The following is a 57,671-nucleotide window of genomic DNA, read 5'->3' on the forward strand; positions in this document are numbered from 1 at the left end:
TCACAAAACTCTATGCCCGTCCTTTTTTACCCGCACATTACTGGGGATTCCCCAGGGCATTGCCCGCTTTTTTCATTAGTGCCATATCATCATGGCGATGAGGCAGACCGTTACAAGGCCGCACAACGCACTGGTTAAAATAAAATGACACCGGACTCGCTCACAGCGGCGGATGAATTCGTCGTCATGATGATCGCGGTAACGTTGAGCATAAATGTACCAGACCAGTCGCATTTGCTTATTTGGCTGACCATGGGATGTGAAAAAACCACTGCCGTCTACATACTGGTAGAGCAAGGGATCACAACCACGAAGCACCACAAGCAGCGCACGCAACGATGAGAAGTAGCGCGCCATGTTGACGACGCATACCACACACAAGGCCCAAAACAGCGCAACAGTGCTTATCATAACACCTCCCCGGCGATAGCCACGGAGACACCCCCCGGACGACCGCACCCCCGATACCAAGTCAGTCAACTCGTTCCAAATGAGAGAGATACCAAAAGTCGATCGGGTTCACATTTATTTACCCGACTGACTCATTTAATAGTGTAGAAGATCAGGTTATTTTTTTGCCACATCGTTCTGGTCAATCATTCGTGATAATTGTATTTCGATTTAGAATGAATGCAGACGCAGCGGATTGACGGATTTCTTCCTGGGCGATAAGGTAAAAAGAGACCGTTATGCTTAAGTCTTTCTATATCCTCATGCTTCAGGCTGAAGGATATCGTTTACAGGTTCCCGCGAGAGCGGTATGCAGGACGCGGGGCAAGGACATCATCGATAACCTAAAGCGTTGTCTGATCCATTGTCATCGACATCTTATGGAAGGAGTAAAAATTATGGCTTACAAACATATTCTTATCGCAGTCGACCTCTCGCCTGAAAGTAAAGTGTTGGTCGAAAAAGCCGTATCTATGGCGCGTCCGTATAACGCCAAAGTTTCACTGATTCATGTCGATGTAAATTACTCCGATCTCTACACCGGCCTGATTGACGTGAATCTGGGCGATATGCAAAAACGCATTTCCGAAGAGACTCATCATGCGCTGAGCGAGCTGTCCACTAACGCCGGTTACCCGATTGCGGAAACCCTGAGCGGCAGCGGCGATCTGGGCCAGGTGCTGGTCGATGCGATTAAAAAATACGACGTCGATTTAGTGCTGTGCGGCCATCATCAGGATTTCTGGAGCAAACTGATGTCGTCTGCCCGTCAGCTGATCAACACCGTGCACATCGATATGCTGATTGTGCCGCTGCGCGATGAAGAAGAGGAATAATCGTCCTTTCTCGCTGCCCACGCCCGCTTATGCGGGCGTTTTTATTTCCGCCCTGCCAACGTAAATCACTGACTTCAATAAATTCATTAGTGTGATCTGCCGCTGCGATCGTTTTTCTCCAATACAATACCCTGATTTAAAACTCATTCTCGGCATTACTGGCCGATAAATGACAAAGCGGCGCGATCCTGACGCCGCGTACATACTTTTACTGGCGTCACCTTAAGGCAACGGAAAAATGAACAACTCTGCACCTGTCGGCTTACTGCAACAGCCGAAACCCTTTTTTATGATCTTCTTTGTCGAACTGTGGGAGCGCTTTGGCTATTACGGCGTTCAGGGCATTCTGGCGGTGTTCTTCGTCCAGCAGCTCGGCTTCTCGCAGGAACAGGCTTTTGTCACTTTCGGGGCATTCGCCGCGCTGGTGTATGGCCTGATTTCAATCGGCGGCTACGTTGGCGACCATCTGCTGGGCACTAAACGCACCCTGGTGTTAGGGGCAATCGTGCTGGCGATCGGCTATTTTATGACTGGCCTGTCGCTTCACCAGCCTTCGCTTATCTTTATCGCCTTAGGCACCATCGCGGTGGGTAACGGGTTGTTTAAGGCCAACCCCGCGAGTCTACTGTCCAAATGCTATCCGCCGAAAGATCCCCGTCTCGATGGCGCTTTTACGCTGTTTTATATGTCGATCAATATCGGCTCGCTGCTGTCGCTGTCACTCGCGCCGGTAATTGCCGAACGCTACGGCTATGCGGTGACCTACAACCTGTGCGGCATTGGGCTGATTATCGCGCTGCTGGTCTACCTGGCCTGCCGGGGCATGGTGAAGCACATCGGTTCCGAGCCGGACCACGCGCCGATGAGCTTCAAAAATTTGCTGCTGGTACTGGTGGGCACGGTCGCCATGGTTTTCCTCTGCGCCTGGCTGATGCATAACGTTATGGTCGCCAACCTGGTGCTGATCGTGTTATCCATCGTGGTGATTATTTTCTTCTTCCGTGAAGCGTTCCGGCTGGATAAAACCGGGCGCAACAAGATGTTTGTGGCCTTCATTCTGATGCTGGAAGCGGTGCTGTTTTACATCCTGTACGCCCAGATGCCCACTTCGCTGAACTTCTTCGCCATCAACAACGTGCACCATGACATTCTCGGTTTCACCATCAACCCGGTGAGCTTCCAGGCGCTGAACCCGTTCTGGGTGGTAGTGGCGAGCCCGGTGCTGGCGATGATTTACACCCGGCTGGGCAGCCGGGGCAAAGACCTGACCATGCCGATGAAATTCACCCTCGGGATGTTCCTGTGCGCTCTCGGCTTCTTAACCGCCGCTGCCGCAGGCATGTGGTTCGCCGATGCCCAGGGGCTGACGTCGCCGTGGTTTATTGTGCTGGTGTATCTGTTCCAGAGCCTGGGCGAACTGCTGATTAGCGCGCTGGGGCTGGCGATGGTCGCCGCGCTGGTACCGCAGCATCTGATGGGCTTTATTCTCGGGATGTGGTTCCTGACTCAGGCCGCCGCGTTCCTGCTGGGCGGGTACGTCGCCACTTTTACCGCGGTCCCGGAAGGGATCACCGATCCGCTGCAAACCCTGCCGATTTATACCGATGTGTTCAGCAAAATTGGCCTGGTAACGCTGGGCGTGTCGATAGTGATGGCGATTATGGTGCCGTGGCTAAACCGGATGATTGCTACGCCGGAAGAGAAAATATAAGGGAGTGTGGGCGCAGGCGATACGCTGCCTGCGCTTTTTTAACTTACAGCGACTGATGCTTAGTCTCATGCGTCAGCAGCAACGCAATCAGCGTCAGCGCCGCCATCGACGCCAGATAAACCCCGACGTAAAACAGCCCGTAGTTCGCCTGTAACCAGGTGGCGATATACGGCGCAACGGAAGCCCCAAGAATCGACGCCACGTTATAAGAGAACGACGCCCCGGTATAACGCACTTCGGTTGGAAACAGTTCTGGCAGCAGCGCGCCCATCGGGCCAAAGGTCAAGCCCATAATGCTCAGGCCAATCAGCAGGTAAGCCATCACCATCGCCGGGTTGCCGGACTGCAACAGCGGCGGGAACACGAACAGCGCAAACAGAATAATCAGTGTGGTAATTACGATCATGCTCTTACGGCGACCGAATTTATCCGCCAGCACGCCAGCAATCGGCACCATCACGCCAAACCCGATCACCGCCATCATCAGCATCCACAGCACTTCGTTGCGCGGGAAGCCCAGGCCATTCGGCACTGCTGCGGTACTGAAGGTCATCGAATAGACCGTCATGATGTAGAACAGCGTATAGGTCGCCAGCATGATAAAAGTGCCCAGGATGGTGACGCGCAGATGTTTGGTCAGCAGCGTGCCCAACGGGACTTTCACCTGTTTGTTGGCTTTGGCGATTTTGGCGAATACCGGCGTTTCATGCAGGGAAACGCGGACATACAGACCAATCAGCACCAGCACGGCGGAGAACACGAACGGCACGCGCCAGCCCCAGGACATAAACTGCTCGTCGGTCAAAATCCACGACAGCAGCAGAAAGGTGCCGTTAGCGAAGAAGAAGCCGATAGGCGCACCCAGCTGTGGGAAAGAGCCGTACAGCGCGCGTTTACCGGCAGGCGCATTCTCGGTGGCCAGCAGCGCCGCGCCGCCCCACTCACCGCCCAGACCCAGACCCTGGCCGAAACGGGCCAGTGCCAGCAGCAGCGGCGCTAACACGCCAATGGTTTCATAGCTCGGCAGCAGGCCGATCACTACCGTGGAAATACCCATGGTTAACAGTGAAGCCACCAGCGTGGCTTTACGCCCGACGCGATCGCCAAAGTGGCCAAACACCGCAGAACCGATAGGACGCGCGATAAACGCGATGGCAAACGTCGCCAGCGACTGTAGCGTGGCGGCAGTTGGGTCGCCCTGCGGGAAGAAAATATGGGGGAAAACAATCACCGCCGCAGTGGCATAAATGTAGAAATCGAAAAACTCAATGGCGGTGCCAATGAGTGATGCGACAACCACTTTACTGCGCGAGTTAACCGGAGGTGCGTCGTGATCAACGGATGTCGTGATAGATGCTTGCATATATTTTTCTTATTTATGTGAAACGAAATTGCATATTACGCATAGCAAAAGCCACATTTCAATGCGGCACAAAACGTGAAGTTGTTCAGAAAAGCGGCAAAAAGAGGATAATTTTCAGGCTCGCAATTTCACTTCTATGAAATGCTTCACACAAATTTTAAATCAGCATGAAAAACCAGAAATTGGTTAAATAAAAGTTACGGAATGGATTTATCGTCTAAAAGGCTGGCTCGGGCTGAAGTTTTTTGCGTAATACTCCAGCCCGGCCTGTTTAACGGTGGGATTTACCCGGCATCCGTTTGTCGTCTTTGTACTCTGCGGTGGCAATCCAGGCCGCGCAAAACAGCGTCAGACGGGCGAAGAAATAGAAGAACGCCATAATCCCCAGTACCGAGCCAAACGCCGCGCCGGATGGCGAGGTCATCAGCGATGGCAGCGTCCAGGTCATAATGATTTTGATCACCTCAAAGCCCACAGCTGCCAGAATACTGCCGCGGATCAGCGCCTTTTTACGCGGGCGGTGGCGCGGCAGACGCCAGAAGATCCAGAAGAACAGCAGGAAGTTGGCGCACATCGAAATCGCCAGGCCAATCAGCTGCCAGACCGGTTTCAGCCATGGGATATAATCGAGATACAGCCAGCGGATAATCATTTCCTGGGCCGCACCCGCCACAGACGTGATGGAAATGGTAATAATCAGCGCCACCAGCAGGCCAATCAGCGAGACAAAATCGCGCAAGTATTTCGCCCACCATTTTTCTTCATCCTGAGCGGTGCGCTCCCACACATCGCGCGACTGGGCGCGGATCGCCTCACGCAGGTTGCCCATCCAGTTCACCCCGGAATAGAGCGCGACGGCGAGCCCGACGATCCCCACGGTGGTGCGCTGCTGTACGGCGGTATTGATAGTGCTTTTCAGGGTAGTCGCCAGCGTCTGGTCGCTGACGTTCATCAGGATCTTATTGAAAATGTCCTGCAACAGCGTCGGATGCGACGCGAGAATAAAGCCCGCCGCCGCGAAAGACACCATCAAAATCGGGATCATTGATAAGAAAGAGAAATAGGTTATTGCCGCGCCAAACTGGTTACCCAGCCGGTCGTTGAAGCGTTCCGTGGCCCGAATAATGTGGGCGATCATCGGGCGGCGCTCCAGTTTTTCTACCGTCTCGGTCACTTTGGCAATCGGCCCCTCGCCTTTGTCGTGGCTATCTTCCTGTTCAGGATGATCTTTTTTTGCCTCGTCAGATCGGGTGTCCAGTTGGGGCACCGGCTTGTAATCCAGATCGTTGGTCGGGCGTTTCGGGGTATTCTCCGGGGTTGTCATCGAACGCAATTCCTTGTCAGTGATAAGCATCATGAGAAAAGTATAGACTTACGTTAATCAACGTAACCTTTCATCACGCTTCCTAACCATTCCATAAATAAATGCACCCGCCGCGACAGGTTGCGGCGATGCGGGTAAAGCAACGACACCGGCATCGGTTCCGGGCGGTACTGCGGCAGGATTTCAATCAGCGTACCGCTGCGCAGAGCGTCTTTAATTCCCACGCGCGGCACCTGGATTATACCCAGCCCGGTCAGCGCCGCCGCCTGGTAGGTTTCGGTGCTGTTGACCGTTAAGATGCCGCCGGTTTTGACCCAGTGGGTTTGCTTATCAATGGTGTATTCAAACCCCTGGGGGCGGCTGCCAAAATGCGTGGAATAGTGCACCACCGCATGGCTGGCTAAATCCTCAAGCTGTTCAGGAAAGCCGAAACGCTCCAGATAATCCGGGCTGGCGCAGTTCACCACGGTGAGTTTGCCGAGCGGGCGCGCCACCAGACCGGAATCTTTCAGATGCCCGACCCGCACCACGCAGTCGAACCCTTCGCGCACCACGTCCACCAGCCGGTCGCTGCTGCTGAGTTCCAGCTCAATGCCCGGATACTGCTGTAAAAACGCCGGCAGTTTCGGCATTACCAGATTTTTTGCGATGCGTAGTGGCATATCTACCCGCAAGCGCCCGCTAACGCTGGAAGGATCGTGCAGAAACAACCCATCCAGCTCATCGAGATTGGCCAGTAAATCGCGACAGCGCTCGTAGTAGACCATGCCGTCCTGGGTAAGCTGTACCCGGCGCGTAGTGCGGTGCAGCAGCCGCGTACCCAACGCATTTTCCAGCGCCTGGATTTGCCGCGATACGCTACCTTTAGGGAGTCCGAGTGTTTGCGCGGCCTGGGAAAAACTCTCCAGATCCGCCACCCGAATGAACAACTGCATTGCGTGAATTTTATCCATCGGTTGGGCTTATTGTTGTTGAAAACGAAACAGTGATGCGCAACGCGACATCTTTATTGATTTCATAGCAGCTAATAAGCTTTCTCTCAACCACCGTAATAACGCAGACGAGGTTTTTATGACGCAACGTATCGCAATTGTGACCGGCGGCAGCCGCGGCCTTGGGAAAAACGCAGCGCTAAAGCTGGCAGAGAAGGGAATTGCCATTATCCTGACCTACAACAGCCAGCGCGAAGACGCAGACGACGTGGTGCGCGAAATTGAGAAAAAAGGCGTGAAAGCGCTGGCATTACAGCTTAACGTCGCCGAAAGCGACAGCTTTACCGGATTCGCTAATGAAGTGAAGCAGCAGCTCAAACATGTCTGGCAGCGCGAGAGCTTCGATTATTTATTGAACAATGCCGGGATCGGCATTAACGCGCCGTTTACTGACATTACCGAGGCGCAGTTCGACCAGTTAGTGAACATTCACTTCAAAGGACCATTCTTCTTAACCCAACACCTGTTGCCGCTGATGAAAAATGGCGGGCGCATCCTGAACGTCTCCAGCGGCCTGACGCGGTTTGCGCTGCCGGGCTATTCCGCCTATGCCGCCATGAAGGGCGCGATGGAAGTGCTTACTCACTATCAGGCTAAAGAGCTGGGCGCACGCGGCATCTCCGCCAATATCATCGCCCCCGGCGCGATTGAGACCGACTTCGGCGGCGGTGCGGTGCGCGATAACGCTGAACTGAACAAGGCCATCGCATCGCAAACGGCGTTAGGGCGCGTGGGCCTGCCGGATGATATTGGCGAAGCCATCGCCGCGCTGCTGGGAGACGGCCTCGGCTGGATGAATGCCCAGCGCATTGAAGTCTCAGGCGGGATGTACATCTAGCCAGCGTTTACGCCGGGCGGCGCTATCAGCCCGGCGTAAATTCTCGCGCCAGCAGGCCGAACAGCCAGTCGTCCTGCCAGCGATTGTCGAGAAAATAGTTTTCCCGCAGCGTCCCTTCCAGCACAAATCCGCCCTTCTCCAGCACCCGCTTCGACGGTTCATTGCCTACCGTCACCGTGGCCACCAGTTTCCGGTAATTGCAGACCTGAAACGCGTAGCCGCAAATTGCCTGTAACGACTCATAACCCAGGCCCTGGCCGTGCACCCGCGTCGCCAGCAAATACCCCACTTCCGCAACCCCGTCGCCGCGATCGATAAACCCGGTCACGCCGAACGGTTCGCCGCTGCGCTTTTCGCGCATCACCAGGCACAGCCAGTGGCTGCTGCCCGGCGCCCATCGCGGTAATCGGCTGTCAAACGCGGCGCGCATCGCCTCATCATCGCGGGACGACGCCAGATAGCGCGAGATGCGCGGGTCACGCTGAAGCGCCACAAAAAAAGGCCAGTCTTCGGCGGTAATTTGCTGATAAGTGATGCGGGTTGAAGTTATGTCGTCTGCGGGTTGCACACGGGCTCCTGTTAAATGAAAAATATATCGAACGCTTTTCGCCCGATGGTAAGACATGTAAATGGTCTATCTTTGAGTTCACTGTCAGTAACGCTCAACACAGCAATATACATAATCATAATAACTTAGCGCTAATCCCAGGCAGAGCGGGTGGGCGCGTTAACGAGTGTAAGGATAACCATGACTCGTTCAGCACAGCTAATCGCGAGAGAACAATTCGAAGCAGCCTTGCAGGCGATCCGTCAGGCGTCGAAAGAGATCCTCTCACTGCTCGGCAATCCGGTGGCGGAAGCCAAAGATCCGCAATGGTTTTTACAGCAGATGGATAACGCCCGGCAGCATCTCGGCAGTTGGGGGCTGGTCGCGAAGCGGCTGCATATCAACGATGCCGAACTGTCGCAATTTACGCTGCAATTACGCCATCTCCAGCAACTGGTGCCGCAATATGAAAGCGGGGCTGAAGTCAGCGCCACGGCGCTTATCGCCGCGCTGCGGTTTGTGGCGACGCTGGAGCTGGTGCGCCTGCGCCAGCCGCTGTTGCACTACAGCACGGATCTGGCGCTCAGCCAGCCGCCCCAGCCGCGCGCCGCCAGTGTCCAGTTACGGGGTCTGGAACTGATGCTAAAAGATCTGATCCGCGAGGCCTGGCCGGATGAAGTGACGCTGGTCAATCATCTCAAAATGCTGTTCGGGGCCAACAAAGTGCGGCGCTGGCTGAAGTTCGCCAAACCCGGCGACATTCTCAGCGGGATGCAGTTCAGCGAACTGGCGCAACTGCTGGTGGATAAAAAAGAGTTCGCTAAACACTATGCCGCGCATTTTCCGGAAAGCGGCGCGTTAAGTTTCCTGATTGAGCCGCGTAAATCTCTGCTGACGTTTCTGGATGATGTGCGGCTGATCCGCAACCATGCGCTGGGCCAGCAGCCGCTCTCATCGGTCCAAATGACGCTGCTGGAAAATTATTACGCCGCCATTACCTCTCCTGTCCAACAGCGTTATGTCCAGGGCAAAACCCAGGTGCATCCCGGCGGGTTCAGCGCCTGCGATGACGACGAACTCAGCGCTTTTTTTACCGATGCCGAACAAAAACACCAGACGATGAGCGGCGATATTTTCGAGATCCGCGATGCGATTGATTCACCACGCCACAAACCGCCACGCACCCGCGAACAGCGCGAGCAACTGGTGGTCGGCGTATTGTGGGGCGCGGTGGGCCTGGTGGCGATAGCGATTGCCGTTGGAGGGTTACATCTGGTCAATCAGACCCGTAAACCCGTGGCGGCAAGCCCGCCCGCAGCCTATGCCGCGCCCGTTGAACCTGTCGAAGCGCGCGAGAGCACGCCGCGCCAGCAGTTAAATCGTCTGGGTATCGCCTGGGACGAAAACCATTTTCGTTCCGCGATTGACCGCGATGATGACCGTATCGCCCGGTTATTTTTACAGGCCGGGATGGAATGGAAAGTTTCCTGGACCGAGCAGGCACTGGAGCGTAAACAGCACAACGTGCTGGATTTGCTGCTTGGTTATCGCCTGCAAATGAACGAACCCAAGCCGTGCCGACGGATGATTGCCTCGCTCGGCCACGCCCTTTCCCAGGGGCAATCTTTTAGTTCAATCCGTAAGTCTTACCTGAAAGCGTTTTGCACCACGCCCGCCGTGGTCAAGCGCCAGGCCAGTGATCACGCCCAGGCGCAGGCGCGGGCCGCCGCCACGGGTGATAAAAACGATGAAAAATGGGCGGGGATCCAGAAAGCGATCTATAACGAAATCAAATAGCGCGAGGCCATGTCTATGCAAAACACCCACGGCAGTCTTATTGATGTTCCCGGCGTCAAAGTCGGCCACGCCGCAGATGCATTAAAACAAACCGGCTGTAGCGTGGTGCTGTTTGAAGACGGCGCAGTGTGCGGCGTGGACGTTCGCGGCGCAGCGCCCGGCACCCGCGAGACCGACTTGCTCAATCCCACCAACCTGATCGACAAGGTCCATGCCGTGGTACTGAGCGGCGGCAGCGCCTTTGGCCTGGATGCGGCTTCCGGCGTGATGCAGTGGCTGGAACAGCGCAAAATCGGCTTTGATGCGGGTGTGACGGTAGTGCCCATCGTTCCGGCAGCAGTGCTGTTTGATTTAACCTTCGGCGACCCGGCGGTGCGGCCCGATGCCCAGATGGGCTACCGCGCGGTGAATGCAGCATCGGCAACCCCCTTCCCGTCAGGCAATACTGGCGCAGGCATCGGAGCGACCATCGGCAAAATGGCGGGAATCGAAAAAGCGATGAAAGGCGGGCTGGGTACGGCCTCGATGAACGGACCGGACGGACTGATCGTGGCGGCGATGGTGGCGGTCAACGCGGTGGGCGAAATTCGCGACCCGCAAACTGGGCAAACTATCGCAGGTGCCTGCGATGCGCAGGGTCATCTGCTCGATATACAGGCCAGCGTGCTGAACAATCGCGATAGCCACTTCAGCGCGGGCACCAACACCACCATCGGGATTATTTGTTGCAATGCCGCTTTCACCAAAAGCCAGATGCAAAAAGTGGCGCAAATGGCCCATGACGGCCTGGCGCGCACCATTTACCCGGTACATACCTTGAGCGACGGCGATACGCTGTTTGCCGCCACCACAGGCGGTGTCGAGACCACGGTCAACATCGTCGGGATGATGGCAGCGGAAGTGATGGCGGCGGCGGTGCTGGATGGGGTACGCGCCGCACGCAGCGCGCATGGCGTACGCGGCCTGGCGGCTAGTTAATGTAGTACGCCACGTCGGTGGGTTTCATATCTGTCGCCGTCTGGGTAATCAACCCCTGGGTTTGTGCCTCGTTGTAATACAGTAACTTACGATTCGACTCGCTGGATAAAATTGTATTCAGTTCCGCGTCATCGTATTTGGTGCAGGTTTTATAAATTGCCGCAAACAGGTCATTCCCCATGGAAAGCGACTGGCTGAGCGTTTTGATATCGTTAGGTTTCAAATCCTCGGAAACGTTGACCAGGGGCAGGGCTGCAGGATGCAGAAGAAACATTGCTTCAGGCATGCTACGGCGGTTTGGCGCGGCGCAATAGAGTAATGTCGCGGCAGAGGCGATTTGCGACAGATTCACCGTTTCAATCGGCAGCGAGAAATTCTTAACCGCTTCATACCCCGCATAACCGGCATCCATTTCGCCGCCGGGGCTATTGATATACAAACTGACCTGTTTGGTATTCGGGTAATTCATGACAATACCATCCAGGGCTTTCATTAAGTTGGCGATACTGGCATTGGTGACAGGCGTGTTATAAACAATTTTAATGGTGGAAACGTCCAGCGGCGTTAGCCGTTGTGTTTTCATTTCAATTAATTGCCCATAACTACCAAACGAACAAAGACCCAAAAGCATAATTAACGACAAGGTTATTTTTCGCATGAGAGTGGCCTTATAAAAGACAACGTGTCAGAAGAATGAGGCACGTGTAGCGTAGCAAAACGGCTTTTATTTGACAAAAACTCATCGCACACCAGGGGACTTTTTTTAAAAAAATATAATATATTTCACTTAAGCTCGGTGATAATAAAATAGCCCGTCAGGCTTCTGGGATGACGGGCTATCTTAACTCGGTGGGGTTGATAAAAAACTTATTCTTTCATAAGGTCATTTTCATTCTCCTTTACGATATTATGCTTTTTTAGCGGTCACGGCTTTGTAGGCAAAATAAGTCACCAGGGCAATAATCAGCGGCGCAACGATATGGGGGTTAACATCATGGCCCGTTTTTTCTTGCACGATTTCAGTGAGATAGTCGCAGCCCAGGATGATGGCAAAATAAATAAACGCCATCAACGCCAAAAATTTTGGTTTAGTGAACGCATTATTTTTACGGCTATTTCGATTCATCATGATCACCACTCGGTAGCGGGCTTGCTTAATGATTGAAGCTTACGCCCGGGTTTATCAACCAATTATCAATATAGCGCTAAAAATAAGGAGTACGGGGTGTTTAAACGGTTATTCTTTCGGGATAACAATAAGATCCACTGGTTTCCCGGTTATGAAGAAAAGCCGGAGATCCTGTTTGGGCAAGACAATACTTTTACCATCAGGAACTTTCGTAATGCCTCGATGATCGATAATACCCTGCATTTTGAATGGCAGGATAAGACGCTTAATCTTGATGATATCGCCAGCGTCGATCTGGTTATCTCTTACTGGTCCAGCCGACATATTGCCCATGTGTTTCTTTCTTTTGGATTTTCCAGTGGCGACTATGTGGCGATTTCCATTGAAACCCGCCGGCGGGCCACGCAAACCTATTCCACCTGGAAAGGTTTTTTCAACACTTATGAATTGATTTACGTGGTGGCGGATGAAAGAGATTTAATCGGCGTGCGGGCCAATATCCGTAAAGAGGATGTCTATATTTACCGGGTCAACGTGACCAAAGAGGTATGCAGGCAGGTATTTCTGGACTACGCCGAACGCATTAACAGCCTGAAAAACAGTGATGAGTTTTACAACACGCTGAGAAACAACTGCACCACCAATATCTTACGGCACAGCCGTAAGGCCGCGCCTGACTTTAAATACAACTGGATGGTGCTGTTTAGCGGTCATGTCGATCAATATTGCTACGATTTAGGGTTGCTCGACAAAACATTCACCATTGAAGCGTTACGGGCCAATAGCAAAGTCGCGGCGGTTGTCGGCACGCTCAATGACGATTATTCACAACGGATCCGGCCCGGTTATCGTGAGCCATAACAATAAAGGATGCAAAATGATGATCAAACGTACCGCCATTGGGATGGCGTTGCTGATACCGCTGAGCGGAGCCACAGCGGCGGAGATCGGCCTGGGCATCGAAGGTGAAGCGCAGTTTAACCCCTATAAAAGCTATAAAACCGACTACTCCGTCATTCCCTATCTGGGCTATGACAATAAGATCGTTTACCTGGACGGCACCGAAGCGGGGGTCTATTTCGTCAATGACGACAAGAACGAATTCAAAGCGCGCGTCTGGTATCTGGACGTAGAGTTCGACCCGGACAACGCCCGCCAGTGGGCGATCCGCCAGCTAAACTCACGCCACAGCACGATGATGGCCGGGGTGAGCTATCAGCGCATCACCGATATCGGCGCGTTTCGCGGGGAGTTTTCCGGCGACACGCTCAATACCAGCAACGGGTTGATGGCGACGCTGGCCTGGGCCGGACAACTTGTCGCAGAGCCAGTGACGATTTATCCGCAGGCGGGCATCGACTGGTATAGCGACAAGCTGGCGCGTTATTACTACGGCATCAGCGAGCGCGAATCCGCTAAATCAGGGTTAGACGCCTGGTCCCCCAATGACGCCTTTGCGCCCTGGCTGGCGGTGGCGGCAGACTGGAAGGTGACTGACAATCTGCATTTCTACCTGCAACCGCGCGTCACCTTCCTGCCTTCAACCATTCGCCACAGCCCGATGGTGGATGACAACATCCTTGCCGACATTGAGTCCGGGCTGGTGTGGTCGTTTTAAGCCGGTTATTCCTGCGCCGTGGAGCGTGATTTCCACGGCATGCGTTTGTACCAGGGTTGTGGAACCGGATGAACAATGGCACGCAATGCCCGGGCGTAATCCATCACCAGGCCCGGCGTCCAGGCCATGGTTAAGGCTCTTTTACGCACCTGGGACGCGATCCACAGTTCCGGCATAAACAGCACTTTCAGGGTAGTCAGCCAGCTTCCCCGCCGGTTGGCTAACACCCCGTCCAGCGCCGCTTCCAGCGAATACGCCACGCTGCTTGAGCAGTTGCGGTAAGTCAGGTTGTAAATTTCATCTTTGCGATAATTCGTCCAGAACCGGTGCAGCGCCTCGCCGTTAAACCCGTGGAAATGGATTTTCATATCAGAATGGCACCAGTTGCCCGACTCCGTGACGTAATCGGGCTGATATTTCCCGGCGATGTCGTTGTCGTGGGTGGCTTTCAGCAGGCGAAAAAACTCAGACGGCGAGCGGTCGATATCTTCAGCCGGGTACAGGCTGACATAAACATGGGGAGACGCCTCCAGCGCCGCATGGCCGGTCGAGATCACGCCGTGGGCATCTACCGCAGCAATATAGCGGTTGATCACCGGGCGCGGCACCGCGGGTTCATTAGCAGAGCCTTCCGGCGTCCAGATATGCACTGTCAGCGGTGAGGTAAACTCCAGCGGCGGCGTCACCGTCCCGGCGGCTTTTTCCGGCATCGGGCTGCCTTTCACTTTGGTGGTGAAGCCTTTGGCGAACTCACGCGGCACCATTATCTGGAATACCGAGGTGGCATTTTTTAACTGCCTTGCCCGCATCGCCACGCGCAGCGTGTTAATGCTGCCCGCTATCATCAACACCCCCAGGAAAAACGACACCGTGGCGCTGGAATGGGTAATTAAAAACCCGGCAAAGGCGATTTGCAGGCAGCCCATAACCAGTGATGCGCGCCAGCGCGGGAAACGCACCACCCAGGCGGAGGCAATAACAAACAGGCCGATGACGAAATACGAGAAGCCAAAAATCACCGACAGCAGGATATTACTGTAACGGGCATCCACCAGCATAATTAACGAAACGAAGAAAAAGACGCCGCCTTTAAAATAGAGCACCGCTTTTTGCGCACCTATTCCGCTTGCCGCCACGCTCAGGGTAATCAGGCTCTCTAATAACAAAACGATGCCAAAGGTTTTTAACGGGAAATACGTTTGCCCGTCAAAGCCATCAATAAAAATCAGAACGCCCGCGACCCCCCATAATAAGCCACTTATCCAAAGATATTTGGCTTTATCACGCACAAATTCTGCACCGAAAAGCAATAACGCGATTTGTAACATAACGACTCTCCGCCTCTCTGCGCTTAACTGAACGTGGTGGTGCCACTGATTCGCCAGTTGCCAATAATAATGGGTTGTGACTGTTTATTAATCAGCATGTTGCCGCTGTCAGTAATGGTCACCCAGCGGTCATTTTTATCTTTAAACCGAAATGAGATAGTGGGCAGCTTATGCGCCTGACCCCTATCGCTCCACTGGCGCTGAAATTTCTCGCGGTCGTCCGGGTGTACGCGTGCCAGCATTTTTTCTTTATCGGTCAGCTCGTCGGTGGCGATGTCGTCCAGCACATCCAGCGTGTGATCCCAGTAAAGTTGCCCGGTAACCAGATTCAATTGATAGATAGCGTCGCGCGCGCTTTGCACGCCGTTACGATTATCCAGCCGCTGGGCGCTGCGGGTTAATACCCGAATAAACACCATTAATAACGCCGTGGCGGTTAAATAACATTGAGCAATCAGCAACGGCTCGCCGGCTCGTAGCCCTTTAATAAAGAAGGGGCCCATTTTTTGAATCGAGAACCAGATAACAATCGCGCCGAGGGTTAATAACGCAAAGGATCCGCCCCGGTTGCCCCACAGTATCGCCAGCGCCACCGTTAACACGATGGGAATACAGGCCGCCGCAAAACGCAGCACATCGTAGCGATGGGCATTAAACGCATCGGTGATATATTTCACCGAGTCGCTGAATATCCAGGCGGTAATCAGGATCAGCAGCACCCACACAAAGCCCCCGGCAATCATTATCCTGCGGTGCATACCTTGAGTACGCAGATGATTATTCAGGAAGCCCATAATGATGGTGGTGGCGAAAAGAATGCCGGTAACGTCGGCAATTAATCCCGGCCAGAACGTGCCGCTAAAGGATTCGTTGCGGAAGTACCATAACCCCCACGACAGCACCAGCGCATCCACCACGCTCACCAGCACCGTGGCAATCAGCCACATCACGATTTGGTGCAGGTCATCGCCTTCACGTGAAAACCGTCTGACAAGCCAGGCGATAGCCATGGTGGAAGGCATGGATAACACCGCAAACATCAGGTTAGTGGGGAAGTTATCCGTGGTGGTGTTATCCAGAATGAGGTTAAGAATGATGAAGCCGGCGAGAAACAGCCACCATTGCCGCCACGGCGCGCACAGAAACGCCGCCGTCGCGACCCCTGCCGGGAACCAGACAATGGAAAAATCAAGGCTCGGATCATCAAGCTGTAGCGAGACCAGACCGGACACATAATAAATGAGCATCCAGATGGCAAAGGAAACGGTCTGATGCATAAACGGTGAGAGTTTGCCTTTCATCGGGACATCTCTTTGGTTTCAGGAAGTCTGTATTATCGGCGATAATCCGAAAAGTTTCATAGCCCCAGGGTAAACGCAGCGTTGATTTTTGCGCTTTTAAGCGCACCTGGCACAACGATATATCATATAAACTCCGCCTCCCGACGGAGTCGCTTGCACCGCCGGGTTTTTACTATTTTTTACCGGGGCACTTGCTGTTATTTTCGTAGCGCGACACAAAACGCAACACGAATTTTTTTTGCACACATATTTTATTTACCGCTTCGTTTTCAGCAAAACGGCGCAGGTCAAATATATAAAATATTATCAGCGACAAACCTTCTAACCTGGCGTATATCTGGTCTGTAAATTTTTATTAGCGTCCATTTAAGAAAAATCCTGAAACTATTCTAAATGACCACAACCGAGGATGAATCGGGCGTTGGCGTCTATCCTTATGCAGGCCAGACAAAAAACTGGCACGACGATAATACTCATTATTTTTTATTAAAAAACGATGGGTTACGGTCTGAGAAAACTACCGCGAAATCGAAGGCCTGATATTTATCCGTGGGTGGTTCTGTTATTGCAGAACGGAACGGAGAATAAACCGACCGTTATTTTCGACCAGGATCTGCGTGTCGAAAACGCGCCGGGAGATTTTCGATAAGGTGTTTAATCTAAGAGGAATAATCATGGCAACGACTTACGAAGAGAACTATCTGGACTGGGTAAGAGATGCGCATGCGATGGAGAAACAGGCTGAATCCATGCTTGAAAAAATGGCTGGACGCCTGGAGCACTATCCGGATCTGAAAGCCCGGATTGAGCAGCACATTGAAGAAACTCGCCAGCAGCAAACGCTTATTCAGTCCGTTATCGATCGTCACAATACCTCTAACTCCGCCTTCAAAGACGTCATGGGCAAAATGGCCGCTACCGGCCAGGCTATGGGCGGTATGTTCGCCGATGACGAAGTGGTCAAAGGCGCCCTCAGCAGCTATGCGTTCGAACACTTTGAAGTGGCCTGCTATACCTCGCTGATCGCGGCGGCGCAACTGGTCGGCGACCAGGAAGGCGCACGCATTTTTGAACAGATCCGTGAGCAAGAAATCGCGATGGCGGAGTGGGCACTAAATCATATTCCTGATGTTACCGAGCAGTTCCTGGTTCGTGACGCCGCACCGGGCGTTGAAGCCAAAAAATAATCTCTTCTTTTGCATGATGCCCGCCGCTAAGGCGGGCATTTCACTGCCTTTTACTTTTGCGGAGTGAGCGTATGTTCAGACATGTCAAAAAACTACAGTACACAGTGCGCGTATCAGAACCGAATCCTGGCCTGGCGAACCTGTTGCTTGAACAGTTCGGCGGCCCACAGGGCGAGTTGGCAGCGGCGTGCCGTTATTTTACCCAGGGTCTGGGCGATGACGATCCGGGCCGTAAAGATATGCTGATGGATATCGCCACCGAAGAATTGAGCCACCTGGAAATCATCGGCTCGCTGGTGGGGATGCTGAATAAAGGCGCGAAAGGCGATCTGGCCGAAGGCACCGAAAAAGAGGGTGAGCTTTATCGCACCATCACCGGCAACGGCAATGACAGCCACCTGACCTCCCTGCTGTATGGCGGCGGTCCGGCGCTGGTGAATTCCGCCGGCGTTCCCTGGACAGCGGCGTACATCGACACCATCGGCGAAGTTACGGCGGATTTACGCTCCAACATCGCGGCAGAAGCCCGCGCCAAAATCATCTATGAGCGCCTGATTAACCTGACCGATGACGTTGGCGTAAAAGACGCGTTAGGCTTCCTGATGACCCGCGAAGTGGCACACCAGATTTCATTTGAGAAAGCGCTGTATTCGATCCGTAATAACTTCCCTGCCGGGAAATTGCCGCCAATCGAACAATACTCCAACGTTTACTTCAATATGTCTGAAGGCGACGACATGCGCGGTAGCTGGAACTCCGACGAGAACTTCACCTATGTGGCCGATCCGCAACCTGCGGTAGACGGTGGCGACGGTCTGGCAAGCGTACAGTTGCCTCCTTCGCAGCAAGCCAATCTGGACAGCATGATTGCCCGCACCGCATCTGACCCGTCGGTTAACCCGGTCACCGGCACCGATATCGGTTCGGTTCCGCCGATCGAAAATGAAGCCGCCTCCAGCAAATCTCCGGTGAAAAAGCCGAAGAAATAAGGTAATACGTGACGGCTCACAGAGCCGTCACGGTCTCCCGCCCGAGTGACATATTCCCGCCAGAGATCAACAAAACCATTCATTCAGTGTGACTATAATGCGGAGCCAATTTTACTCTCGCCCGTGTAACGGGGAAGGAAAAATATGTCTCTTATCACTGAATTACCTGCCATTTTCGATCAGTTCTCAGAAGCCCGCCAGAAAGGTTTTATCACCGTTATGGATCTCAAAGAGCAAGGCGTTCCGCTGGTCGGCACCTATTGCACTTTTATGCCGCAAGAGATCCCGATGGCCGCAGGCGCAGTGGTGGTCTCGCTGTGCTCCACCTCAGATGAAACCATCGAAGAAGCCGAAAAAGACCTGCCGCGTAACCTCTGCCCGCTGATTAAAAGCAGCTACGGTTTTGGGAAAACCGATAAATGCCCCTACTTCTATTTCTCCGACCTGGTGGTGGGCGAAACCACCTGCGACGGCAAGAAAAAGATGTATGAATACATGGCCGATTTTAAAGCGGTCCACGTAATGCAACTCCCAAATAGCACCGCCGACGCTGCGTCACGCGCGTTGTGGAAAGCAGAAATCCATCGCCTGAAAGACGCCGTTGAACAGCGTTTCGGCGCGACGATCACCGAACAGGCGCTGCGCGACGCCATCGCGCTGAAAAACCAGGAGCGCCGCGCGACCGCCAATTTCTACCATGTCGGGCAGCTTAATCCCCCCGCGCTCAGCGGGATGGATATCCTCAAAGTGGTGTACGGCGCGACTTTCCGCTTCGATAAACAGGCGCTGATCGACGAGCTGAACGGCATGGCGGAACGCGTGCGCCAGGAGTGGCAGGACGGCAAACGTCTGGAAGCGCGCCCGCGTATTCTGATTACCGGCTGCCCCATCGGCGGCGCAGCGGAAAAAGTCGTGCGCGCCATCGAGGAAAATGGCGGCTGGGTGGTGGGTTTTGAAAACTGCACCGGCGCGAAAGCCACCGAACACTGCGTGGAAGAGACCGGCGACGTGTACGACGCGCTCACCGATAAGTACCTGGCGATTGGCTGCTCGTGCATTTCCCCTAACGACCAGCGTCTGAAACTGCTTAGCCAGATGGTGGAAGAGTACCAGGCCGACGGCGTGGTGGATGTCATTTTGCAGGCCTGCCACACCTACGCCGTGGAATCGCTGGCGATTAAGCGCCATGTGCGCGAACACCACCACATCCCGTATATCGCCATTGAGACCGATTACTCCACTTCGGATATCGGGCAGCTCAGCACCCGCGTGGCGGCCTTTATCGAAATGCTTTAAGGAGCGGTTGTGGCTGTATCAATAGGGATTGATTCCGGTTCCACCACCACCAAAGGCGTACTGTTGCAGGACGGTGCCATCGTGCGCCGCTTCCTGTGCCCGACGCCGTTCCGCCCGGAGACGGCGATCCGCGAAGCCTGGCAGAGCCTCAGCACCGGGCTGGATGAGCGCCCTTTCCTCACGTTGACCGGTTATGGTCGCCAGTTGGTGGACTTTGCCGATAAGCAGGTTACGGAGATTTCCTGTCATGGCCTGGGCGCGCGTCTGCTGGCTCCGGATACCCGCACGGTGATCGACATTGGCGGGCAAGACAGCAAAGTCATCCAACTGGATGACCGGGGCAATCTGACCGATTTCCTGATGAACGATAAATGCGCCGCAGGCACCGGACGGTTTCTGGAAGTGATTTCCCGCACTTTGGGCGCAAGTGTCGACCAGCTCGACGCGATTACCCGTGGCGTGGAACCGCACGCTATCACCAGTATGTGTACGGTTTTCGCTGAATCTGAAGTTATTAGCCTGCGCTCGGCGGGGGTTGCCCCGGAAGCGATTCTGGCCGGGATCGTCAACGCCATGGCGCGCCGCAGCGCCAACTTCATTGGCAGATTGTCGGCACAGGGCCCGGTATTATTTACCGGGGGCGTCAGCCATTGTGCGGTATTCGTCGATAAGCTCACAGAGCACGTGGGCATGACGGTGCAAACCCATCCCGACGCCCAGTATGCCGGGGCGGTAGGCGCGGCGATTATTGGCCAGCAGCCGAGGAAACGCCGGTGACCGAATACCTGTTTCTGTTCCACAATACCCTCGGTGTGGTGAAAACACGCCGGGCTTTGCAAGCGGCGGGGAAGGATTTTCGCGTTACGGATATCCCTCGCCAGCTGCGCGGCGGCTGCGGGCTGTGCATCTGGATCGCCTGCCCTGAAGAGGGATATCAGGACTGGGTTATGGCCGGGCTGACGGAATCGGTGTATCGGGTGCAAGGTGAACAATGGGACTGCATCGCCACGTATCCACCAGCGTGAACCGTTGACACACATTCAAACAAATGGTTGTATTGCACAACTATTAAATCTTATCAGATGCCGCCATGATCGACTCCGCTATTATTAACGACATCCGTGTCTCCTCCCGTTTGATGGTTCGCGAACTGGGCTTTATGAATGCCACTCTCGCCGCCACGGAGTATTCCCCTTCCGCCGTCCATACGCTGGTGGAAATTGACGCCAACGGCGCGTTGACTGCCGCCCATCTGGTGCAAATTCTCGGGCTGGAAAAATCCAGCGTCAGCCGGATGGTCAGTAAACTGATCGCCGCCGGTGAGTTGCAGGAAACGCCCTCAGCACAGGATGGACGGGTAAAACAGCTGCAACTCACTGAAAAAGGGCGGGAAAGCGTCGCGCGGATCAACCAGTACGGCGCGATGCGGGTCGTCGAAGCGCTGGAGCAGCTCAACCCTTCCCAGCAACAGTCCGTGGCCTGTGGACTGGCGGCCTATGCCCGCGCGCTGGAAGTCTGCCGTAACGGTGCGCGCGTTAGCGAGGCCAGCCCGTTTGAGATTGTCACCGGCTATCACCCCGGCGTGATTGGCCGTATTAGCGAAATGCACGGCAGCTACTACGCCAAAAATTATGGTTTCGGGCACTTCTTTGAAGGCAAAGTCGCGTCGGGCGTGGCGGAATTTTGCGGGCGGCTGAACAACCCCTGCAACCAGGTCTGGTTGGTGATGCATCACGGACGGATTGTCGGCTCGGTTGCCATCGATGGAGAGGACTTAGGCAATAACGAAGCGCATCTGCGCTGGTTTATCCTTGACGACGACTGTCGCGGCAGCGGCATCGGCCGCCGGTTACTGAGTGAAGCAATGGATTTTTGCGACCAGCAGGGGTTTTCGGCAACACAGCTCTGGACGTTTAGCGGGCTCGACGCGGCGCGTCGGCTGTATGAGTCGTTTGGATTTACGCTTGCCCGCGAATGGCAGGGCGATCAGTGGGGACGGGAGATGTTGGAGCAGCAGTTTACGCGGATGGGGCGTTCATAAAAAAATGCCCACCATAAAGGTGGGCACTGTTTTCATTAATCCAGAGAGCGAATTAACGCATCGTCACAAACTCTTCCGCCGCCGTCGGGTGGATTGCCACGGTATTATCAAAGTCTTTCTTAGTCGCGCCCATTTTCAGCGCCACCGCGAAGCCTTGCAGGATCTCATCCATCCCGAAGCCAATCCCATGAATACCGACGATTTTCTCTTCCGGGCCAACGCACACAAGCTTCATGCGGCACGGCTGGCGGTGAGAGGTCACGGCGGTGTACATCGCGGTGAAAGAGGATTTATATACTTTCACCTGGTCATCGCCGTACTGCTCGCGCGCCTGCGGTTCGGTCAGGCCCACAGTGCCGATCGGCGGGTGGCTGAACACCACGGTCGGAACGTTGGTGTAATCCAGATGCTCTTCCGGCTTGTTGTTAAACAGGCGTTCGGAGAGACGGCGACCGGCAGCAACCGCGACCGGCGTTAGTTCCACCGCCCCGGTGTTGTCGCCTACCGCGTAAATGCCTTCAACGCTGGTATTCTGGAATTTATCAACGACGATGTAGCCTTTTTCGTTGGTTTTAACGCCCGTTACCGCCAGGTTGAAGTTGTCGTTAGCCGGTTCGCGGCCAATCGCCCAAATCAGGCAGTCAACGGTTTCGCTGCGACCATCCTCCAGTTGCAGCGTCAGGCTGCCGTCAGCGTTTTTCACTACCGCTTTCGGGATCGCCTGGGTGTGCAGCGTCGGGCCTTCGGTGTTGATCACTTCCACCAGCGTTTCGACAATCAGCGGATCAAAGTTACGCAGCGGCGCGTGTTTACGCACAAACAGGTGGGTATCCGCACCCAGGGCGTTCACCACGCCAGCAATTTCCACGGCGATGTAACCTGCGCCCACCACCGCAACGCGTTTCGGCATCTCGTCCAGCTCAAAGAAGCCGTCGGAATTAATACCGTATTCCGCGCCCGGAATCGACGGAATAGACGGGCGGCCACCGGTGGCGATCAGGATATGGTCAGCGGTAATGGTTTCGCCATTCACTTCTACGGTATGCGCATCGACAAAACGCGCGAAGCCACGGATCACATCAACGATGTTTTTCTTCAGCACCGTCTCGTAAGAGGTGTGGATGCGATCGATGTAGGCGGTACGGCTGGCAACCAGTTTCTTCCAGTCGAAATGATTCACGGTGGTATCGAAACCGTAATCCGGGCCGTACAGATGGATGGCTTCCGCGATTTGCGCCGCATGCCACATCACTTTTTTCGGCACACAACCGACGTTGACGCAGGTGCCGCCTAGCTCTTTGGCTTCAATCAGCGCGCACTTCTTCCCGTACATGGCTGCCCGGTTAATGGAGGCAATACCGCCGCTGCCGCCGCCGATAGCGAGGTAGTCGTAATGTTTGGTCATGAGTCTAATCCTTAATGTCTGATTGCCGCGATTGTATACCTGAAATCAATAGGTTCCATCGATGGCTGTGATTATTCCGGCACGATCCAGCTAACGGTAGCGTGCCCGGTTCCCGCCGGCACCAGCTTTTTATGTAGCCACGGCAGAACGGTGTTCATCTGCTGTTCCAGCTTCCACGGCGGGTTAATCACAATCATCCCCGACGCGGTCATGCCGCGACGATCGCTGTCCGGTAACACTGCCAGCTCGATTTGTAGAATACGGCGAATGCCGGTTTCTTCCAGCGCGTGAACCATGCGTTTGATCTGCTGGCGCAGGACTACCGGATACCACAGCGCATACACGCCGGTCGCAAAGCGGCTGTAACCTTCTTTAATGCCGGTCACCACCGCCTGATAGTCGGTTTTCATTTCATAGGGCGGATCGATAAGAACTAATCCACGACGCGACACCGGCGGCAGTTTAGCCTTCAACTGCTGATAGCCATCGGAACGGCTGACGGTGGCGCGGTCGTCTTTCTGAAATTCGGAACGCAGCAGCGGGAAGTCGCTGGGGTGCAGTTCGGTCAGTAGCATACTGTCCTGTGGGCGCAGCAGCTGGCGCGCGATCAGCGGGGAACCGGGGTAATAACGCAGTTGCCCGCCACGGTTAAAATGCGCCACCGCGCTGATGTACGGCTCCAGCTCGGCAGGCAAATCATCCTGCTGCCAGATGCGCGCGATGCCTTCGAGATACTCGCCGGTACGCTCCGCATGTTCGCCGCTTAACTGATAGCGCCCTGCCCCCGCATGGGTATCCAGATAGAGAAACGGTTTCTCTTTTTCTTTAAGGGATTCAATGATAAGGCTTTGTACAGTGTGCTTCAGCACGTCGGCGTGGTTACCGGCGTGGAAGCTGTGGCGATAGCTAAGCATGTAGAACGTTTCCAGATAGGATCTAAAGGTATGGGCACAGTATACCGGAAAGTTAACCCAACCGGGGATTGCCGACGGCGACCATTGAAATCCACTACACTAAACCCCAGATCACCACACAATGAACAAAGCGCCGCTCGATGCGCTTCACTTACCTTTTAATCAGGAACGCGCTTATGACCAATCCATTACTCGTCCCTTTCGAGTTGCCGCCCTTCTCCGCCATTAAACCTGAACATGTGGTTCCCGCTGTGACACAAGCGCTGGATGCCTGCCGTCAGCGTGTGGAAGAAGTGGTTGCGAAAGGCGCGCCATACCGTTGGGAGACGCTGTGCCAGCCGCTGGCTGAAGTGGACGATCGTTTAGGGCGCATTTTCTCCCCGGTCAGCCACCTGAATTCGGTGCAGAACAGCCCGGAACTGCGCGAAGCCTACGAACAAACCCTGCCGCTGCTGTCTGAATACAGCACCTGGGTCGGCCAGCATGAAGGGCTGTATAACGCGTACCGCGATCTGCACGACGGCGAGCACTACGCCGCCCTCGATACCGCCCAGAAAAAAGCGGTGGATAACGCACTGCGTGATTTTGAACTCTCCGGCATCGGTTTGCCGAAAGAAAAGCAGCAGCGCTATGGTGAAATCGCCGCGCGTCTGTCCGAGCTGGGCTCGACTTACAGCAATAACGTGCTCGACGCCACTATGGGCTGGAGCAAACTGGTTACCGATGAATCTGAACTTTCAGGGATGCCGGAAAGCGCGCTGGCCGCCGCCAAAGCCCAGGCCGAAGCCAAAGAGCAACAGGGTTATCTGCTGACGCTGGATATCCCGAGCTACCTGCCGGTGATGACTTATTGCGACAATCAGGCGCTGCGTGAAGAGATGTACCGCGCCTACAGCACCCGCGCCTCTGACCAGGGACCAAACGCCGGGAAATGGGATAACAGCCCGATTATGGAAGAGATCCTGGCGCTGCGTCATGAGCTGGCGGAACTGCTGGGCTTCGAAAACTACGCCCATAAATCCCTTGCCACCAAAATGGCGGAAAACCCACAGCAGGTGCTGGAGTTCTTAACCGATCTGGCAAAACGCGCTCGTCCGCAGGGCGAAAAAGAGCTGGCCCAGTTGCGTGACTTCGCTAAAGCGCAGCATGGCGTGGACGAACTGCATCCGTGGGATATCGCTTACTACAGCGAAAAACAAAAACAGCATCTGTACAGCATCAGCGACGAACAGCTGCGCCCGTACTTCCCGGAAAACAAAGCGGTTAATGGCCTGTTCGAAGTGGTTAAGCGCATTTACGGCATCACCGCCAAAGAGCGCAAAGACGTTGACGTCTGGCACCCGGACGTGCGTTTCTTCGAGTTGTATGACGACAGCGGCGAACTGCGCGGCAGTTTCTATCTTGATTTATACGCCCGCGAAAACAAACGCGGCGGCGCGTGGATGGACGATTGCGTTGGCCAGATGCGCAAAGCCGACGGCTCGCTACAAAAACCGGTGGCCTATCTCACCTGTAACTTCAACCGTCCGCTGAACGGCAAACCAGCGCTGTTTACCCACGACGAAGTGATCACCCTGTTCCACGAATTCGGCCACGGCCTGCACCATATGCTGACGCGCATCGAAACCCCAGGGGTGGCGGGCATCAGCGGTGTGCCGTGGGATGCGGTAGAGCTGCCGAGCCAGTTTATGGAAAACTGGTGCTGGGAGCCGGACGCGCTGGCGTTTATCTCTGGCCATTATGAAACCGGTGAACCGTTGCCGCAGGAACTGCTGGAGAAAATGCTGGCGGCGAAAAACTACCAGGCGGCGATGTTTATCCTGCGCCAGTTGGAATTCGGCCTGTTTGATTTCCGCCTGCATGCGGAATTCAGCCCGGATTTGGGGGCGAAAATCCTCGAAACCCTGGCAGAAATTAAGAGCCAGGTGGCTCTGATCCCGGGTCCGTCATGGGGCCGTTTCCCGCACGCCTTCAGCCACATTTTTGCCGGCGGTTATGCGGCAGGTTACTACAGCTACCTGTGGGCCGATGTGCTGGCGGCGGATGCGTACTCCCGTTTCGAAGAAGAAGGGATTTTCAACCGTCAAACCGGCCAGTCGTTCCTCGACAACATCCTGACCCGTGGCGGGTCCGAAGAGCCGATGGAGCTATTTAAACGCTTCCGTGGCCGCGAACCGCAGTTGGATGCGATGCTGGAACACTACGGCATTAAGGGTTAAACCCACTCGTGAACATCTGTTTAATTGATGAAACAGGCGCCGGAGACGGCGCCTTATCACTTCTGGCGCAGCGCTGGGAGCTGAACCACGATGCGGATAACCCGATGGCACTGGTATTAACGGCGGAGCATCTGGAATTACGCAAGCGCGATGAACCGAAGCTCGGTGGGATTTTTGTCGATTTTGTCTCCGGAGCGATGGCCCATCGCCGTAAATTCGGCGGTGGACGCGGCGAAGCGGTCGCTAAAGCGGTAGGTATTAAAGGCGATTATCTGCCGGACGTGGTGGATGCCACGGCAGGCCTGGGGCGCGATGCCTTTGTGCTGGCGTCGGTAGGGTGCCATGTGCGGATGCTGGAGCGTAATCCGGTGGTCGCAGCCCTGCTGGATGACGGCCTGGCGCGCGGCTATCAGGACCCGGAAATCGGCCCCTGGCTGCGCGAACGGTTACATCTGATCCACGCTTCAAGCCTGACGGCGCTGGAAAACATTAACCCGCGCCCACAGGTTGTGTATCTTGATCCGATGTTTCCCCACAAGCAGAAAAGCGCGCTGGTGAAGAAAGAAATGCGGGTGTTTCAGTCACTGGTAGGGCCGGATATCGACGCGGACGGATTACTGGAACCCGCCCGGCGTCTGGCGACAAAACGCATCGTGGTCAAACGCCCTGACTATGCGCCGCCGCTGGCGGGCGTCGCCACCCAGTCGGCGGTGACGACCAAAAGCCATCGCTTCGATATCTATCCGCCGCTGGTTTAGATTACTGCGGCATCGCCTCACGCGGAATAATCGCGCCGCGATACTGGATCACAGTGCTGGCGGTAAGGTGGCCGCGCTTCGCTGCCGCTTCGGCATCACCGCCGGTCAGACGCACCGCCAGATAACCAGCGCTGAACGAGTCGCCAGCTGCGGTGGTGTCGATCACTTTCTCTTTCGGCAGTTTCACCGCCGGGACTTCCAGCAGCGGTTCGCCGGCAATCGCCACCAGGCAGGAATCCGCGCCGCGCTTAATCACCACTTCGCTTACGCCTGCCGCCTGGGTGCGGGCAACCACTTCATCCACCGGCTTTTCGCCCCACAGCGCGTCTTCGTCGTCCAGCGTCAGGAACGCGATATCGGTGCAGGTCAGCATCTGCTGATAAACCTGTTGGGTCACTTCTTTGCTGACCCACAGGCGCGGACGGTAGTTGTTGTCAAAAATGACCTTCCCGCCGTTGGCGCGGCATTCGCGCAGCAGCACCAGCAGTTTTTCACGGCTTTCCGGGCTTAAAATCGCCAGGCTGATGCCGCTTAAGTAGAGGTAATCAAACTGCGCCAGCTCGGCGCAAATCGCCGGAGCCTGCTCGCTTTCCAGCCAGAAACGCGCGGCGGCTTCGTTACGCCAGTAGTAGAAGGTGCGCTCGCCGGTCTCGTCGGTTTCGATGTAGTACAGGCCCGGCAGACGGTTTTCCATACGCTGGATCAGCGATGTTTGCACCTGCTCTGCCTGCCACGCTTCCAGCATCTGCTGGCTGAAGCTGTCCTGGCCCAGCGCGGTCACGTAGTGAACGCCCAGTTCCTGTGCATCCACCTGACGGGCGATATAAACGGACGTATTCAGCGTATCGCCGCCAAATCCGCGGTTTACTTCCGCACCTTTCTGCGACAGTTCAATCATGCATTCGCCAATGACGGCAATCTTTTTCAACGACATAGTGGCCAACCCGGATTATCAAAATTATGCGCAGTGTGTGCTGCGAACGAAAAGTCGTCAAATATTTTAAAACAATGTTCCGATAATTTTTTTGAGCCAGGTGGCGTTCCTGAAACTAAATCCACAAAAAACTGCCAGAATTGGTTACGGACGAAACATAAAGTTCTCAAGCGCGGGGCCGATAATCCCAATGTCCAGGTATGTCACCCCGTTAAACAGGACGACGACGATGAAGTTAAAGCAGGTCACTCACCGGCTGACAATGCCCGCCGCGAGTATCGAAAATTTAGAAGAGCATCGATATTGGTTGCAGTGTGAGCGTGCTTATACTTATCAGCCAATCTATAAAACCAACGGCAAACTGCTGGCGGTGGAGCTGTTGACGGTCGTCACGCATCCTGGCAACCCCCAACAACGCATCGCGCCCGATCGCTATTTTGCCGCCATCCCGGTGCGCCTGCGCCTGAGCGTGATTGAAGAACAGTTGCGGATGCTCCGGGAGCGAGAAAGTTTCTTCCAGGGCCACGAGGTGCTGGCATCGGTCAATGTTGACGGTCCTACGCTTATTGCTATGCGCGAACGCAGCGACATTCTGGCGCTGGTCAACGAACTGCCCTGGGTGCGTTTTGAACTGGTCGAGCACATTCGCTTGCCGGAAGATTCTAATCTTGCGGGTATGAGCGAGTTTGGCCCGCTGTGGCTGGACGATTTCGGCACCGGCATGGCGAATTTCTCGGCGTTAAGCGAAGTGCGCTATGACTACATCAAAGTGGCGCGCGAGCTGTTTATCATGCTGCGCACCACGCCGGAAGGCCGCAATCTGTTTACCCAGTTACTGCAACTGATGAACCGCTACTGCAACGGCGTGATCGTCGAGGGCGTCGAAACGGTCGAGGAATGGCAGGATGTTCAGGCGTCGCCAGCGCTGGCGGCACAAGGGTATTACCTGTCGCGCCCGGTCTGTTTCAGCACCCTGGATGAGGTAGAAATGCGAATGCTCTGATGCCCTTTCTCTGTGCTGAACTATCTTTATTAAAAAAGATAATCAGACAGAGGTGGGCATGACGCGAACCGGAAAAATTATAAGCGGAATAGCAGGCGCTTTTTTGTTGTTGGTTGTGGTGGTTGTCATTGTTATTGCAACATTTGACTGGAACAGGCTGAAGCCAACTATCAACCAAAAAGTTTCTACTGAACTGAACCGTCCGTTTGCTATACGCGGCGATTTACGTGTTGCCTGGGCGCGCAATCGCGACGAACCGGGCTGGCGCAGTTGGGTGCCGTGGCCCCATGTGTACGCCAACGATATTATCCTGGGCAATCCGCCCGACATCCCTGCCGTCACGATGGTGCATCTCCCGCGCGTGGAAGCCACGCTTGCGCCGTTAGCGTTGCTGTCGAAAACCGTTTATCTGCCCTGGATCAAGCTGGTTAAACCCGATGCCAGGCTGATCCGTATTAATGAAAAAACCAATAACTGGACCTTCGATATGGCGAAAAGCGATAGCGAAGAAGAGGCGCAGCAGCCTTCGTCGTGGTCGTTCCGCCTGGACAATATTCTGTTCGATGAAGGACGCATCGCGGTGGATGACAGTGTCTCGAAGGCGGATGTGGAAATCCTGGTCGATCCGCTGGGCAAACCGCTGCCGTACAGCGAAGTGAGCGGTCAGAAAGCCAAAGACGACGATAAAAAACCCGGTGATTACATTTTTGGTTTGAAAATGAAAGGTCGGTACAACGAACAGAGCGTGCAGGGCAGCGGGAAAATCGGCGGCATGCTGGCGTTGCGCAGCGAAGGCTCGCCATTCCCGGTGCAGGCCGATATTCGTTCCGGCAATACGCGGGTGGCGTTTCAGGGCACCGTCAATGATCCGATGAAAATGGGCGGCGTCGACCTCCAGCTTAAATTCAGCGGTGACTCATTAGGTGAACTGTATGAACTGACCGGTGTACTGTTGCCGGATACCCCGCCTTTCGAAACCGACGGGCGTCTGGTAGCAAAAATCGACGCCGATAAAGGCTCGGTTTACGACTATCGCGGCTTCCGTGGTCGTATCGGTGACAGCGATATTCGCGGCTCGCTGACCTACAGCCAGCGCAAACCGCGCCCGAAACTGGAAGGCGACCTGGAATCGCGCCAACTGCGGCTGGCGGATTTAGGGCCGTTGGTCGGGGTAGATTCCGGCAAAGACGCGGAGAAGAGCCGCCAGTCAGAGCAGAAAAAAGGCGAGAAGTCAGCGCAACCGGCGGGCAAAGTGCTGCCGTATGACAAGTTTGAGACCGATAAGTGGGACACGATGGATGCCGATGTGCGGTTCAAAGGACGGCGCATCGAACACAGCGCCACCCTGCCGCTAAGCGATCTCTCTACGCATATCCTGTTGAATAACGGCGATTTACGCCTGAAACCGCTCAAGTTCGGCATGGCGGGCGGCACTATCTCGTCGAATATCCATCTCGACGGCAGGAAAAACCCGATGCAGGGCGAGGCCGATATTCAGGCGCGCCGCCTGAAGCTCAAACAGTTGATGCCGGACGTCGAACTGATGCAAAAAACGCTCGGCGAAATGAACGGTGACGCCGAGTTCCGCGGCACGGGCAACTCCATCGCCGCGCTGTTGGGCAGTAGCGACGGTAATTTAAAATTGCTGATGAACGATGGTCTGATCAGCCGCAACCTGATGGAAATCCTCGGCCTGAACGTCGGCAACTTCCTGGTCGGGCAAATCTTTGGCGACGAAGAGGTGCGGGTAAACTGCGCTGCCGCTAACCTGGATATCCGCCGGGGCGTGGCGCGCCCGCAAATCTTCGCGTTTGATACGGAAAATGCGGTGGTGAATATTACCGGTACCGCCAGTTTCGCTTCGGAGCAGCTCGATTTGACCATCGACCCGGAGAGTAAAGGGATACGCATCGTGACGCTGCGCTCGCCGCTGTATGTGCGCGGCACCTTTAAAAACCCGGATTACGGCGTGAAGCCGGGGCCATTGATTGCCCGTGGCGCGGTCGCTGCGGCACTGGCGACGCTGGTGACGCCTGCTGCGGCGCTACTGGCGCTGATTTCCCCGTCGGAAGGCGAAGCGAACCAATGCCAGATGATTTTGTCACAGATGAAGAAGTAAATATAAGGAGCGCGCCCGGCGAGGGCGCGCTTTGCATAGGGTTATGCATTTAAAGTGAAGACCGTTCGCGTTCCTTATTCTGTTGCTTTCTGTGCTCAATTCGCATAAGAGCCGTTTTAAAGTAAGCCATGTAAAAAACCGGAAAAAATAAAAATAAATAGCGCCTGAAAAGGCAGGATAATGATAAATTCTTAAAATAGCATTTAAGTAATGTCAAATGACACTGAAAAAATAGAGACATTTTATAATCTAGCTTTTAATATTTATAAATCATTAATTTAGGAATAGTCATTAATGACTATTTCGGCACCAAAAAAGTCAAATCTGAATATGTTAATAATGAGAGCAATATTTTAGAATAATGTTATAGCTATAAGCCCAAAAAAAGCTCAACCTATTGATTTAAATGATTTTTCAAAAGGTCGAGACTTGCTGGAAAAATGAACAACCTGCTGCTTTTCCTTGTATGCTTTTACTGACCAAAGATAATCTTGAATTTTAATTTATAAAGAGTGAGTAAAACCCTGGGCGCGTACACTTAATTAATTTCAAATAACAATTTAACACATATAAATTCCTATAAACTTTATCAGTATTAAAATCGCTGAAATTTCCCATTTTCTTCGTCAGTTTCATACCTATGAACCGTAACCATAATGAGCATTCCCGCGGACCAAACTCAACTCGAGTACCCCCTCAATATACCATTGAGATCCTTGAGAAAATGCTACCGCACATCACATTCAAGGCCTATCCGGTCGGATACAGAATAAGTTATAGTGCAACCAAACAATCGCATGTTTATTTACTGCGAAAAGGGGTTGTATCATTATACAGGCAACCAGATGATATCTTATTAGATATTTTCGAAGCTCCCATGCTGAGAGGTATCATTCCCCTACATGATATGTCGCAATCCGTTTTTACTTTTAAAGCCATTACTCCCATTGAAATGGCCGTTGTAGACAGACAAGAATTTGAAAATTTATTGAATCAACTAGATTTATGGCAAACTTTTGCCAGTCATTTGCAGTTAGTGTCCAGTATGATGACAGAGATCTTGTTTAAGCTTATCTCACCTTCAGCTTTTGATATCGTACGTCTTCAGCTTTATGAGTTGATGGCAAAACCAGAATATATCCGTGAAACTATTACTATTGAAAATTATATTAAGGGAAAATCAAGAATTTCCAGATCAGCAATTATGCGTATATTATCTGAGTTGAAGAAAGGTGGGTATATTACAGCGAAAAACGGCATTCTTAAAAATATTAATTATATCCCTCAAAAATATTGATTATCCCTTACGGTCAATGTGACCTCATCCAAACCTAATAAAACAATATTCCTCTTTAATCTGTCCCCCAAAAAAGTCAGTTAACTGTCAACCTCGATTGCCATCTACAACACAATCAAAAAACCAAAGCACTACAAGAGTGCTTTGGCTCAATTTTTTGAAAGACTGTAAAAATTATTTATACTTTTTTAGAGATTTATTAGACTATATATCATTCAATGTTAGTGGTAATTGTCGCAGTTGAAGTGAACATGCCGGGTTCTGGACTACTTCCAGTGGTATTAATTGGATAGCTTTTGAAAGTAGCAGTACCCGAATTTGTGGCATAATTAAATTGTGAATCTAAGCTTCCTTCATTGGGCGTAATGACGTTGCCGTTACTATCTTCGATGCGAATACCTATATCATCATTATCAGTAGCCAAAGAATTATTATCATCCGGTGCTGCCTGGCCGGAAAGTTTAAAACTTATCTTGACACCTTGTGCCATATTGGTGCAAACGTAGGCCATTTGTGTCACTACAGCCTTGCCAGACGCACCACTACCTTTTGTACTTAAATGTTTACGAAGAACGTCACCATAATCAATGTCGATTATTTGACCATCATTGATCTTACATGATTGTGGTACAGTAATATCTCCTGTCATAGATACCTGAGCCATAGGTGTAGATGGATAAGTTCCTAGTGTATGGGTTCCGTATAACCTAACCACTACGGTGGAAGGTATATTCATTACACCAGTAAATGCCTTTGAGATATACAAACTTAGCATACCTTTATTACCGGTATTGTACGTTCCGGATGAACAGTTACCAGATACCTCACTCGTAAAATCGGTAAAAGGTGTAGCTATATATTGTGATACCAATCCGCCAATAAACACAGATGATGCAATGGCTATGTTTTCGTTTAGCTTATAATAGTTTCCGTTACCCGTATAGACCAATTCTCCCAGATCGCCTGGCACTGCTTTGTAATATGCCTTGCTACTACCGGTGCAGTCACATGTTGCAGTATAGGTAGAACCAAATGACCACGAATAGAATGATAATAACGTTTGACCCGCTTTATTTTTAGTAGGATCGGTTATTTTATAATGAAACGTACCGCTATACGCCTTTGTTCCGCTGTCGGCTAAACACCAACCCGTACCTGCTTGTGCTGTAAATGAAAACGCAAAGCAGCTAATTAGAAGATAGCATATATAACGACAAATCCTAATTAAACTATTTTTAATGAATTCCATGATAATACCATTATTTACAATTAACGTTTAACAGCTGAATACCTGCATTAGCTGTCTTTTCGTTATTAACGGGAGTATGTATATCAAAATGAGCATGACATTGTTGAGACCCCTTTGCCCCCCAGATCGCGGTGATGTCCCCGCTACCCGGTAAGCCACTGAGATACACCAGCCCTTCTTCACCGACAATACCTGTGTTGTCACTGTCTATGCCATTCACCGACACTAACGCACCAAATGGCACCTTATGGTTTCCTTGCGACAGGGTTATTAGTGCTCGACTACCTACGTTCGTTTTAAAGGTTGCCCGTACTATCGCTCCTGCTGTTGGCACAACTGACGTTACGTTTTCCTTCATATCAACATCTTCTGCCAAAGAGCCAGGTTCGAGACCAATACGTGTGCGCTGGTACGGGCTCAGGTAAGGGACAATGGCATAACCACGCCAGTCGGTACGCATACCTGTACCATTTTGTAATTTCGCCCCCGCAGCACCTGGTGCTTCAACCAGCGCCACGGACGTCATATCCCCTGACATTGGCTGTCCGAATGTGACTCCGTTCTGATGAACGATAACTGAGCCCTGGACTCCATAGTTTATTTGCTGAGAGTCTTTATCGTAGTTATAGCCCGCATTTAATTCACCATAAGTTCCCTTATAGTCTCCATAAACTGCGCCGCTATAGCCTTCATCTTTGTTACTGAATCCTTGAGCAAGGCTGTAAGATAAATTGTTGCCTTCCAGCGCCGTGCCACTTAAGGTTGCCTGAGAGTGCGTTTTGCCATGCATATCATTCACCATATTGGTGCTTATATATGCTCCCGGTAACCATTTAGAGAATGGAATGCTGACACTCAGCGCTAATTGCTGATCGGTAGATTCATATGAACGAGCCAACTCTGTGTAAGTGTACATGAGTGACCAGCTAATCCCATTCCATACAGAGTTGCTGTAACTGGTGCTTAAACTCCGCTCATAGCCTTTTTCGTTCCAGTAATCTTGCTGGTATCCAGAAAACGACAGGGAGCCCCAATCACCCTTATTTAAATTCTGAGTAAACTGAAGCTGTAATTTACTACGCCTGTTATTATTGGAACCCGAATAATTGCCATCATCATCATTGTTATAATCCATTGCCTCCTGAAATGTATAAAATCCTTTCGTGGAGTAACGGTAGCCAGCCAGCGTCACTGTAGAGTCTGTCGATAGAATATCTTTAGAATATTGAAAACGGTAAGATTGACCTTCCTGAGAGCGATCAATACCATTCATTTCTTTATCTAACGTGGTAAAAGCTTGAGTGGCATCCATTGAAACAGAGCCAGCCTCACCCAGGCTGAAACCTACACCCAACGCTAACGCATTATATTTATCTGCTGTCTGAAAACCGCCATACAATGTTACATCCCGCGGTAAGCCATACATCAGCGTTGCTTGCCCCAGTATCGGTTCATTACTCTTGTCGCTGAAAGCGCGGTATTCGCCGATTGTGAAACCGTACTTTAAACGACCTTCGCGCTGCATGACTGGTACGTTAGAAAAAGGTTGAATAAACGTGCGCTCTGAACCATCGGCCTCAGTAATAGTTACCTGCAAATCGCCACTGGATGACGTGGGAAATAAATCATTTATTGAAAATGCGCCTGGAGGTACATAAGTCTGATAAATGATGGTTCCATTTTGCTTGATAGTGACCTTTGCGTTACTGTTTGCAATTCCACTTACTGTTGGTGCGAAGCCACGCAAACTGTCCGGCAACATATTGTCATCTGATACGACTTGTACTCCTCGGAATTGCACGCTATCAAATATATCCGACTGCGTATAATTATCTCCAAGAGTGAGTTGCCCTTTGATTTTTGGGATTTCTCGCTGCATGTAGGTATTGATAGAATCCCAATGGCTAATTGAATAGTCATCAGCGGTTCCACTACTTTGCGTATAGTTCCAGGTACTATAATTACGCAAACGCCAGGCGCCAAAATTTGCGCCACTGCGTAAATTCAGGAAATAGCTTTTACCCGTACTACTACTACCAGAGTAGTCATTATTAGAACCCGTAAAGTTATAATCCATTAAAAATGCAGAAATACCTTTATCCCAATATTTTGGGTCCACGTATCCGTGAGCGTTTTGTTGCATTAAAGCTTGTGGAATCGAAAATTTCACCAGTTGACGTGAGAAGTCAAAATTGATACTGGCCTGAGGTATATAATGAGACAAGTCACTAATAACAGTTTCTTTTGGTAATCCTTTGAATTCTGGTATTAAATTGACCATTACCCCCCAATCATCAAGCTGGGCAATTGTGATTTGAGGCACTAAGGTGTCATCTTTATCAGTAACAAAATTTAAATCTTTCGTAGTCTTTTTTTCGTTATTAACGAAAACATCAACATGGTACATCCCCTGAGCTTGACCGCCCTCGGATGAAAACTGTGTTAAGTCCACTGATGTAACAGAAGGATTGTCGATTTCTAGCGCATTAGGGTTAAAGGTGACATCTTCCGCAAGACCTTGTCGGGACGCAAATATCGTCATAAGGGCTAATGCAATGCTTGTCAGACGTAAACAACCCTGTCTTTTATATATATAATTTATCATAACAGACCTTATCAACATTGGTAAATAATCAGACAGAGGTGATTTATTTATTAACAATTAAATAGGATACGTTTATCATCTAACTAAAACCATTCATGAGCTTATTTTCATTGCAAAGGAGATATCTCAGGATTACTATTTCCACCAAAATCATTAATAATATTCCAGGTAACCTGAGTGGCAGAAACGGCTGTGCTAAGCTGATACGTTGAATTGCCATGAGGGGGTACCATCACGTTAGAGGTATCAAGCTGTGTATTACCTGCCTTTAGCGAAAAGAACGTTATGTAATAAGGTGTCGGATTGTTGACCTGAATTTCATTACCGACCCGATGGAAGGATAATTTTTTATAATCCTCACTCGTTGGAGGTTCTAAACCTTCTGGGCGATAAATAAGCTTGATGCGGGTTTTGACTGAAATTTGCAGGACATTTTTTTTACCTTTTGCCGAAGCAGGAATCGACTTCACATTCATCCAATAAATTGATTCGCGGTCTTCTGGTAAACTTCCCCCGGTGCGGATGATACGCAGCATATTTTCATTACCGGAATCAAGACGAAATAGCGGCGGAGTAACTAAAAATGGAGGCTTTGGCGCTTCTTTATTTTCGCCTAAAGCACCAGCAGCATCAGTCCATGCCTGAATAAGATAGGGTATTTTATCCGGGTTTGTCACAGACAGAGAAACTTCGCGTTGCCCTCCATCAAAAATAACCCGTGTTCCACCGACAATGATACCTGCATTAGCGAATTGCCCCCACAGGCTGGTTAATGTCAGTAGAAATATACTAAACATCTTTTTGATATTCATATTTGGTCCTGCTGATGTTTAAGATTCAATAACAGTAAAAAATTAAAAAACAGAACCGTACATATAATTGCTATATGTACGGTTTGAGCATTCTATAAGTATTAAACCGTAATAATAGCTAAGTGATTAATTATACAGAACGGTAAACTGGCTGGTTGCATCCGCAGTACCTGCTGTGACTTTTTCAGCAGTTGCTTGATACTGACCAACATAGTTAAGCGTTGCGGAACCATCAGCAGCAACAGTTACACGTTTTGCGGAGGCAGTATCATTAACTTTAATTTGGGTACCATCGTCTGAATTATTAATACGTACTGCAACACCTGTTGCCGTCATGCCTGCATCAAGTTTGAGTAGGTCAGCAGTCGCAGCCGTGCCACCAAATACCACTGCAACGGTGCCTTCCGGGCATTCAGTCAATTTAATATCAAATTTCTGAGCCGTTGAAGTATCACCTGCAGCAGCAAATGAACTTGCAGCAACAGTGCCTAACGTAACGGTTTGGTCGGCACTTGCAGCATCAACGGAACATGCACTATCAACAATATTACCTTTAAATTTAATCGTACCGTCTGCTGCATTTACCATATTGCTCATGGTCAGAGAGGAAACAATCATTAATCCGCAATATAACTTTTTCATAAACATCTCCGGACTTTTATAAGTATCAATAAAATCTGAAAGTTAATCATCCCCTTTCTTTCATAAGGAATTATTTTCCTCATAAATTAAAAGCGGGAAGAATTAGCTTCTTTATGCTCAAGATTGAGAGCGTTAAATTTAACCGATGAGTATAATTTGTAAAAAATATTTAGGATCTCATTTGAGACTCAGTGAGGTTTTAATGACTATTTTCTTTTAAATTAAAAGATTATGAGTTGCCGCTAGTGATGCACATTAGAGGCTTTTTGATGGGTTATGCGAGTAGGATGAAGTATCACGTGAAATTGTTGTTTATAATTAACAATATTTCAACGCATTTACAACAGAAAAGCAATCGCGGTGGCGACTACGCACCGCGATTAAACGACCAAAAAAACCTGAGCGATGCCTTGAATTATAAAATGGCTCTCACCCGCTCTATTTCTCTTCGAATGTAATCGCGTTACATCTGTGAACGAACGCTATACATACTTAACACTTCTTTTGAATATCTCTCTTCGACCAAATAAGAAAATATTATTGCCCAGCAGGAGCTTCTGCTTCAGGAGAAGCATCCTCTACAACACGTTCTTGTTCCATAATTTTGTCCCAGGTTGCTTTCAGCACTTTCACATCAAATTCAGGCTCGCCTTTCGGCTGCAACAGAATCAATGCCATTTCGTGAGATAACTGCTGACGCAGATCCTGGTTCAGTTGCTCTACCGTTAAACCATTAAGAAAATCCTGACGCAGTTTCTGATATTGCTCCGGTGCGATATCCACCACCTGGTTTTGCAGCGTACGCAGCCGCTGGTTAATCAAAATATCGGTGTCGGTACGGGCATAGGTTGCGAACAGCTTCTGCAACTCGCCTTTTTTCTGGTTGATCAGCGCATCGAACTCGTCTTTCGACAGCCCTTTGCTGCGCACATTCGCCAACTCTTTCGCCACCAGATTCAGGTTGCTGTCCAGCTTCTCGCCCGGCGATTCGATATTAATGGCGCACTGCGCGCGCTGGAACAGTACCCGGCAGTCAAAGCCAAGATTAAGATCTTTGACGTTGCTGCGCGTTAAATACTGCTGCACGTGCCAGAACAGCGCTTCACGCGCCAGGTCGGCGCGCCAGTAGCGCAGCAGCGCGCTGGATTCGCGGATTGGCTGCCACGGCGTGTCCCAGGTAATACCAAGACGATCCTGACGCACGGCATCCGTCATAATGCTGACCGGTTCATGGCGCAGTGGGGAAAGCGTCGGCACTGGCGCTGGCGTTTCACGTTTGCCCTTCAGGCTGCCAAAGGTTTTATTGATTTGCTCCGCGACCGCGCGGCTGTCGATATTCCCGACCACGATCAGCGTCATGGCATCCGGTGTGTACCATTTCTGATAAAACGCCTTCAAATTCTCGGCGTCTACCGGTTGCTTCGGCGATTCAGACGGATCGTGCCCCAGCAGCGTCGAGCCTTTCAGGCGGTAACGCCAACTGCCCTCTTTGGTATCGGCGGGCGCGGTCAGCACCATGTCCTGAGTTTGCAGCGCGTGAGTCACGCTCTGCGGCGTAATGGTCAGATTACCTGCGGTATCCGCCAGCCAGGTCAGCGACTCTTTCAGCAGGTCGTTGCGGCTGTTCGGCAAGCTCAGGCTAAATTGCGTAAAGTCGTAGGAAACAACGGCGGGCGGCATAGGACGTTTAGGATCGATGCTTTGCTGCCATAAAGAACGCGCCTGGACGGGCTGTAAGCTGCCGCTTTGGGTAAGGGCAACCCGGGGTAAAAAATGGCTGTAACCTGTTTGCTGGGTACTTTCAGTCAGTGAACCGGTATTGATTAAAAAGCGAATTTCGATGCGGTCGCTGGGACGCTGTGGAGTAGCCAGAACCTGCCACTGAAAACCGTTTGAAAGTGTGCCCTGTTGCCATGCCGGGTCCGGCTGGAGCGCTTCTGCCTGCACGTTACCGGCAATGGCTAACAATAAGCCGCCGGTGAAAATTCGAGTAAATGTGCCCTGCATGTGAACCCCTGATCAACATTCCTGGTTAAAAACAAGCAAAGGCGGCCCGTCCTTTTTACGTGGGCCACCTAAGGTAACGTTTCGCTACAGCGTTTGACCGCGCAAACTGAAAAACGTCACGTTAAAAAATAAAAATTAGGGCAATTATGCGCAGGAGCCCGCAGCGAGGGCAAGTCGCTGCGGGCAAATGAGTGATATCAAGAGGATAATTGTTGTTTCGTTTCGTTACTGTTGCGGTTGTTCAGGGTGTCATTGAGCTTTTTCTGGTCCAGCTCTTTTACCCATTTCGCTACGACAACTGTCGCTACGCCGTTACCCACCAGGTTGGTTAACGCGCGCGCTTCAGACATGAAACGGTCAATACCGAGGATCAGCGCCAGGCCCGCCACCGGTAAATGCCCAACGGCGGAAATGGTCGCCGCCAGCACGATAAACCCACTCCCGGTTACCCCTGCGGCTCCTTTAGAGGAAAGCAGCAGCACCACCAACAAGGTGATTTGGTGGAAAATATCCATATGGCTATTGGTCGCCTGGGCAATAAACACCGCCGCCATCGTCAGGTAAATCGAGGTGCCGTCGAGGTTGAAGGAATAACCCGTCGGGATAACCAGCCCCACCACCGATTTACGGCAGCCCAGTTTTTCCATTTTATCCAGCATACGCGGCAGCGCGGATTCCGAAGAAGACGTGCCGAGTACGATCAGCAGTTCTTCACGGATATAGCGGATGAACTTGAAGATGCTGAAACCGGTCGCGCGGGCGATACTGCCGAGCACCACCACCACGAACAGGATACAGGTGATATAAAAGCAGATGATCAACTGGCCCAGTTGCACCAGCGTGCCGACGCCATATTTGCCAATGGTGAACGCCATCGCGCCGAACGCGCCGATAGGGGCCAGGCGCATGATCATGTTGATGATGCCGAAAATCACCTGCGAGAAGCTTTCAATCACGTTGAAAATCAGCTGGCCTTTGTTGCCCAGGCGATGCAGCGCAAAACCAAACATTACCGCGAACAGCAGCACTTGCAGAATGTTGCCGCTGGCAAACGCGCCGATCACGCTATTCGGGATCACGTCCATCAGGAACGCGACAATGCCCTGCTGTTCCGCCTGTTGGGCATACACCGCGACGGCTTTCGCATCGAGGGTCGCCGGGTCGACGTTCATTCCCGCGCCAGGCTGCACGATATTCACGATCACCAGACCGATAATGAGCGCCAGAGTAGAGACGATTTCAAAGTAGAGCAGCGCCACCGCACCGGTGCGGCCCACCGCTTTCATGCTTTCCATACCCGCGATGCCGGTTACCACGGTACAGAAAATAACCGGGGCGATAACCATTTTTATCAGTTTAACGAACGCATCGCCCAGCGGTTTCATCTGCGCGCCGAGTTCAGGGTAGTAATGGCCGAGTAAAATCCCGATAGCGATGGCGGCCAGAACTTGAAAATAAAGACTTTTGAATATTGAGATTTTCATAGGGTGTCCTTGCGAGGAAATGTCCACAGGATGCATAAGGTCTTTATGCAACCCGTGGCGCTAAAAATAACACCCACCAAACAGTGCAGATATAACAATGCATCAAAATTGAAACATAAATGTTAAGAAACTTGAGCTGGCTCGCACCAGCCCCTGTCGTCGCGCTGCGCTAAAACCTCATACTTTCGGATTAGATAACCCGTTTTTTTCAAATTCGGCTGGCGTCACCGCTTTGCCAAACAGATAGCCCTGGGCGACAACCACACCCGCGTCGGCTAACCATTGGCGCTGGGCATCGTTTTCTACCCCTTCGGCAATCACGTCCAGCTCCATGCTTTTCGCCATCGCGATAATGGCAGAAACCATGCTGTGGTCATCCGGAATACCCTCTACGAAGTTCTTGTCGATTTTCAGGATATCCACCGGCACGGACTTCATGTGATGCAAATGACGCAGGCTGGCGTAACCCATACCAAAATCATCCAGCGCAATACGCACCCCGGCCTGGCGCAGCGGACGCAGAATATTGACTGCGGCATCGGGATCGTCGATACGGCGGCTTTCGGTCACTTCCAGAATCAGCGTGCCCGGTTTGATGTGATAGCGCGACAGCAGTTCCAGCACGTCATTCATCATATTATGGTGTAGCAGCTGGAGCGCCGAGAGGTTCACCGACAGCGGCAAATCAATATTGCGCGACTGCCAGGCCGCCAGCAGACGGCAGGACTCTTCCAGGATCCAGTGCCCTACCGTAACCATCAGGCCGCAGGACTCAATGCGATCGATTAAATCTTCCGGCAGTTCCCAGTTGCCGTCCGGCTGTTTCTGGCGCAACAACACTTCGGCGCTGACCAGCTCACCGCTGCGCAAATCCACCTGCGGTTGCAGCCAGATGGCGAACTGGTCGCTGTCCAGCGCGGTAATAATGTCGCTCTCTTCGGTCAGGCGCTTTTGCGCCAGCGCCATTTGCACCGGGTCGAAGAACTGGATCTGGTTTTTGCCTTTGCGGCGCGCGCTAAAGGCGGCGGATATCGCCCGGCGATACAGCTGCTCCGGGCTTAAACCGCCATAAAACATGGCGATGCCGATGCTGGCGGTTGGGCGCAACTGAATCCCGTTAATCGGCAATTTTTCACCCAGTTCTTTTTGCAGACGCTGCGCCAGGGTAATCGCGTGCCAGGGTTCTTTTACCCCGTGGGCGATAATCGCGAAATCATAATGGCTGACCTGCGCCAGCACCATGCGCGGCGGCAGCGCCGCTTTCAGTTTACTCACCAGCGTCAGCAGCAAGACTTCGCGTTGTTCTTCATTCAGCACGCCCGCCACGTCCTGCAACGTTTCGCAGGCAATCACCAGTAACGCCAGCGGGTGGCTGTTGCCGGTGGATTGCTCCAGCAACGCCATTAGCAGCGGTTTATTGGGCAAATCCGTGGACGGGAAACGCGTGGCCTGGGATGTCATCTCTTCATGCTGGCGCAGCAGCGTTTGCTGATTACGGTTGTAACTGCGCACCAGCATGCCGATCTCATCGTCATGATGCAGGCGCGGCAGCGGCAACTGATGTCCGAGCACGTCCTGGGCATCGAGATGATTCAGCTCGCGCGCCAGCTTACGCAGCGGGCGCACCATCAGCCGGTTGATGCACCAGGTGATCGCCACGGACAGCATTAGCGACAGCAGCAGCCACGACGTCACCAACGTTGAAATGGCGCTGATAATGAATTTGTACATTCGCCAGGAATCCGCCTGCAGCACCAGATAGGCCAGCGGCTGCGGATTGGCGGGGCGTTCCAGTGAATAGAGCGGCAGAGAGATCTGCACCGGGATTTCAAAAATACGCGCAATCATCACCGGAATCGGCCTTTCAGGGGCAAAACTCACCCTCAGTGCCTGAAACTGGTTGGGCAGCACCACATCCGCGCGGCTAATCACACCGGCCGGTTTGATCTGCTGAAGGATGGCCTCCGCTTCAGGAATATCGGCTTTCAACACGGCGGCGGAAAGCGGCAGGCGCACGGAACGGGCAATGCTTTCCATCTGCATCGCGGTGTTATAACGATTTTGCTGCACGAAATGGAAAAGCAAAATCACAACAAAAATGAAAATAAAAACCACGGCAACGATCGAAACCATCGCCATCTGCTTTATCGTTAACGAACGACTGACTCGCAAGCTCTTTCTCCAAAGATACGACTACTCGCCAGGATACACTCATCATTATCCTGCGCGGGCAGAGTATACTGCATTGCGGTGGGTTTTAATCAGACCAGCAGGGGCTTTAAAGATTAATCCTGACACGCGTTAGCATGAGGCAACACCCGCTGCCGCTGCTTCGCTCTGTTGTTAAGCCGGTCCGTTCAGTCCCCTTACGCATACGCTCTCTTCCCTGCGGCCGAGATTAACCGCCCTGCGAAGAGTATAGACGCTGCACGGTGAGCGGCAGGCCCGTAAACCGGCAACTCTTCAGTGAGATCAGTAGATTGAACGCATCATTATTTTCACAAAGGGCCGCTGAAATTTTTGCCGGTAAAATTATCGCATCCCGTTAAAAAAATAACGGCGGAAATTAAATAGCCCACATAAAATAACCGGTAGCTTAATTTAGAAAATCCGCAATACGAAAATAGAATAAATTTTTATCATGAGAAATCCGCAAAATCATACCCTCTGTAATTAATTAAGCGCTATGGATATAACAACAGGCTCCTCGGTTTGTTTAGCATAAAATGAGCAAAATAATGCTAATGGATGAGAAACAATAGTGACCAGTATTGTACATAAACACAGGATAAGGGCCGCTAAATATATAAAAAACTGGGCTATACTCATCGCCACATCGTTGTGGGAGATCATGATCGCCGTCACTTTTTTTAGCAAATTCACTCTGTATTTCTTATGAAATAATTAATTTTCCTTAAGGAAGTGATATTAACAAGTGCTTGTATTTCTTATTTTTATCTAAGTATTAATTAAAAATAATCTTATCACCAAACAGAAAACATTAACTATAATCACTGGTAACTTTGTTAAGTAACAGTGTTCAACCTGTAAATAATCTGGACACATAAATTTCGCTTGATATAATTTTTGCGTTTTCACCTGTGAATATGGAGTTTCACAAATATCTCTGACCGGGTGGTCAATAAGCCTTTCGCATGATTTATCTTTTAAAATCTGGGGAAACTCAGCAATTCCCCGGCCTTGATATATACGTATTGCAATATGCAATGTGTAGCGTTGACTGTCTCGGGCAGGAATAAAAAATATAAGGGGTGTTATGCGTACCGCACAGCAATATAAAAAGATTGCCTTCAGGCAAGGTCTACGAGCGTCCTGCGCTCTGGGTTTGTGTTTATTCTTTCCAGTACTGGCAAACGCAGCGGATACAAACTACGACCAACTCATTATTCAAGCGCGTGAAGGTAATACGCGCGGGTTGCTCGATTATATGCGGATGCAGGAACAGCAAAATGAACTGAACGCCAACCAGGTCGCCGACTGGCTACAGGTGGCGGGCTGGTCTGGCAACGATGCGGAAGTCACCCGCATCTGGCAACGCTATCACACCAGCATGGATATTCCCGCCCGGGGTGTCGCTGCCGCTGCGCGGGCGTACCGTAACCAGAAGCAATGGAACACGTCGCTCAGCTTATGGGAACAGGCACGCCAGCTGGAACCCAATAACGATGACCTGCATGTCGGCTGGGTGATGACGCTGGCAGACGCGAAGCAAAACTACCGCGCCCTGGAGGAAGCCGAAGCGATGCTGGTCGCGGACCCAAGCGCGAAGCACTACCAACTGCTGGCTTATGTTTATCGCTCACAGGGCAAGAGCTGGGATACGCTGTTCGCCACTACGCGCGCCGAGGGGATTGAACCCACTAACGCCGAGCTGGAAAAATCGCTGCTCGGTACGCTGTCGGCCAACCGCATCTCTGGCCCGGCGCTCAATATGTCTCAGTCCGCCAATATCTCTCCGCAATTTGAACGCACCCTGGAAGCCGACGCCACCGCCGAGCTGGTTCGTATGTCTTTCACCTCCACACGCAGCGAGAAAGACCGTTTTATCGTGGCCGACAAAGCTCTCGCCCGTTACGACGTGTTGCTGAAAAAATGGAAAGACGACCCCAACGCCGCCGTGGAGTATCGCCGCGCCCGCGTTGACCGCCTCGGCGCGCTGTTGAACCGTAACCGCTACAGCGAAGTGGTGAGCGAGTATGAATCTCTGCTGGCCGACGGCAAACCGGTGCCAGACTACGCGCGCCGCTGGGCCGCATCGGCGTATCTGGCCGACCGTAAACCACAGGAAGCGCAAAAACTCTTTTCCGAGCTGTTCGGGCCGACCAACGCCGTGAACCTGCCTACCGATGATGAGCAGGACCTGTTCTACGCCTACATGGAAAGCGAGAACTACACGTTAGCCCAACAGGAAGTGGTGCAGATCCTCGAAAAAAGCCCATACCAGCGGCACTTTTACGGGTCGCCTACGCCAGGGCCGAACGATAAATGGCTGCTGGGGCGTACTCTGCTGGTGCAGTACGAGGTGATGACCAACGATCTGCCCGCAGCGGAAAAACTCAGCTATAACCTGGCGCGCAGCGCGCCGGGCAACCAGAGTCTGGTCATCAACTATGCGTCGGTGCTTGACGCGCGCGGCTTGCCCCGCGCCGCCGAGCGGGAACTGAAAATCGCCGAAGCGCTGGAACCTTCCAACCTTGAGCTGGAACGCCAGCAGGCCTACGTCGCGCTGGATCTCCAGGAGTGGCGGCAAATGGATCTGCTGACCGATGACGTGGTTAACCGCAGCGCTGAAGACCCGGCGAGCCAACGGCTCGACCGCATTCGCGATATTCATCATAAATCGGAATTGCGCATCAGCGGCTCGCAGGGCATTGACTCCGACAGCCCGGTGAGCGGTAGCCACGACTTCACGCTCAACTCGGCGATTTATGGCCCGCCAATGGGCGATAACTGGCGGCTGTTCGCGGGCTTCAACTACGCCAACAGTGAATTTGAAGAAGGCAAAGGCATCACGCGGGATGCGCTGGGCGGCATCGAATGGCGCGCCCGCGATTACTGGATTGAAGCCGAACTGTCGAACCGCAATTACAACGGCGGCAACAAATTAGGCGCGCGGCTCTCCGGCTGGCACGACTTCAACGATAACTGGCGCGTCGGCGGCTCCGCCGAGCGGCTGTCGCAAAACACGCCGTTACGCGCGATGCGTAACGATGTGACGGCGGATGGCGGTACAGCGTATGTGCGCTGGTATCAGAACGAGCGCCGGGAATATCAGCTCAGCGTCGCACCAAGCTGGTTCTCTGACGGCAACAACCGGTGGGAATTCGGCCTGAGCGGCAAAGAGCGGATGTTGACCCGTCCAACCTTCACGCTCGATTTCACCCCCAGCCTGTACGGCAGCACCAACAGCAAAGAGAACGTGCCCTACTACAACCCGAAACAGGACTTTTCCGTTACGCCCGCCATTCAGGCGGAACACATCATGTACCGCCGTTATGAAACGGTATGGAGCCAACAGTTTGCCGCAGGCGTGGGTGCCTACTGGCAGAAAAATTACGACACCGGTTTGATTACCCAGGTGGGATACGGTCAGCGGTTGCAGTTAAACAATACCTTCGACGCCGGCGTCATGTTGACCTGGGACAAACGTCCCTACGACGGGAAACGTGAGCAAAACCTTGGCGTCGCCTTTGATCTGAATGTACGGTTTTAAGGATTAATCATGCTGAAACAAGTGTTCCGTATCGCACTGTTGGTGGCGTCCTGGTTGCTGATCACCGCCTGCGGTAACGCACAAAAGCCCCGTTTCCTGCCGCCGGAGCAGCGTCCGCAGCTGGAAGCCAACCGCCCCTGGCCGCAAAACAGCTTTTTAGTACTCGGTTACCATGACGTGGAAGATAACGCTGCCGATCAGCGTTATCTGTCGGTGCGTACCAGCGCCCTGAACGATCAGATGGCCTGGTTGCGCGACCACGGCTATCACCCGGTTAGCGTTCAGCAAATTCTTGATGCCCATAACGGCGTCCGTCCGTTACCTGCCAAAGCCGTATTACTGACCTTCGATGACGGTTACCGCAGTTTCTATGACCGCGTCTGGCCGCTGTTGCAGGCCTATAAATTCCCTGCGCTGTGGGCCCCGGTGGGAAGCTGGGTCGATGCACCGCCGAATCAAAAGGTGAATTTCGGCGGCTTAATGACAGCGCGCAATAAGTTCGCCACCTGGGATATGGTGCGGGAACTGAGTAAATCGCACCTGGTGGAAATCGGCTCCCATACCTGGAACTCGCACTACGGTAGCCAGGCCAACCCGCAGGGAAGCCAACTGCCCGCCGTTGCTAACCGGTTGTATGACAAAAATACCGGTAAATATGAAACCGACGAGCAGTTCACCCAACGTATCGAAAGCGACGTGGTGCGCATAACCGATAAAATCACCGAAGTCACCGGCAAAGCGCCACGCGCCTGGGTTTGGCCATACGGTGCCTCCAACGGCACTTCGCTGGCTATCGCCAAAAAACACGGTTACCAGATGGCGTTCACGTTGCAGGATGGCCTGGCGAACGCTAACGACCTCAGCAGTATTCCGCGCATACTGATTTCCGATAACCCGAATATCCGCGAATTCGCCAATACCCTGAATCAGGTGCAGGAAGTCTGGCCGAAGCGCGTGATGCACATCGATCTTGATTACGTGTACGACAAAAATCCGGCGCAGCAGAAACGCAATATCGATAAGCTGATCCAGCGCGTGTACGACATGAAAATCACCCATGTCTATTTGCAGGCCTTCGCCGACCCAACGGGCGATGGCACCGTGAGATCGGTGTACTTCAATAACAGCGTCCTGCCGGTGCGTGAAGATCTGTTTAACTATATGTCGTGGCAGCTACAAACCCGAACTGGGGTCGTCGTGTATGCGTGGATGCCGGTGCTGGCGGTAGATTTAGAGAAGTCGATCCCCCGCGTGCAGGCCTGGAACCCGAAAACCAATCGGCTGGAAAAGGGCAAGCAGCACTATCAGCGGATCTCGCCGTGGAGCGCCGAAGGCCGCCAGCAAATCACCCAGCTTTACCAGGATCTGGCGCGCTATGCCTCGTTCCGCGGCATCCTGTTCCATGACGACGCCATGCTGACGGATTTTGAAGATGCCAGCCCGGTGGCGATGAACGCGTACCACGCCGCCGGTTTCAACGGCACCATCAGCGATATTCGCAGCAACCCGGACACGTTCCAGCGCTGGACGCGTTACAAGAGCCGCTACCTGATTGACTATACCCGCACCCTGGCCCAGGCGGTGCGGGATATCCGCGGCCCGTATGTGAAAACCTCGCGCAACATTTATGCGATGCCGATCCTCGAACCGGAAAGCGAAGCCTGGTTCGCGCAAAACCTCAACGATTTCCTCTCGACTTACGACTGGACCGCGCCAATGGCGATGCCGCTTATGGAAGGCGTACCTTTGCAAGAGAGTAATGCCTGGCTGGATAAGCTGGTACGAACCGTAGCGAAAGACCCGAATGCCCTGAATAAGACGGTCTTCGAACTTCAAGCCAGGGACTGGAACAAGGATGACAATCACTCGGAAATCAGCGGTGCGCAGTTGGCCGAATGGATGAAGCAGCTCCAGATGAGCGGCGCCAGACATTTTGGTTACTACCCTGATGATTTCATTAATGATAAGCCTGAGATGTCCCAGGTCAGACCGGCATTCTCATCTTTCTGGTATCCGAAAAATGATTGATCGTTTAATAGCTTTTCTCGTTCTTTGCCTGGTATTCAGCATCCCGCTCGGCGTGGCGGTGATCTTTACCGGCGAAATGATGCTGAACTTCGTGTTCTTCTGGCCGCTGTTTATGTCCGCCATCTGGATAACCGGCGGGATTTACTTCTGGTTCTACCGCGAGCGCAAATGGCCGTGGGGCAAAGAGGTGCCTCCGCCCGTGCTGGAGGGCAATCCGCTGATTTCCATTCTGATCCCCTGTTACAACGAGGGGCTGAACGCGCGGGAAACGGTGCAAGCCGCCATGGCGCAGCGCTATGAAAACATTGAAGTGATCGCCATTAACGACGGTTCTTCCGATAACACCGCCGAGGTGCTCGATATGCTGGCTGCGGAGTATCCGCGCCTGCGCGTGATCCATCTGGCAGAAAACCAGGGGAAAGCGGTGGCACTGAAAACCGGGGCCGCTGCCGCGCGTAGCGATTTCCTGGTGTGTATCGACGGTGATGCCCTGCTGGACCGCGACACCGCCGCCTATCTGGTCGCGCCGCTGTTGCAGTTCCCGCGCGTCGGTGCGGTAACCGGAAATCCGCGCATCCGTACCCGCTCCACGCTGATTGGCCGCGTTCAGGTGGGGGAATTCTCCTCCATCATCGGGCTGATTAAACGTACCCAGCGCATTTACGGGCAGGTGTTTACCGTCTCTGGCGTGATCGCCGCGTTCCGCCGCAGCGCGCTGGCGGAGGTAGGCTACTGGAGCCCGGATATGATCACCGAAGACATTGATATCAGTTGGAAATTGCAGCTGCGCCACTGGTCGATATTCTTTGAACCGCGCGCGCTGTGCTGGATTTTGATGCCGGAGACGTTAAAGGGTCTATGGAAACAGCGCCTGCGCTGGGCGCAGGGCGGCGCGGAAGTCTTCCTGGTGAATATGCGCCGCCTGGCCGCCTGGGAATATCGCCGCATGTGGCCGCTGTACTGGGAGTTTACGCTGTCCACCACCTGGGCCTTTGCCTACGCCATGAGCGTGGTGCTGTTTGTGCTGGGTTACCTGGTGCCGATGCCGGAGGATTTACAGATCCACAGCCTGTTCCCACCGGCGTTTACCGGCCTAATGCTGGGCGTGGTGTGTTTAGTGCAGTTCCTGGTCAGCCTGTTGATTGAGCGCCGTTATGAAAAAGGCATCGCCGGCTCGCTGTTCTGGGTGATTTGGTTCCCGGTGGTGTACTGGATGCTGAGCCTGTTCACTACCCTCGTCGCCTTCCCGAAAGTCATGTTGAAACGCCAGCGCGCCCGCGCGCGTTGGGTGAGTCCTGACCGTGGTATTGGGAGAATATAACGATGGAACATCCATTAATTTTCACCGAACAGCGCAAGCTGCCGAAATTTATCGATCTTGTTATGACCGTGGGTGCCTGGCTGGGGTTCGCTTATCTGATTTATTTGGGGCTGGTCAAGGCGCTGTCAGAAAACGCGTTTATGGGGCCGCGCCCGTTTGAATCCACGCTGGTCACCCTGGCGCTCTATTTTCTCATTGCGCTGATTAACGGACTGGTGCTGATCCTGTGGGCCAAATATAACCAGCTGCGCTTTCGCGTGGAACGCCGCAAACGCCGCCCGGCGCTGGCGGCCAAAGAACTGGCGGTCAGCTTTCATATTACGCCGGAACTGGTCACCGAACTGAATAAAGCGCGGGTGCTGACGGTTTACCACAACGCCACAGGCGGCATTTCTTATGTGGACATTAAGCAGGGTATTAACGATAACCTGCTGCCTGCTCCGCCGCTAAAGTTGCAAATGATGCCCCCGCCGCTGCGCCAGAGGACACCGGCGACGTTATAGGGGGACGGTAAGGAAGAACGCCAGCGATACGCTGGCGTTTTTGTCTGGAATCATGGCCGCAATAAAATGTATATCCCATTGACATATCCCATGAGCCTTTTATTCTTTTAGATTAAATGACGTACACATACCGGAGGCCATCATGGGAAAAACGACTGTATTCAAAAGCAACCGCAGTCAGGCGGTTCGCTTGCCAAAAGCCGTTTCGTTACCGGAAGACGTTAAGCATGTCGAGATTGTCGCAGTGGGCCGTACCCGTATCATCACGCCCGCAGGAGAACGGTGGGATAGCTGGTTCGATGGCGAAGGTGTCAGCGATGACTTTATGTCCGACAGGGAACAACCGGCAGCGCAAAGCAGAGAAGATTTTTAATGCTTAAGTATCTCCTTGATACCAATATTTGTATTTTTACAATGAAAAACAAACCACAGACTGTCCGTGATGCTTTCAATCGGCATGACGGGCAAATGTGCATCAGTTCAGTGACGTTGATGGAACTGATTGTGGGAGCGGAAAAATCACTACAGGTTGAGAGAAACCTACACGCAATTGAAGGTTTTACCGCTCGTCTGGTGGTACTGCCTTACGACGCCGGGGCGGCTAATCATACGGGCCAAATCAGAGCGGAATTAGAGCGAAGAGGCTCAACAATTGGCGCTTATGACTACATGATAGCAGGCCATGCTCGTTCTCAAGGATTGATTGTAGTGACGAATAATCGGCGCGATTTCGATCGTGTGCCAGGGTTAAGGATAGAAGACTGGTCAGTGCAATAATCTTTTATTTATTAAAAGATTAACTGACAGTAATGTACCATCAGTGGCGTACATTACTGCCAGAACGCGGCAAATTTCGAAAATGAATCGTGGTTAATGAACGCCCTTTCCGCCTTCACCGCCAATCATCATCAACCCGGCTTCAGTCTGCACGAAGCGCGGCGCTTTAAGATCTGTGACCAGCACCGAGACTAATTCAGATAACAACCCGGTAATCGACGCCTCCTGTTGCGCCGTCTGCTGATGTTGTAATAACAGCAGAGTGAGCGCCGCACAGTACTCCCGCAGCGTTTCGGAATCCGTTGAAAATGGGCCGCGATAATCATCTGGCGTTGCCGCATCGATGGTTAGCCTGTCGATAAGATGCGGTGGCAATGTCGCGTCTAACGCGCTTCTTAACACTTCCAGCCCAGCGAGCAACCGCCCGCATAGTGCCATGCGCTCGGTGTGGTTGTCGCTTTCAATCAGCGCGTCGGCAAGGTGACGGCAGCGGTCGAGTAATTCGAATAAATCCAGGCTGTTACCCAGTGGCGCAGAAAGCAGAAGCGGGATCGCAGAGTCGGTATCTGACTCGGGGAGCATGATTTCAGGACGAGCGAATGTGGTACTATTAGCGTTAGCCATAGCGTTACTCCGTGATTAACGTTTGTGGTTAGACGCCTCGGTAGTGGTTCCAAGCACTCCGGGGCGTTGTTTATGGTGGTTTCGCTATGTTAAAGTGGCCACCAATGAAAGCTAAACTATTCCGTAGGTGGCCTCTTGTCAATTATCAAAAGAGATAAAAAATCGACAATTGGGGGACAGGCCCCACAATTCAAAATGCGTATTGACCCGGCATTGCGTGAACAACTTGACGCCGAGGCCGCAGCACAAGGCGTGAGTCTGGCGAACTGGTTTAAAAACCTGGCGCGTGAGGCGTTACGGCAGAAAGGAATTGAGCCGAAGGGGTAAGACAATTATCAGATTTTTGCCTGGCAACGTTGCAGCATTTACCAATATAGTTTTTACAGCTCCACCTCATCCACATTCATCAACCGACGCAGCCGGTGCCGATAGCACTGTAATACCAACGCCACATCGCTTTCAGGCATAAACGACGCGCGATAAACCTTCTCAACCGTCACCGCCTCTTTCTGCATCTGCGCAAACAGGCGTAATACCACGGCACGCGCCAGCCCCATCGCCTCGCCCAGCAGTAAAAAATCTTTGCCGAGATATTCGCCGTACTGGGTTTTCATGCCCGGAGCCCGATCCCGTTCCCCTTCTTCGCAGCGCAGAAGCGGCAATGCTAAAAACCCGCTGTTAAACGCGGCCGGATAAGGCGCAACGCTGACAAAATCATAAACCGGTGCCAGTTCAGGAGCGCCCGCAACCGGCAGGATCAGCCCAAAGTTACGCAAGTGCATATCGTTGTTGCCCAGCAGGTAAGCGTAAGCAATGCGCCGGAACAGGTCGATTTTAAACGCCAGGTTGTCATTAACGTGAGCAAGCAAGAACTCGGCCAGTTGTTGATAACTAACGTACTGCTTGCCGTCTTCGCGAATTTTGCCGTACTTTTCGCCCACGTTCATCGCAGCGTCCAGTTGCTCCTGATGCAACGATTTTCCCTGAGCGTCCCGGTCGAAGCGGCGCACGATAAAGGCATATTCATCCGCATCGCCAGGCTGGGCGTTAGCAAAACGTACCAGCCCGTGCGGCGGCACGGCAAACCCCAGGCGCGACATTAACGTCATCGTGGCGTGTTCGTTTTCCGCCAGGAAAGGAAACTCCGCCGGAGAAGGTTTGAGAATATAGTCGCCCTGGTGATCCACCACGTTAAACGCGTCGTTTTGCTGTACGACCTGTAATTTTGGCTGATAGCCGGAAATACTCATGCCCGCCTGCGTCCTGGGTAGCTCAGCAATAAATTCGCTGCGGGAGAAAGGCAGTTGCGGATCGGCCCGCCCATCGCCGGTAAGCTGTTTTAAACCGCGCGAGGAATAACCCGTCGCCTCATCGCGTGGATGCAACGGCGTCAGAGAGATTCGACAATTTGCCATTACGCCTCCTCAGCCCTGAGTTGCACCGCGCCAATCAGGTTTTTACCGTTATCAATAAGCATCCCCAGCAGATCTTTTTCATCCCGCTGTTGAAGCTGGCTATAGCGATGCCTGAGCCAGCCTTCCGGGGCCAGTGAGACAAAAAAAGGGTGCAGCGTGGCGCAGTGAAAGGTGCGCTGACTGACCGGCAGACTCAGCGACAGCGGCGGCCCCTGATAGTTATCGCGATAGGTAAAGCGATAACCGGTTGTGTCCTGTACCAGTTCACCAACCGGTTCGCCATACAGCAGCACGGTCACACGGCGGTGCATAGTTTCACCCCCAGCGTTCGGGCGACGGCCAGAACGGTGCCGAATTTGACCTATTCAAGATCTTTAAACAGCCGTTTGAGGGTTGAGACCGATACGCCCGTTTGAAGCTCGAGTATGGCCAGATCGATGCCTAGCTGTTTACGACGGTCATTGAGTAAAGCACCAAGCTCACCGGGAGTTTCAATCGCTTGCGCGCTACCCGACGGTGCAGCAGCATCATGATTTAGCAGGCTTTGACGAACATGATTAAGCTCTTCGCTCAGCGCTTGCAGTTTCCAGGTGACAGAGGCAAGGGTATTCTCGTTCATAAATGAGCCTATGATTCATTTCTAAAAAATAAATAGCTCAAATATAAACCAATAAACTGTAAAAAGCTCATAAAAAATACATAAAGAATATTGTAACCATTAAAAGCTCAAAAATGAGCTTTTTAAATATCTCACCGGTTCAGCTCCGTCGGCAGCTATTCAAAAACGCCAGCATCGCCGTGGCGTCTTTCTCAACGTAGAAGCTCACCATCCTGTCATTAAATTCCTGCGCCCGGGCAGCCGGAACGCTGATGGGATCAAAGCCATGCTTCATTAACCAGCCGTTCATCATATGGCGACTGGTGCGTTTGTTGCCGTCAAAAAAGAACTGTTGCAGTGCGCCGAACAGAAACATCACCAGCGCGCCCTCAAAAGGCGGCAGCGTTTTAATGAAAGCGACGCCATCAGCATAGACCCGGTTAAGCTCCGCCGCGCCCGCTACTGTTGGCAAAGGGTGATGCTCACCCTTTTCGCCCAGAGCGACATAGGGCGAGTAGCTGGTTTCCTCCCCTTCCCCGCGAAACACGCCCCATTCCAGCGCCTCGTTACGCGCCACGATCGTGTGCAGCAGAATGAACGTAGGCTTATTCAGGTCGAAGCGTCCGTTCTTCACCAACTCCACCAGCTTTTTGCTGCTGTCGGCCAGGTTAGTGACCTGTTCCGCATCAGAGAGTTTGTGCCCGCCGACGGTGACGCCATCCAGCAGCGTTTGCACTTCGACAAAGGTAAACGGGTTATTTTCCAGCTTCGCCGCATCCCAGACAAACGACGCCAGCTGCTGCTGGTAGATCGCTAACGCCCGGCGCGTGGTGCCCGGCGTAACCGCAGGAAGAACGCTGGCGTCCCAGGTGAAACCAAGCGGCGTGGAAGATTGTATGCTCAAGATAAACTCCTTTTGTCTCCCCGCGGATCATTGACGTTAGCGGACCGGAAGAGACAAAAATGTATCACAACAGCGAGGAACTGAAGAGTAGACGAAAAAAAGCCGGGATATCGTCCCGGCTGTTGTGATTAACGGATTTCCCCGTTCTCATCCTGGTCCACTGCGAAGCAGGCGACTAACTGCCCGCCATAAGACTTCAACTGCGGCTGCAACTGGGTGCAGGGGCCGAAGCGGCGGCGGCAGCGGGCGTTAAACGCGCAGCCCGGCGGCGGGTTGAGCGGGCTTGGCAGTTCGCCGGTCAGTTTGATGCGCTCGCGGCGGTCATCCGGGTTCAGGCGCGGCGTGGCAGAAAGCAGCGCCTGGGTGTACGGATGACGCGGATTGTTAAAAATCTCATCCTTGGTGCCTTTCTCCACGCAGCGGCCCAGGTACATCACCATCACTTCATCGGCAATGTGCTCTACCACCGAGAGATCGTGGGAAATAAATACATAAGACAACCCCAAATCCTGCTGCAAATCCATCATCAGGTTCAGCACCTGGGCGCGTACCGACACGTCCAGCGCGGAAACCGGTTCGTCGGCGATCACCACGTCCGGATCGAGCATCAGCCCACGGGCGATAGCGATACGCTGGCGCTGCCCGCCGGAGAACATATGCGGATAACGGTCGTAATGTTCGGTTTTCAGGCCGACTTTCGCCATCATTGCCAGCGCTTTCTCGCGGCGCGCGTCCTTGCTGAGATCGGTGTTGATCAGCAGCGGCTCTTCGAGGATCTGGCCCACTTTTTTACGCGGGTTGAGCGATCCATACGGGTTCTGGAACACGATCTGGATTTTCTGGCGGCGCAGCTTTTGCGCCTGCGGATCGTGCTTAAGCAGATCCTGGCCCTGATAATAGAGCTCGCCGCCGGAAGGCGTTTCGATCATGGTCAGCAGACGGCCCAGCGTGGATTTCCCACAGCCGGATTCGCCCACCACCGCCAGGGTTTTGCCGCGCTCCAGGCTGAACGACACGCCGTCCAGCGCTTTTACCAGCCGCTCCGGGGCGAACATGCCTTTTTTAACCGGGTAATGTTTCTTCAAATCTATAGCCAGCAACAGCGGTTGCGTGGTGGCCTCAAGCGTACTCATAGTTAGGCCTCCCGGCATCATCAAGTGGGTAATGGCATTTCGACTGACGACCGTTGTCGACGGTATTCAAATCGGGTTCTACGCTGCGGCATTTGTCGGTGGCGTAGGGGCAGCGTGGGTTCAGCAGGCAGCCGTTCGGGCGGTCGTATTTACCCGGAACCACGCCCGGCAACGACGCCAGACGCGCTTTATCCTGGGCAAACTCCGGCAGCGCGCGCAGCAGCGCCTGGGTGTACGGATGGCGCGGCGCGCGGAAAATATCCCGCGAGTCGCCCGCTTCTACCACCTGTCCCGCGTACATCACGATGATTTTATGGGCCGCTTCCGCCACCAGCGCCAGGTCATGGGTGATCAGGATCAGCGCCATGTTCTCGCGCTGTTGCAGCTCCAGCAGCAGCTCGATGATCTGCGCCTGGATGGTCACATCCAGCGCCGTGGTCGGTTCATCGGCAATCAGCAGTTTTGGCCGACAGGCAATCGCCATGGCGATCATCACGCGCTGGCTCATCCCGCCTGACAGTTGGTGCGGATACACGTCCAGACGCGAGGCCGGATCGGGAATGCCCACCTGGTTAAGCAAATCAATCGCCCGCTGACGGCGGGTTTTTTTGTTGCCGCCCTGGTGCACCTTGATAGCTTCCATGATCTGGAAACCCACGGTGTAACAGGGGTTCAGGCTGGTCATAGGGTCCTGGAAAATCATCGCCACTTCTGAGCCCACCAGATTACGGCGCTCTCTTTCTGAAATGCGTTTCAAATCCTGGCCGTTAAACTCCAGGTTATCCGCCATCACGCGGCCCGGATAATCAATCAGCCCCATAATCGCCAGCGAGCTTACCGATTTACCGGAACCGGATTCGCCGACGATACCCACCACCTGACCTTGCTCCACGCTGTAGCTGACACGGTCAACGGCACGGAACGGGGTGCCTTCGTCGCCGAAGTGCACCGATAATTTATCTACATTCAATAACGCCATCTCGTGCCTCTTTACTGCTTGAGTTTGGGATCGAGCGCATCACGCAGGCCGTCACCCATCAGGTTAAATGCCAGCACCGTCAGCAGGATAGCTAGACCCGGGAAGGTCACTACCCACCAGGCACTTTGTGCGAACTGCAACACGTCGGAGAGCATGGTGCCCCACTCCGGTGTTGGCGGTTGCGCACCCATGCCGAGGAAGCCAAGGGCGGCCATATCGAGAATGGCGTTAGAGAAGCCAAGCGATGCCTGAACAATCAGCGGCGCGAGGCAGTTAGGGAAAATGTTGATGAACATCTGGCGCATCGCGCCTGCGCCCGCTACGCGGGAAGCGGTCACGTAATCGCGGTTCACTTCCACCAGCACCGCCGCACGGGTTAAACGCACGTAGTGCGGCAGCGCCACGAAGGTGAGCGCCAGCGCGGCGTTACCGATCGACGGGCCGAAAATCGCCACCAGCACCAGCGCCAACAGCAGGCTGGG

At 52.9% G+C, this 57,671-nt stretch carries 52 protein-coding genes (1 of these 52 running past the window's edge); 25 read left to right on the forward strand and 27 right to left on the reverse strand.

The features are described 5' to 3' along the window. Positions 1-75: 75 nt before the first annotated feature. The gene (uspB, locus tag RT120_RS12840) at positions 76-411 is read right to left on the reverse strand and encodes a universal stress protein UspB (protein WP_161658676.1); all 336 of its coding nucleotides are present in this window, start codon (positions 409-411) and stop codon (positions 76-78) included. A 437-nt stretch (positions 412-848) separates the two neighbouring features. Between uspB and uspA the strand changes: the two genes are divergently transcribed. Together uspA and dtpB are read left to right on the forward strand one after the other, a co-directional pair. Next, positions 849-1,286 carry a universal stress protein UspA gene (gene uspA, locus RT120_RS12845; protein WP_312983007.1) on the forward strand — a complete coding sequence of 146 codons (438 nt, stop codon included), beginning with the start codon at positions 849-851 and terminating at the stop codon, positions 1,284-1,286. Between the two features lie 238 nt (positions 1,287-1,524). Then, positions 1,525-2,997 (forward strand): dipeptide/tripeptide permease DtpB, encoded by a 1,473-nt coding sequence (gene dtpB, locus RT120_RS12850; RefSeq protein WP_312983009.1) that lies wholly within the window; start codon positions 1,525-1,527, stop codon positions 2,995-2,997. 43 nt (positions 2,998-3,040) lie between these two features. Here the strand turns inward: dtpB and RT120_RS12855 are convergent, their stop codons facing one another. The 3 genes from RT120_RS12855 to RT120_RS12865 form a co-directional block, all read right to left on the reverse strand. Beyond that, the gene (locus RT120_RS12855; protein WP_312983011.1) at positions 3,041-4,360 is read right to left on the reverse strand and encodes an MFS transporter; all 1,320 of its coding nucleotides are present in this window, start codon (positions 4,358-4,360) and stop codon (positions 3,041-3,043) included. Positions 4,361-4,631: 271 nt separating this feature from the next. Continuing rightward, entirely contained in the window at positions 4,632-5,684 is a 1,053-nt protein-coding gene (gene yhjD, locus RT120_RS12860) for an inner membrane protein YhjD (protein ID WP_312983013.1), read from the reverse strand. A gap of 53 nt (positions 5,685-5,737) precedes the next feature. Next, the gene (locus RT120_RS12865; RefSeq protein ID WP_312983015.1) at positions 5,738-6,637 is read right to left on the reverse strand and encodes a LysR family transcriptional regulator; all 900 of its coding nucleotides are present in this window, start codon (positions 6,635-6,637) and stop codon (positions 5,738-5,740) included. Between the two features lie 118 nt (positions 6,638-6,755). Between RT120_RS12865 and RT120_RS12870 the strand changes: the two genes are divergently transcribed. Then, positions 6,756-7,514, forward strand: coding sequence for an SDR family oxidoreductase (locus tag RT120_RS12870; protein WP_312983017.1), 759 nt, complete (start codon positions 6,756-6,758; stop codon positions 7,512-7,514). Positions 7,515-7,539: 25 nt separating this feature from the next. On the opposite strand, the gene RT120_RS12875 is transcribed toward RT120_RS12870, so the two are convergent. After that, entirely contained in the window at positions 7,540-8,082 is a 543-nt protein-coding gene (locus RT120_RS12875) for a GNAT family protein (protein ID WP_312983019.1), read from the reverse strand. Between the two features lie 180 nt (positions 8,083-8,262). Here RT120_RS12875 and RT120_RS12880 point away from each other — a divergent pair, with 180 nt between their 5' ends. Both RT120_RS12880 and RT120_RS12885 read left to right on the forward strand, forming a co-directional pair. Beyond that, positions 8,263-9,858: an STY4199 family HEPN domain-containing protein gene (locus RT120_RS12880; protein WP_312983022.1), complete on the forward strand. Its 1,596-nt coding sequence runs from the start codon at positions 8,263-8,265 to the stop codon at positions 9,856-9,858. Between the two features lie 9 nt (positions 9,859-9,867). Next, on the forward strand, positions 9,868-10,836 hold the full coding sequence (locus RT120_RS12885; RefSeq protein WP_312983024.1) for a P1 family peptidase: 969 nt from the start codon (positions 9,868-9,870) through the stop codon (positions 10,834-10,836). Here RT120_RS12885 and RT120_RS12890 read toward each other — a convergent pair. Together RT120_RS12890 and RT120_RS12895 are read right to left on the reverse strand one after the other, a co-directional pair. Then, positions 10,829-11,419: an ATP-dependent Clp protease proteolytic subunit gene (locus tag RT120_RS12890; RefSeq protein ID WP_312983025.1), complete on the reverse strand. Its 591-nt coding sequence runs from the start codon at positions 11,417-11,419 to the stop codon at positions 10,829-10,831. The two genes, RT120_RS12885 and RT120_RS12890, sit on opposite strands and share 8 nt — an antisense overlap. Positions 11,420-11,743: 324 nt before the next feature. Then, positions 11,744-11,965: a hypothetical protein gene (locus tag RT120_RS12895; protein WP_312983027.1), complete on the reverse strand. Its 222-nt coding sequence runs from the start codon at positions 11,963-11,965 to the stop codon at positions 11,744-11,746. 96 nt (positions 11,966-12,061) lie between these two features. Here RT120_RS12895 and RT120_RS12900 point away from each other — a divergent pair, with 96 nt between their 5' ends. Further along, positions 12,062-12,826: a DUF4105 domain-containing protein gene (locus RT120_RS12900; RefSeq protein ID WP_312983028.1), complete on the forward strand. Its 765-nt coding sequence runs from the start codon at positions 12,062-12,064 to the stop codon at positions 12,824-12,826. Positions 12,827-12,842: 16 nt separating this feature from the next. Continuing rightward, a complete protein-coding gene (locus tag RT120_RS12905; RefSeq protein WP_312983029.1) occupies positions 12,843-13,583 on the forward strand; it encodes a MipA/OmpV family protein in 741 nt (246 codons plus the stop codon). Between the two features lie 5 nt (positions 13,584-13,588). On the opposite strand, the gene RT120_RS12910 is transcribed toward RT120_RS12905, so the two are convergent. Together RT120_RS12910 and RT120_RS12915 are read right to left on the reverse strand one after the other, a co-directional pair. After that, entirely contained in the window at positions 13,589-14,911 is a 1,323-nt protein-coding gene (locus tag RT120_RS12910; RefSeq protein WP_312983031.1) for an MFS transporter, read from the reverse strand. 23 nt (positions 14,912-14,934) lie between these two features. Next, complete coding sequence (locus RT120_RS12915; RefSeq protein ID WP_312983033.1) at positions 14,935-16,212, reverse strand: MASE1 domain-containing protein; 1,278 nt, start codon at positions 16,210-16,212, stop codon at positions 14,935-14,937. 674 nt (positions 16,213-16,886) lie between these two features. Between RT120_RS12915 and RT120_RS12920 the strand changes: the two genes are divergently transcribed. From RT120_RS12920 to RT120_RS12945, 6 genes are all read left to right on the forward strand, one after another. Continuing rightward, positions 16,887-17,399, forward strand: coding sequence for a ferritin-like domain-containing protein (locus RT120_RS12920; RefSeq protein ID WP_312983034.1), 513 nt, complete (start codon positions 16,887-16,889; stop codon positions 17,397-17,399). Between the two features lie 71 nt (positions 17,400-17,470). Then, positions 17,471-18,388, forward strand: coding sequence for a manganese catalase family protein (locus RT120_RS12925; protein ID WP_312983036.1), 918 nt, complete (start codon positions 17,471-17,473; stop codon positions 18,386-18,388). Between the two features lie 144 nt (positions 18,389-18,532). Continuing rightward, positions 18,533-19,684, forward strand: coding sequence for a double-cubane-cluster-containing anaerobic reductase (locus tag RT120_RS12930; RefSeq protein ID WP_312983038.1), 1,152 nt, complete (start codon positions 18,533-18,535; stop codon positions 19,682-19,684). A gap of 9 nt (positions 19,685-19,693) precedes the next feature. Next, the gene (gene yjiL / locus RT120_RS12935) at positions 19,694-20,461 is read left to right on the forward strand and encodes a putative 2-hydroxyacyl-CoA dehydratase activator YjiL (RefSeq protein WP_312983039.1); all 768 of its coding nucleotides are present in this window, start codon (positions 19,694-19,696) and stop codon (positions 20,459-20,461) included. Further along, positions 20,458-20,709: a DUF3343 domain-containing protein gene (locus RT120_RS12940; RefSeq protein WP_312983041.1), complete on the forward strand. Its 252-nt coding sequence runs from the start codon at positions 20,458-20,460 to the stop codon at positions 20,707-20,709. The genes yjiL and RT120_RS12940 overlap by 4 nt, the downstream gene beginning before the upstream one ends. Positions 20,710-20,774: 65 nt before the next feature. Further along, complete coding sequence (locus RT120_RS12945) at positions 20,775-21,725, forward strand: bifunctional helix-turn-helix transcriptional regulator/GNAT family N-acetyltransferase (RefSeq protein WP_312983043.1); 951 nt, start codon at positions 20,775-20,777, stop codon at positions 21,723-21,725. Between the two features lie 52 nt (positions 21,726-21,777). Here RT120_RS12945 and gorA read toward each other — a convergent pair whose 3' ends face one another. Further along, positions 21,778-23,130 (reverse strand): glutathione-disulfide reductase, encoded by a 1,353-nt coding sequence (gorA, locus tag RT120_RS12950; RefSeq protein ID WP_312983045.1) that lies wholly within the window; start codon positions 23,128-23,130, stop codon positions 21,778-21,780. A gap of 71 nt (positions 23,131-23,201) precedes the next feature. Beyond that, positions 23,202-24,044: a 23S rRNA (adenine(2030)-N(6))-methyltransferase RlmJ gene (locus tag RT120_RS12955; RefSeq protein WP_312983047.1), complete on the reverse strand. Its 843-nt coding sequence runs from the start codon at positions 24,042-24,044 to the stop codon at positions 23,202-23,204. Between the two features lie 176 nt (positions 24,045-24,220). Here RT120_RS12955 and prlC point away from each other — a divergent pair, with 176 nt between their 5' ends. Then, positions 24,221-26,263, forward strand: a complete 2,043-nt coding sequence (prlC, locus tag RT120_RS12960) for an oligopeptidase A (protein WP_312983049.1) — start codon at positions 24,221-24,223, stop codon at positions 26,261-26,263. Between the two features lie 8 nt (positions 26,264-26,271). Beyond that, positions 26,272-27,021: a 16S rRNA (guanine(1516)-N(2))-methyltransferase RsmJ gene (gene rsmJ / locus RT120_RS12965; protein ID WP_312983051.1), complete on the forward strand. Its 750-nt coding sequence runs from the start codon at positions 26,272-26,274 to the stop codon at positions 27,019-27,021. Between the two features lies 1 nt (position 27,022). Here rsmJ and RT120_RS12970 read toward each other — a convergent pair whose 3' ends face one another. Beyond that, entirely contained in the window at positions 27,023-27,955 is a 933-nt protein-coding gene (locus RT120_RS12970) for a sugar kinase (protein WP_312983052.1), read from the reverse strand. Between the two features lie 229 nt (positions 27,956-28,184). Between RT120_RS12970 and pdeH the strand changes: the two genes are divergently transcribed. The 3 genes from pdeH (at position 28,185) to RT120_RS12985 (ending at position 32,374) form a co-directional block, all read left to right on the forward strand. Further along, positions 28,185-28,958, forward strand: a complete 774-nt coding sequence (pdeH, locus tag RT120_RS12975) for a cyclic-guanylate-specific phosphodiesterase (protein ID WP_312983054.1) — start codon at positions 28,185-28,187, stop codon at positions 28,956-28,958. A 58-nt stretch (positions 28,959-29,016) separates the two neighbouring features. Continuing rightward, positions 29,017-31,077 carry an AsmA family protein gene (locus RT120_RS12980; protein WP_312983055.1) on the forward strand — a complete coding sequence of 687 codons (2,061 nt, stop codon included), beginning with the start codon at positions 29,017-29,019 and terminating at the stop codon, positions 31,075-31,077. Between the two features lie 640 nt (positions 31,078-31,717). Beyond that, the gene (locus RT120_RS12985; RefSeq protein ID WP_312983056.1) at positions 31,718-32,374 is read left to right on the forward strand and encodes a helix-turn-helix domain-containing protein; all 657 of its coding nucleotides are present in this window, start codon (positions 31,718-31,720) and stop codon (positions 32,372-32,374) included. Between the two features lie 211 nt (positions 32,375-32,585). Here RT120_RS12985 and RT120_RS12990 read toward each other — a convergent pair whose 3' ends face one another. The 7 genes from RT120_RS12990 to hmsP form a co-directional block, all read right to left on the reverse strand. Further along, positions 32,586-33,623: a fimbrial protein gene (locus RT120_RS12990; RefSeq protein WP_312983058.1), complete on the reverse strand. Its 1,038-nt coding sequence runs from the start codon at positions 33,621-33,623 to the stop codon at positions 32,586-32,588. A gap of 10 nt (positions 33,624-33,633) precedes the next feature. Continuing rightward, complete coding sequence (locus RT120_RS12995; RefSeq protein ID WP_312983060.1) at positions 33,634-36,228, reverse strand: fimbria/pilus outer membrane usher protein; 2,595 nt, start codon at positions 36,226-36,228, stop codon at positions 33,634-33,636. A gap of 107 nt (positions 36,229-36,335) precedes the next feature. Then, the gene (locus RT120_RS13000) at positions 36,336-37,040 is read right to left on the reverse strand and encodes a molecular chaperone (RefSeq protein WP_312983062.1); all 705 of its coding nucleotides are present in this window, start codon (positions 37,038-37,040) and stop codon (positions 36,336-36,338) included. Positions 37,041-37,166: 126 nt separating this feature from the next. Next, positions 37,167-37,682: a fimbrial protein gene (locus RT120_RS13005; RefSeq protein ID WP_312983064.1), complete on the reverse strand. Its 516-nt coding sequence runs from the start codon at positions 37,680-37,682 to the stop codon at positions 37,167-37,169. A 537-nt stretch (positions 37,683-38,219) separates the two neighbouring features. Then, on the reverse strand, positions 38,220-39,689 hold the full coding sequence (locus tag RT120_RS13010) for a pitrilysin family protein (RefSeq protein WP_312983066.1): 1,470 nt from the start codon (positions 39,687-39,689) through the stop codon (positions 38,220-38,222). Between the two features lie 197 nt (positions 39,690-39,886). Beyond that, positions 39,887-41,173: a dicarboxylate/amino acid:cation symporter gene (locus tag RT120_RS13015; protein WP_312983067.1), complete on the reverse strand. Its 1,287-nt coding sequence runs from the start codon at positions 41,171-41,173 to the stop codon at positions 39,887-39,889. Between the two features lie 177 nt (positions 41,174-41,350). After that, complete coding sequence (hmsP, locus tag RT120_RS13020) at positions 41,351-43,345, reverse strand: biofilm formation regulator HmsP (RefSeq protein WP_312983069.1); 1,995 nt, start codon at positions 43,343-43,345, stop codon at positions 41,351-41,353. Between the two features lie 1,105 nt (positions 43,346-44,450). On the opposite strand from hmsP, the gene pgaA reads away from it, so the two are divergent. From pgaA to vapC, 6 genes are all read left to right on the forward strand, one after another. Next, positions 44,451-46,907 (forward strand): poly-beta-1,6 N-acetyl-D-glucosamine export porin PgaA, encoded by a 2,457-nt coding sequence (gene pgaA / locus RT120_RS13025; RefSeq protein ID WP_312983070.1) that lies wholly within the window; start codon positions 44,451-44,453, stop codon positions 46,905-46,907. 9 nt (positions 46,908-46,916) lie between these two features. Continuing rightward, positions 46,917-48,935, forward strand: a complete 2,019-nt coding sequence (gene pgaB, locus RT120_RS13030; RefSeq protein WP_312983072.1) for a poly-beta-1,6-N-acetyl-D-glucosamine N-deacetylase PgaB — start codon at positions 46,917-46,919, stop codon at positions 48,933-48,935. Beyond that, a complete protein-coding gene (pgaC, locus tag RT120_RS13035) occupies positions 48,928-50,256 on the forward strand; it encodes a poly-beta-1,6-N-acetyl-D-glucosamine synthase (RefSeq protein WP_312983074.1) in 1,329 nt (442 codons plus the stop codon). The genes pgaB and pgaC overlap by 8 nt, the downstream gene beginning before the upstream one ends. A gap of 2 nt (positions 50,257-50,258) precedes the next feature. Then, positions 50,259-50,759 (forward strand): poly-beta-1,6-N-acetyl-D-glucosamine biosynthesis protein PgaD, encoded by a 501-nt coding sequence (gene pgaD / locus RT120_RS13040; protein WP_312983075.1) that lies wholly within the window; start codon positions 50,259-50,261, stop codon positions 50,757-50,759. Between the two features lie 142 nt (positions 50,760-50,901). Next, positions 50,902-51,132, forward strand: a complete 231-nt coding sequence (vapB, locus tag RT120_RS13045; RefSeq protein ID WP_312983077.1) for a type II toxin-antitoxin system VapB family antitoxin — start codon at positions 50,902-50,904, stop codon at positions 51,130-51,132. Then, complete coding sequence (gene vapC / locus RT120_RS13050) at positions 51,132-51,536, forward strand: tRNA(fMet)-specific endonuclease VapC (protein ID WP_312983079.1); 405 nt, start codon at positions 51,132-51,134, stop codon at positions 51,534-51,536. The genes vapB and vapC overlap by 1 nt, the downstream gene beginning before the upstream one ends. Positions 51,537-51,629: 93 nt before the next feature. Here vapC and RT120_RS13055 read toward each other — a convergent pair whose 3' ends face one another. Beyond that, positions 51,630-52,160 (reverse strand): hypothetical protein, encoded by a 531-nt coding sequence (locus RT120_RS13055; RefSeq protein ID WP_312983081.1) that lies wholly within the window; start codon positions 52,158-52,160, stop codon positions 51,630-51,632. Between the two features lie 135 nt (positions 52,161-52,295). Between RT120_RS13055 and RT120_RS13060 the strand changes: the two genes are divergently transcribed. Continuing rightward, positions 52,296-52,487, forward strand: a complete 192-nt coding sequence (locus RT120_RS13060; RefSeq protein ID WP_312983083.1) for a toxin-antitoxin system HicB family antitoxin — start codon at positions 52,296-52,298, stop codon at positions 52,485-52,487. A 53-nt stretch (positions 52,488-52,540) separates the two neighbouring features. Here the strand turns inward: RT120_RS13060 and RT120_RS13065 are convergent, their stop codons facing one another. The 7 genes from RT120_RS13065 to dppC form a co-directional block, all read right to left on the reverse strand. Continuing rightward, positions 52,541-53,575, reverse strand: coding sequence for a HipA domain-containing protein (locus tag RT120_RS13065; RefSeq protein ID WP_312983086.1), 1,035 nt, complete (start codon positions 53,573-53,575; stop codon positions 52,541-52,543). After that, positions 53,575-53,886, reverse strand: coding sequence for a HipA N-terminal domain-containing protein (locus tag RT120_RS13070; RefSeq protein WP_312983088.1), 312 nt, complete (start codon positions 53,884-53,886; stop codon positions 53,575-53,577). The genes RT120_RS13065 and RT120_RS13070 overlap by 1 nt, the downstream gene beginning before the upstream one ends. A 50-nt stretch (positions 53,887-53,936) precedes the next feature. Next, complete coding sequence (locus tag RT120_RS13075) at positions 53,937-54,194, reverse strand: hypothetical protein (protein WP_312983090.1); 258 nt, start codon at positions 54,192-54,194, stop codon at positions 53,937-53,939. 139 nt (positions 54,195-54,333) lie between these two features. Next, positions 54,334-55,071 (reverse strand): Fic family protein, encoded by a 738-nt coding sequence (locus RT120_RS13080; RefSeq protein WP_409515048.1) that lies wholly within the window; start codon positions 55,069-55,071, stop codon positions 54,334-54,336. A 134-nt stretch (positions 55,072-55,205) separates the two neighbouring features. Further along, positions 55,206-56,210, reverse strand: coding sequence for a dipeptide ABC transporter ATP-binding subunit DppF (dppF, locus tag RT120_RS13085; protein ID WP_312983094.1), 1,005 nt, complete (start codon positions 56,208-56,210; stop codon positions 55,206-55,208). After that, complete coding sequence (gene dppD / locus RT120_RS13090) at positions 56,197-57,189, reverse strand: dipeptide ABC transporter ATP-binding protein (protein WP_151602793.1); 993 nt, start codon at positions 57,187-57,189, stop codon at positions 56,197-56,199. The genes dppF and dppD overlap by 14 nt, the downstream gene beginning before the upstream one ends. Positions 57,190-57,200: 11 nt before the next feature. Beyond that, positions 57,201-57,671: the 3' portion of a dipeptide ABC transporter permease DppC gene (gene dppC, locus RT120_RS13095; RefSeq protein ID WP_312983097.1), read on the reverse strand. Its footprint extends 432 nt past the window's final position; only the last 471 of its 903 coding nucleotides appear in the window; its start codon lies off the right edge, out of view; it ends in the stop codon at positions 57,201-57,203.

The organism is Atlantibacter sp. (assembly GCF_032062175.1).
Taxonomy (GTDB): domain Bacteria; phylum Pseudomonadota; class Gammaproteobacteria; order Enterobacterales; family Enterobacteriaceae; genus Atlantibacter.

Bases quoted from the DNA above. Each gene is read 5' to 3' on its own strand.
- dtpB (WP_312983009.1), top strand. From the start codon at position 1,525: ATGAACAACTCTGCACCTGTCGGCTTACTGCAACAGCCGAAACCCTTT.
- RT120_RS12920 (WP_312983034.1), top strand. From the start codon at position 16,887: ATGGCAACGACTTACGAAGAGAACTATCTGGACTGGGTAAGAGATGCG.
- dppD (WP_151602793.1), bottom strand. From the start codon at position 57,189: ATGGCGTTATTGAATGTAGATAAATTATCGGTGCACTTCGGCGACGAA.
- RT120_RS12990 (WP_312983058.1), bottom strand. From the start codon at position 33,623: ATGGAATTCATTAAAAATAGTTTAATTAGGATTTGTCGTTATATATGC.
- vapB (WP_312983077.1), top strand. From the start codon at position 50,902: ATGGGAAAAACGACTGTATTCAAAAGCAACCGCAGTCAGGCGGTTCGC.
- yhjD (WP_312983013.1), bottom strand. From the start codon at position 5,684: ATGACAACCCCGGAGAATACCCCGAAACGCCCGACCAACGATCTGGAT.
- uspB (WP_161658676.1), bottom strand. From the start codon at position 411: ATGATAAGCACTGTTGCGCTGTTTTGGGCCTTGTGTGTGGTATGCGTC.
- RT120_RS13070 (WP_312983088.1), bottom strand. From the start codon at position 53,886: ATGCACCGCCGTGTGACCGTGCTGCTGTATGGCGAACCGGTTGGTGAA.
- RT120_RS12985 (WP_312983056.1), top strand. From the start codon at position 31,718: ATGAACCGTAACCATAATGAGCATTCCCGCGGACCAAACTCAACTCGA.
- pgaA (WP_312983070.1), top strand. From the start codon at position 44,451: ATGCGTACCGCACAGCAATATAAAAAGATTGCCTTCAGGCAAGGTCTA.
- RT120_RS12910 (WP_312983031.1), bottom strand. From the start codon at position 14,911: ATGTTACAAATCGCGTTATTGCTTTTCGGTGCAGAATTTGTGCGTGAT.
- pgaD (WP_312983075.1), top strand. From the start codon at position 50,259: ATGGAACATCCATTAATTTTCACCGAACAGCGCAAGCTGCCGAAATTT.
- RT120_RS12880 (WP_312983022.1), top strand. From the start codon at position 8,263: ATGACTCGTTCAGCACAGCTAATCGCGAGAGAACAATTCGAAGCAGCC.
- pdeH (WP_312983054.1), top strand. From the start codon at position 28,185: ATGAAGTTAAAGCAGGTCACTCACCGGCTGACAATGCCCGCCGCGAGT.
- prlC (WP_312983049.1), top strand. From the start codon at position 24,221: ATGACCAATCCATTACTCGTCCCTTTCGAGTTGCCGCCCTTCTCCGCC.
- RT120_RS13010 (WP_312983066.1), bottom strand. From the start codon at position 39,689: ATGCAGGGCACATTTACTCGAATTTTCACCGGCGGCTTATTGTTAGCC.
- RT120_RS13065 (WP_312983086.1), bottom strand. From the start codon at position 53,575: ATGGCAAATTGTCGAATCTCTCTGACGCCGTTGCATCCACGCGATGAG.
- gorA (WP_312983045.1), bottom strand. From the start codon at position 23,130: ATGACCAAACATTACGACTACCTCGCTATCGGCGGCGGCAGCGGCGGT.
- dppF (WP_312983094.1), bottom strand. From the start codon at position 56,210: ATGAGTACGCTTGAGGCCACCACGCAACCGCTGTTGCTGGCTATAGAT.
- RT120_RS12915 (WP_312983033.1), bottom strand. From the start codon at position 16,212: ATGAAAGGCAAACTCTCACCGTTTATGCATCAGACCGTTTCCTTTGCC.
- RT120_RS13075 (WP_312983090.1), bottom strand. From the start codon at position 54,194: ATGAACGAGAATACCCTTGCCTCTGTCACCTGGAAACTGCAAGCGCTG.
- RT120_RS12870 (WP_312983017.1), top strand. From the start codon at position 6,756: ATGACGCAACGTATCGCAATTGTGACCGGCGGCAGCCGCGGCCTTGGG.
- RT120_RS13005 (WP_312983064.1), bottom strand. From the start codon at position 37,682: ATGAAAAAGTTATATTGCGGATTAATGATTGTTTCCTCTCTGACCATG.
- uspA (WP_312983007.1), top strand. From the start codon at position 849: ATGGCTTACAAACATATTCTTATCGCAGTCGACCTCTCGCCTGAAAGT.
- RT120_RS12865 (WP_312983015.1), bottom strand. From the start codon at position 6,637: ATGGATAAAATTCACGCAATGCAGTTGTTCATTCGGGTGGCGGATCTG.
- RT120_RS12955 (WP_312983047.1), bottom strand. From the start codon at position 24,044: ATGCTTAGCTATCGCCACAGCTTCCACGCCGGTAACCACGCCGACGTG.
- RT120_RS12930 (WP_312983038.1), top strand. From the start codon at position 18,533: ATGTCTCTTATCACTGAATTACCTGCCATTTTCGATCAGTTCTCAGAA.
- pgaB (WP_312983072.1), top strand. From the start codon at position 46,917: ATGCTGAAACAAGTGTTCCGTATCGCACTGTTGGTGGCGTCCTGGTTG.
- RT120_RS12995 (WP_312983060.1), bottom strand. From the start codon at position 36,228: ATGATAAATTATATATATAAAAGACAGGGTTGTTTACGTCTGACAAGC.
- RT120_RS12895 (WP_312983027.1), bottom strand. From the start codon at position 11,965: ATGATGAATCGAAATAGCCGTAAAAATAATGCGTTCACTAAACCAAAA.
- RT120_RS12885 (WP_312983024.1), top strand. From the start codon at position 9,868: ATGTCTATGCAAAACACCCACGGCAGTCTTATTGATGTTCCCGGCGTC.
- RT120_RS13000 (WP_312983062.1), bottom strand. From the start codon at position 37,040: ATGAATATCAAAAAGATGTTTAGTATATTTCTACTGACATTAACCAGC.
- RT120_RS12905 (WP_312983029.1), top strand. From the start codon at position 12,843: ATGATGATCAAACGTACCGCCATTGGGATGGCGTTGCTGATACCGCTG.
- pgaC (WP_312983074.1), top strand. From the start codon at position 48,928: ATGATTGATCGTTTAATAGCTTTTCTCGTTCTTTGCCTGGTATTCAGC.
- RT120_RS12890 (WP_312983025.1), bottom strand. From the start codon at position 11,419: ATGAAAACACAACGGCTAACGCCGCTGGACGTTTCCACCATTAAAATT.
- RT120_RS12855 (WP_312983011.1), bottom strand. From the start codon at position 4,360: ATGCAAGCATCTATCACGACATCCGTTGATCACGACGCACCTCCGGTT.
- RT120_RS13055 (WP_312983081.1), bottom strand. From the start codon at position 52,160: ATGGCTAACGCTAATAGTACCACATTCGCTCGTCCTGAAATCATGCTC.
- RT120_RS12980 (WP_312983055.1), top strand. From the start codon at position 29,017: ATGACGCGAACCGGAAAAATTATAAGCGGAATAGCAGGCGCTTTTTTG.
- RT120_RS13015 (WP_312983067.1), bottom strand. From the start codon at position 41,173: ATGAAAATCTCAATATTCAAAAGTCTTTATTTTCAAGTTCTGGCCGCC.
- RT120_RS12945 (WP_312983043.1), top strand. From the start codon at position 20,775: ATGATCGACTCCGCTATTATTAACGACATCCGTGTCTCCTCCCGTTTG.
- RT120_RS12970 (WP_312983052.1), bottom strand. From the start codon at position 27,955: ATGTCGTTGAAAAAGATTGCCGTCATTGGCGAATGCATGATTGAACTG.
- RT120_RS12925 (WP_312983036.1), top strand. From the start codon at position 17,471: ATGTTCAGACATGTCAAAAAACTACAGTACACAGTGCGCGTATCAGAA.
- vapC (WP_312983079.1), top strand. From the start codon at position 51,132: ATGCTTAAGTATCTCCTTGATACCAATATTTGTATTTTTACAATGAAA.